We start from the raw sequence: 57,671 nt of genomic DNA, 5'->3' as shown, positions 1-57,671 counted from the left end.
TTAACAAAGCGGTGAATATCAGAACAAAAATCATGGTGGTGTTATCCATGGGGCTACGGCCCTGTTCTGGCGCGCTGATGATGCTGTTGTTTGCAAAAGTGATTGGCGTTTACTGGTGGGGTGTTTTATCGGCAATCGTCATGGCTGCGGGAACGGCACTCACGGTTTCTGCCATGGCTTTACTGGTGCACATTTCTCGTTCGCTGGCGCTGAAGTTAAGTCGTGGGTCGTCACAAGGCTGGCAAAAAATGGGATTAGCCTGCCTGTCGCTGACCGGAGGCTTATTGCTGGTAGTGATGGGGATCGTGCTGTGGCTTACGGCGCAACCGGCCTTGTCGGGTGGCATCAGGCCGCTGTTTATGCGTTGAAAAAGGGCTGAAGTTATCCTTCAGCCCTTATCAACTATTGCGAACTTAGCGCTTCAGCGCTTCGCTCAGTTCGTCACGCATGGTGGCCAGCATAGATTTCACTACGCGTGGATTACCCGCAACGATATTGCCAGAGTGCAGATAACCGTGAGCGCCAACAAAGTCGGTCACCAGGCCACCCGCTTCACGAACCAGCAGTTCGCCCGCAGCAAAGTCCCATGGTTTCAGGCCGATTTCAAAGTAGCCATCCACGCGACCCGCAGCAACATACGCCAGATCCAGCGCCGCTGAACCGTTACGACGGAAATCAGCACACTGAGTAAACAGCTTACCAATGATGTTGATGTAAGGCGTGGCATGCTGCTTCAGTTTGAACGGGAAGCCGGTTGCCAGAATGGTGCCATCCAGATCGCGAGCAGTGCTGCCGCGCAGACGATAACCGTTCAGCTGCGTACCCTGACCACGAACCGCGCTAAACAGCTCATTGCGCATTGGATCGTAAACCACGGCAACTTCGGTACGGCCTTTGATGCGTACCGCGATGGACACGGAGAAGTGAGGCAGACGCTTAATGAAGTTAGTGGTGCCATCCAGTGGATCGATAACCCATTGTACATCCTGGTCTGTACCTGCTAATTCACCACTTTCTTCGGAAATGATGGTGTGTTGCGGATAAGACTTGCGAATCACCTCAATAATCAGGCGCTCAGCGTCGCGATCAACATTGGTAACGAAGTCGTTGGTGCCTTTCTGGGTGGCTTCAACGGCGTCTGGAGTTTCGTAATTCTTGGCAATTAAATTACCGGCCTTGCGCGCAGCGCGCACGGCGATGTTGAGCATCGGATGCATCGGTCTCTCTCACTGGATGTTAAAGAACGGGAAAACGGCGCGGATTATAGCAGGGGGTTCGGTAAAAGTCCTGAAAATATGTTAGCATCCTCAAATTATCTCACAGACCTGAATTCCTATGCTCTCGAATATCCGAATTGTGCTGGTGGAAACCTCTCACACTGGCAACATGGGTTCTGTCGCTCGCGCGATGAAAACCATGGGTTTAACAAACCTTTACCTGGTCAACCCACTCGTCAAGCCTGACTCCCAGGCGATTGCGCTGGCTGCCGGTGCCAGCGATGTTATTGGCGAAGCCCACATCGTGGATACCCTTGACGAAGCGTTGACAGGGTGTAGCCTGGTCGTGGGTACCAGCGCCCGTTCCCGTTCGCTTCCCTGGCCGATGCTCGATCCACGCGAATGCGGCATCAAGAGCGTACAGGAAGGCGAGCAGGCCCCGGTGGCACTGGTCTTTGGCCGCGAGCGCGTTGGCCTGACCAATGAAGAACTGCAAAAGTGTCATTATCATGTCGCTATTGCGGCTAACCCGGAATACAGCTCGCTCAACCTGGCGATGGCGGTGCAGATCATCGCTTACGAAGTGCGTATGGCATTTTTACAATCGCAGGAACAGAAAGCAGAACAGCCAGACTTTGAAGCGTCACCGTATCCGCTGGTCGACGACCTCGAGCGTTTTTATCAGCATATGGAACAGATGATGGTAAAAAGCGGCTTTATCCGTGAAGGCAGCCCGGGGCAGGTGATGAGCAAGATGCGTCGCCTCTATACCCGTGCGCGCCCGGAGCGTGACGAGCTGAACATTCTGCGCGGCATGCTTTCTTCGCTGGAAAAACCGAAAGGCGATAAATAGCGCAAAAAAACAGCATAGCGGCAGCAATAGTTGAGTGAAATACCAGGTTAAATACTTGAGTGAAACACTTGGTTAAATAGTTGAGTGTTTTACTTGGTTAAATAGTTGACCAAATCACTCGGGAATGTCAGACTCACGACCATCATTTGTTCACGCCAACCAGGCTACAACCGAGGTCGTTTACGCCATGAGACTGACATCCAAAGGCCGTTATGCCGTTACCGCTATGCTCGACGTTGCTCTTCATTCTCACGAAGGTCCAGTGCCGTTAGCTGATATTTCTGAACGCCAGGGCATCTCCCTGTCTTATCTGGAACAGCTGTTTTCTCGCCTGCGCAAAAATGGTCTGGTGGCCAGCGTTCGCGGTCCGGGCGGTGGTTATCTGCTGGGTAAAGAGTCGAACGCGATTGCTGTCGGTGCGGTAATTACTGCCGTGGATGAGTCCGTTGACGCGACCAAGTGCCAGGGTAAAGAAGGTTGTCAGGGCGGCGAGCGTTGTCTGACTCACGTGCTGTGGCGCGATCTGAGCGAACGCATTAGCGATTTCCTCAACAACATTACGCTGGCTGAATTGGTTAACAACCAGGAAATCCTGGACGTTGCAGACCGTCAAAATTCTACTGAAAAAGCGCGCGTGCCTAACACCCGCGTGCATGAAACCATTAACGTCAATCTGCGTGCCTGATTAAAGCGGCAGCGAAACTTGTCGTCCCATACCCTGTGGGGCGACAGAAACTGACGAGCCAGTCAGAACGCATTGAATGACATACATTTTATTGTGATGTACGGAGTTCAAGAGCAATGAAAGTACCGATTTACCTGGATTACGCCGCTACTACTCCCGCCGACCCCCGCGTCGCTGAAAAAATGATGCAGTTCCTGACGATGGACGGTACGTTTGGTAATCCAGCTTCCCGCTCTCACCGCTTCGGCTGGCAGGCAGAAGAAGCTGTTGATGTCGCCCGCAACCAAATCGCAGAACTGATTGGCGCCGATCCGCGTGAAATTGTTTTCACTTCTGGCGCAACTGAATCAGACAATCTGGCGATTAAAGGTGCCGCACATTTCCATCAGGAAAAAGGGCGCCACATCATCACCAGCCAGACAGAACACAAAGCGGTACTGGATACCTGTATTCAGCTTGAGCGCGAAGGTTTTACGGTGACTTATCTTGCGCCTCAACCCAACGGCATTATTAATCTGAACGAGCTGGAAGCCGCGATGCGTGATGACACCATCCTGGTTTCCATCATGCACGTTAATAATGAAACCGGCGTGGTGCAGGACATTGCCGCTATCGGCGAGCTGTGCCGCTCACGAGATATCCTCTTTCATGTTGATGCGACTCAAAGCCTGGGGAAACTTCCGGTAGACGTCAGCCAGCTGAACGTCGATCTGATGTCGTTTTCAGCCCATAAACTCTATGGACCAAAAGGCATCGGTGGCCTGTATGCGCGCCGGAAGCCCCGCATTCGTATTGAGGCACAAATTCACGGCGGCGGTCATGAGCGCGGTATGCGTTCCGGAACGCTACCGGTGCATCAAATTGTCGGCATGGGGGAAGCCTACCGGATTGCCAGAGAAGAAATGGCGGAAGAATCGGCCCGTCTCGCCGGACTTCGCCAGAGGCTGTGGCAGGGGATCAGCGGCATTGAGGAAGTTTATCTGAATGGCGATCTGGAAAAAGGCGCACCCAACATTCTGAACGTCAGCTTTAACTATGTTGATGGTGAATCACTGATAATGGCGCTGAAAGATTTAGCGCTTTCTTCCGGTTCAGCCTGTACTTCAGCCAGCCTTGAACCGTCCTACGTGCTGCGCGCGCTGGGTCTGGATGACGAACTTGCCCACAGTTCATTGCGTTTTTCACTGGGCCGCTTCACCACCCGCGAAGAAATTGATTACGCTGTTGAACTGGTTGGCAAATCAATCCAGCGCCTGCGTGAGCTGTCACCCCAGTGGAAAGCTTTTAAAGCCAGCGGCCTGGGCAGCAAGGCATCCTCTCTGCGTTCCTGATTTTCGACACTTCTGTGCTATTGCATTGATTTAACGGGCTGCTGTTTTAGCCCGTTTTTTATGATTTCTGTTAGTCTGGTTAAATGAATCTCGAGAAAGGTTTATTGTAGTGTCCGACTTTGAACACGGACCACGATTTATTTTCTAACAAGGAACCATGCGATGACCACAACGCCAATGAACATTTTGCTGTCAACGGCAGCGGCGGATGCACGCTGGGGCGAGAAAGCGACCCTGACCAGCAACGACAGCGGCATGACTATTCATTTAACCGGTAACGATGCGTTAACGACTATCCAGCGAGCGGCACGCAAGATTGATGCGCAGGGAATTCGTCACGTTAGCCTGCGTGGCGACTGGGATCTGGAACAAAGCTGGGCATTCTGGCAGGGCTATCGCGGCCCGAAAGGCGAACGAAAAGTAGATTGGGCCACGCTTAACGAGCAGGACCGGGCCGAATTCGATCGCCGCAGCAAAATTATCGATTGGGTACGCGATACCATTAATTTACCCGCCGAAGATCTCAGTCCGTCCCAGCTGGCACAGCGTGCGGTGGATTTACTGAGTGAGATAGGCAACGAAAAAGTCAGCTATCGCATTACCAAAGGCGACGATCTGCGTTTACAGGGATATGCGGGCCTGCACACCGTTGGGCGCGGTTCAACCCGTAATCCGGCGCTGCTGGTGCTTGACTACAATCCAACCGGCGATGACAGCGCGCCCGTTTTTGCCTGCCTGGTGGGCAAAGGCATTACCTTTGATACCGGCGGTTACAGCCTTAAGCCAAGCGGCTCAATGGACTCCATGAAATCAGACATGGGTGGTGCAGCTACGCTTACCGGCTCGCTGGCGCTGGCTATCAGTCGTGGCCTTAATAAACGCGTCAAGCTTTATCTGTGCTGCGCGGATAACATGGTGAGCGGCAATGCTTTCCGTCTTGGCGATATCATTCGCTACCGCAATGGCAAATCCGTGGAAGTCATGAACACCGATGCGGAAGGGCGACTGGTACTTGCTGATGGCCTGATTGACGCCAGCGAGCAGAACCCACAGTTGCTGATTGATGCGGCAACGCTTACCGGCGCAGCCAAAACTGCACTGGGCAATGATTACCATGCCTTGTTCAGCTTTGACGATGAGCTGGCCCACTCTTTACTGGGAAGCGCCACGGCAGAAAACGAACCGTTCTGGCGTCTGCCGCTGGCGGAATTCCATCGCAGCTATCTGCCGTCGAACTTTGCCGATCTGAACAATATCGCGGCACCTTCACACACTGCGGGTGCCAGCACCGCGGCCGCTTTCCTGTCGCATTTTGTTAAAAACTACCAGAAAGGCTGGCTGCATATTGACTGTTCGGCCACCTACCGCAAAGGTGCTGTCGATCAGTGGTCTGCGGGTGCGACCGGTCTGGGCGTGCGCACCGTAGCCAACCTGCTGTTGAAATAGTACCCAACCCGGCCGGATGCATCTGGCCGGGTTGTTCGAACCTTTTACTGGAAGCAACCAATGAATGACACTAACCAGCGCCTTGAAGAGGTGCTGAAGCTGGCGGCAACGGAGCCGGCACACCGTCCTGAGTTCTTTTCATTACTGATGGCCGCCAGCGTTTGGGTTCCAGGCGAGCAGGAACAAACGGACGCTGAGCCGGCGCAGGTCGATCTGGAGCACTGGGAGAAAGAGGATGGCAGCAGCATTATTCCTTTCTTCACCTCTTTAGCTGCAATGGAGCAGGCCGTTACTTCTGCCCAGCCTTTTCTGGTAATGCCGGTGCACACGCTGTTTAGCCTGACGCAGGGCGAAACCTTATTCCTGAACCCAAAGCTTCCTGCCGGGAAAGAATTCAGCCCGCGCGAAATTACCAGCCTGTTAGGTGAGGGCGGTAATGCGCTTAGCCAGCAAAGCGTACTGGAAGGGGGAACATCCCTGCTGCTTTCTGAAATTGCCGAGCCGCCGGAACAGGTAATTGCTTCATTAACGCAGCTTTTCGCTAAACATAAGCAGGTTCGCCGTGCCTGGGTTGCTCATATCAAAGAAGCGCCGGAAGATCGGCCAAATCTGCTCATTGGCATTGAGGCCGACAGCGATATCGAAAATATCATTCAGGCAGCAGGAAGCGTCGCGACAGATACCCTGCTGGATGACGAGCCGGTAGACATTTGCGAAGTGATTGAGGGTGAAAAGGGTATCAGCCACTTCTTTATGGCGCACATCACGCCGTTTTATGAACGCCGGTGGGGCAGCTTTCTGCGCGATTTCAAAAGCAGTAATTAAGCCGTTTATTGCTAACCGCTCCGATCGTTACTGGTCAGAGCGGTTCACTTTTTTAAGGTAATTGTTAATGCTTACTGCGCTTCGCCAACAGCGAGCGGTAAATCATCACGGCTTCCCCATTCGCCCCACGAACCGTCATACAGCGTAACGTCAGTTACCCCCAGCGTATTCAACGCCAGAATGACGACAACTGCGGTGACGCCGGATCCACAGCTGGCCACAATCGGCCGATCGAGCTTCAGACCCTGCTGCTGGAAGATCGCTTTTAACGCTTCCGGTGATTTTAACTGACCGTTTTCGACCAGATCATTCCACGGTACGTTTCGGCTGCCGGGAATATGCCCACGCAGCAGACCAGGACGAGGCTCGTCGACTTCTCCCCTGAAACGATTTCCTGCTCGTGCATCGACAAGCTGTGCGCTGCCTTCATGGCTGATTAGCATCACATCGGTCACGCGTTTCACGACGGCGGGATCAAAGCTGGCCTCAAATTCCGCTTCCGGTAGAGAAACCGCGCCTTTCGTCAGCGGCAAACCGGCGTCGGTCCAGGCCTTCAGCCCGCCCGCCAGTATAGAGACTTCTTCCACGCCGAACTGGCGCAGCATCCACCAGGCACGGGGCGCAGAGAACAGATTACCTTCGTCATAAACAATCAAATGCTTGTCGCTGCCGATCCCCAGTTCCCGCATAGCGACAGCAAAAGCCTCGGCGCGCGGCAGCATATGTGGATAAGGGCTGGTGTGATCGGAAAGGGCTTCAATATCGAAAAAAGGCGCGTTCGGCAGATGCCCGGACTGATATTCGGCGACGATATCGCGCACGTTTTCCTGACCTGGCGGCAGCATACGCGCGTCCAGTACCTGAATATCATCATCAGAAAAATGTTCCGCCAGCCAGTCGGCGGTCACAAAGAAAGAGGTAGTCATAGCGGCCTCGCTGTGGATGTCATTGTGCTGAGTGTCAACCATCCTGGCGGGCATCACAAGAGGTTGTGCATTTTTGCGCCCGGATTAATCAAAAACCTGACGATACCTCGAAAAATCGGTAAAAAAGCGCAAATAGCAGCAACAACGTTCAAAATGGAGTAATTTTGTTCAAATATCGGAAAGGCCGTTATAAACGTAAGGAAATGAAAGACACTTTTTTAATGATTTGTTGAATCTCCGATAGGCAAGCCCGGCTATGCCCCCTATAATCGGCGCCATTTTCCCGGCCGGGGAGGCTTTTCACCGGCTACACTCGACATCAAACAGGGGTCCACATGACTATTGAACGTACTTTTTCTATCGTAAAACCAAACGCGGTGGCAAAAAACGTAATTGGTGCCATTTTTAACCGTTTTGAAAGCGCTGGCTTCAAAATCGTTGGCACCAAAATGCTGCACCTGACCAAAGAACAGGCTGAAGGTTTCTACGCTGAACACCAGGGCCGTCCTTTCTTCGACGGTCTGGTTGAATTCATGACTTCTGGCCCGGTAGTGGTTTCCGTGCTGGAAGGTGAGAACGCTGTACAGCGTCACCGTGATCTGATGGGTGCAACTAACCCAGATAACGCTCTGGCGGGTACTCTGCGTGCAGATTACGCTGACAGCTTCACCGAAAACGCTACTCACGGTTCAGATTCTGCTGAGTCTGCTGCTCGTGAAATCGCGTTTTTCTTCGGTGAAAACGAAGTGTGCCCACGCACTCGCTAAGATTATTTGCAGTGTGGAAGATCAGGGCGTTTACAATTTATTTGTTTGACGCACTTTAACCTGCTGTTCCACACTTGTACAATAATGCGCCCCTGATGAGTTCGCTCAACGGGGGCGTTTCATTTATACCCGCTATCTTTCAATTTGCAGATGCGTTGGCTGCCTTCACTCACCCCAATCACTTACCACAGTAAGCTCATGGGGAGTCACTCAGCTGCCGCCTTCTTGCAGTTCGAAATCTATCTGGTATGTATTATTCACTCCCCAGCGCCATAACGTGTAATAACGAGGCCAGAGAAAATTATGTCTGAACACATTGTGACTCCGTCGTCTGCATCACCTGCTATCGCCACGCCAAAAAAAGAAAAAATCAACCTGCTCGATTTGAACCGTCAGCAAATGCGTGAATTTTTTGCCAGCCTGGGTGAAAAACCGTTCCGCGCCGATCAGGTAATGAAGTGGATTTATCACTACTGCTGTGATGATTTCGACGAGATGACCGACATCAATAAAGTTTTCCGCGGCAAGCTGAAAGAGCTGGCCGAAATTCGCGCGCCGGAAGTTGCTGAAGAGCAACGCTCGGCAGATGGCACCATTAAATGGGCGATTACCGTTGGCGGCCAGCAGGTCGAAACGGTTTATATCCCGGAAAAAGATCGCGCCACCCTGTGCGTTTCATCCCAGGTAGGCTGTGCACTTGAATGTAAATTCTGCTCTACGGCGCAGCAGGGCTTTAACCGCAATCTGCGCGTATCAGAAATTATTGGCCAGGTCTGGCGTGCCGCTAAAATCATTGGCGCATCAAAAATTACCGGCCAGCGTCCGATTACCAACGTGGTAATGATGGGCATGGGCGAACCCCTGCTGAACCTGAACAACGTTGTGCCAGCAATGGAAATCATGCTGGACGATTTTGGCTTTGGTTTGTCAAAACGTCGCGTAACGCTGTCGACCTCCGGCGTGGTTCCTGCGCTGGACAAGCTGGGCGATATGATTGACGTCGCGCTGGCCATTTCTCTGCACGCGCCAAACGATGCCATTCGCGACGAAATCGTGCCGATCAATAAAAAGTACAATATCGAAACTTTCCTGAATTCCGTTGCACGCTATATCTCAAAATCTAACGCCAATCAGGGCCGGGTCACCATTGAATACGTCATGCTGGATCACGTGAATGACAGCACCGATAACGCCCATGAGCTGGCGGCGTTGCTGAAAGATACGCCATGCAAAATCAACCTAATCCCATGGAACCCCTTCCCGGGAGCACCTTATGGTCGCAGTTCGAACAGTCGCATCGATCGCTTCTCTAAAGTGTTGATGGATTACGGATTTACCACTATTGTGCGTAAGACTCGTGGTGATGATATTGACGCGGCTTGCGGGCAGCTGGCGGGTGAGGTTATTGACCGTACCCGTCGTACGATGCGTAAGAAAATGGCTGGTGAAGCCATTTCTGTGAAAGCGCTCTGAAACCTGAGTTTTAACCAGCTTATCGTCTGTCAGCCGTGATGTGTCTGGAGTACCATCGCCACCTGTTTATCAGGAGGCGATATGGGTAAAGGATTCCCGATCTGGCTGGCTGTGTTATTGTTTTCGGGCTGTACGGCACCGGTACAACGCAGCGAGCTGGTGGAGACACGGCTACAATTAGGGCTCGATTATCTGGCACTGGGCGAACTGCCGTTTGCGCGACGTAATTTGCAGCAGGCGTTGACGCTGGCCCCTCAGGATTATCGCTGCCAGCTAGCGATGGCACGGTACTTCCAGCAGGCTGGCGATGTGTCTGCCGCGGACGCACGTTACCAGGCGGCACGCCGTCTGGCCGGAGAAAACCGTGACGTAATCAATAATTACGGTGCGTTTCTCTGTCGTTTAGGGCAGTATGATGCGGCTCAGCAGCAGTTCAGTAAAGCGGCTGACGGTGCCGAAAACAGCGGGCGTGCTGATGCAGTTGAAAATGCTGGCTACTGTTATCTCCATGCGGGAGAGCAGCAAAAGGCAAAGGAAGCGCTCATTAAGGCTACCCGGCACGATCCGCAGAGAGGCGCTGCTTTGCTGGCAGAAGCCGAAAGGCGATTTGGAAAGAAGGAGCGCACCGCAACGCGGCTCCTGTTAGATGTTTATCAACACAACTTTACTGCCTCGGCAGAAAGCCTGTGGTTAGAGATTCGCTTCGCCGCGCAGGCAGAGCAGCCCGCAAGCGTAAAGCTTGCCGGAGAGCAGCTGGCGCGAAATTTTCCACAATCGATACAGTACCTGCATTTTTTAGCTAATGAATACTGAAGCCACTCAAGATAAATCAGCAGTAAATTCAACAGGCGAGCGCCTGCGTGGGGCCCGTGAACAAATGGGTCTGACTCAGCAGAACGTTGCAGAGCGCCTTTGCCTGAAACTTTCCACCGTACGGGACATTGAAGAAGATAAAGCGCCGGCAGATTTGGCGTCGACCTTCCTGCGTGGCTACATTCGTTCCTATGCTCGTCTGGTCCATGTACCCGAAGAGGAGCTGCTGCCGATGATGGCGAAGCAGGCTCCAGTGCGTGCCGCCAAAGTGGAACCGATGCAGAGTTTTTCACTGGGCAAAAGGCGGAAAAAACGCGACGGCTGGTTGATGATTTTCACCTGGCTGGTGCTGTTTGTTGTGGTCGGTCTGACCGGTGCCTGGTGGTGGCAAAATCATAAAGCCGCGCAGGACGATTTGGTTTCGATGGCCGATCAGAATGTGTCAACGTCGGACGGTAACAGCCAGTCAATCCCGCTGAACGATAGCGGTGCCGACAGCACGCCGCCGACCGAGACGACGCCAGCGCCCGCCCTGGCTGAAACCTCATCCGCATCTGCTGTTGCACCGGCAGCGGAGCAACCGGCATCGACCACTAATGCTGCTGCCGCCCAGCAGCAGCCTGCGGCCGTTTCGCCTTCCCAGGCGCCGGTTGACAATACCAGCAATGGACAAATGCCTACCGGCACTGCAGGCGTTAGCGCGCCTGCAGCCGATCCTTCTGCTCTGGTTATGAACTTCAATAAAGACTGCTGGCTGGAAGTCACCGATGCGACAGGAAAAAAACTGTTCAGCGGAATGCAGCGCAGTGGTGGTAAACTCAGTCTCGCCGGCACCGCACCTTATCGCCTGAAAATTGGCGCGCCAGGCGCAGTCCAGATCCAGTACCAGGGACAGCCGGTCGATCTGAGTCGTTTCATCCGTACCAACCAGGTTGCCCGCCTCACAGTCGGTGCGCATTAACGCATCTTCTGGTCGCGAGTAATTTCGGAGAAAGAATATGCATAACGAAGCACCCATTATCCGTCGCAAATCAAAGCGAATTTACGTCGGCAAGGTGCCAGTGGGCGACGGCGCACCTATAGCCGTACAGTCCATGACCAACACGCGAACCACTGACGTGGAAGCCACGGTCAGACAAATTAAGGCGCTTGAGCGCGTCGGCGTGGACATTGTTCGCGTTTCTGTTCCTACCATGGATGCTGCTGAAGCTTTCCGCCTGATCAAACAGCAGGTGGATGTCCCGCTGGTTGCCGATATCCACTTTGACTATCGCATTGCGCTGAAGGTTGCCGAATACGGCGTCGACTGCCTGCGTATCAATCCCGGCAACATCGGTAACGAAGAACGCATCCGTCAGGTTGTCGACTGCGCACGCTATAACAATATCCCTATTCGCATCGGCGTGAATGCAGGCTCGCTGGAAAAAGATTTGCAGGAGAAGTACGGCGAACCTACGCCGCAGGCTCTGCTGGAATCTGCCATGCGCCATGTCGATCACCTCGATCGCCTTAACTTCGATCAGTTCAAAGTCAGCGTAAAAGCATCAGACGTCTTCCTGGCGGTTGAGTCTTATCGTTTGCTGGCTAAGCAGATCGATCAGCCTTTGCATCTCGGCATTACGGAAGCGGGCGGCGCGCGCGCCGGTTCAGTGAAATCCGCTATTGGACTGGGACTGCTGCTGGCAGAAGGCATCGGCGATACGCTGCGTATTTCGCTGGCGGCCGATCCGGTGGAAGAGGTGAAGGTTGGGTTTGATATCCTCAAATCCCTGCGCATTCGCTCTCGTGGCATCAACTTTATTGCCTGTCCAACCTGCTCTCGTCAGGAATTTGACGTGATCGGCACGGTCAATGCCCTTGAAGAGCGTCTGGAGGACATCATTACGCCAATGGATATTTCCATTATCGGTTGCGTGGTGAATGGCCCGGGCGAAGCGCTGGTGTCGACCATGGGCGTGACCGGCAGCAACAAGAAAAGCGGCTTTTATGAGGATGGCGTACGCCTCAAGGAGCGTTTGGATAATGACAACATGATCGATCAGCTGGAAGCCCGTATTCGTGCCAAAGCCTCGATGATGGATGAGTCCCGCCGCATTGACGTACAGCAAGTCGAAAAATAAATCGTATTTGCGGAGCTGAATTAAGCGCAGCAGACAGGCCTGCTGGCCGGTGAGCGTGTCTTGGTTCAGTTCCCAGTATTAAGAAGAGAAGAAAAGTGGCGAAGAATATTCAGGCAATTCGCGGGATGAACGATTACCTGCCCGCGGACACCGTCGTATGGCAACGCATTGAGCAGATCCTCAAGCAGGTGCTGGCCAGCTATGGTTATAGCGAAATCCGCCTGCCGATTGTAGAGCAGACCCCGTTATTCAAGCGCGCTATCGGTGAAGTCACCGACGTGGTTGAAAAAGAGATGTATACCTTTGACGATCGCAACGGCGAAAGCCTGACGCTGCGTCCGGAAGGGACGGCAGGCTGCGTGCGTGCCGGCATCGAACACGGTCTGCTGTACAATCAGGAACAGCGTCTGTGGTATATCGGTCCGATGTTCCGCTACGAACGTCCGCAGAAAGGGCGCTATCGCCAGTTCCATCAGATTGGCGCGGAAGTTTTCGGCTTGCAGGGGCCGGACATCGATGCTGAGCTGATTATGATGACGGCCCGCTGGTGGAAAGCGTTGGGCATTGCCGATCACGTTCGTCTTGAGCTGAACTCTATTGGTTCACTGGAAGCGCGGGCTGACTATCGTGATGCGCTGGTCGCTTTCCTGGAAGCACATAAAGACGTGCTGGATGAAGATTGCAAACGCCGTATGTACAGCAACCCGCTGCGTGTGCTGGACAGCAAAAATCCAGACGTGCAGGCGCTGCTGAACTCGGCGCCGGTGCTGGGTGATTATCTGGATACCGAATCACGTGAACACTTTGATGGTCTGTGCGAACTGCTTGATGCAGCTGGCATTGCCTATACCGTGAATCAGCGTCTGGTGCGCGGCCTCGATTACTACAACCGTACCGTTTTTGAATGGGTGACCAGCAGCCTGGGCGCTCAGGGTACCGTCTGTGCCGGTGGACGCTACGATGGCCTGGTTGAACAGCTTGGCGGCCGGGGCACACCTGCCGTCGGTTTTGCTATGGGCCTGGAGCGTTTGGTGCTGCTGGTTCAGGCAGTTAATCCGGAATTTGAACCGACGCGCATTGTCGATGTCTATGTTATCGCTTCAGGGCAAGGCGTGCAGTCCGCCGCGATGCAGCTGGCTGAACGGCTTCGTGATGCTGACCCGTCTTTAAAGTTGATGACCAATTTTGGCGGCGGTAATTTCAAGAAGCAGTTCGGCCGTGCAGATAAGTGGGGCGCACGCGTGGCGCTGGTACTGGGCGAAGCGGAAGTTGCTAACGGTCAGGTAGTGATTAAAGATTTGCGTAACGGCGAGCAGCAGACGCTGGATCAGCATGATGCAGCGAGCACGCTGGCAGCAATGCTGCAGCAGGCCGACGTTTAAAGGAGAAGGTGCGCGTGGAAGTTTATAGCAACGAAAACGAACAGGTCGATGCGTTAAAAGGCTTTTTTGCTCAGAACGGTAAAGCGCTGGTAGTCGGCGTCATTCTGGGCATTGGTGCGCTGGCGGGCTGGCGTTACTGGAGCACTCATCAGGATGGCAGCAGCCGCGAAGCATCGGCTCGTTATCAGCAGGTCTCTACCGCGCTGGACGCCAGCAAGCCTGAGACGCTGAACGCGGCCGCGAAGTTTGCCAGTGAAAACAGCAACACCTACGGTGCGCTGGCGTCGCTGGATCTCGCTAAGCGCTATGTTGACAGTAATCAACTGGATAAAGCCGCTGCACAGCTGCAATCGGGCCTGAAAGCGACGAAAGATGCGAATTTGCAGGCGGTATTGAATCTGCGCCTGGCGCGTATTCAGCTACAGCAGAAGCAGCCGGACGACGTGCTGAAAACTCTCGATGCCATTAAAGGCGACGGCTGGACCGCAATCATTGCTGATGTGCGTGGTGAAGCCCTGCTTAGCAAAGGCGACAGCAAAGGCGCGCGCGATGCCTGGAGCAAAGGCATTGCCTCTGACGCGTCTCCGGCGCTGAAAGAGATGCTGCAGATGAAAATGAATAATTTGCCGGGCTAACGGCCTGAGTAAAAAAATTGCCTCAACAGGCTCAAGAGGGATTTCATGGAATTGCGTAAGATACTTCTGCCGGGACTGATTTCAGTCACCTTACTCAGCGGATGTTCATGGTTCAGCGGTGAAGAAGACGTGGTAAAAATGTCGCCGCTGCCTAAGGTCGAAAATCAGTTCACTCCGGAAAAAGTCTGGAGCACATCCGTTGGCGATGGCGTGGGTGATTATTACTCTAACCTGCATCCGGCCTGGGCAGACAGTACCGTTTATGCGGCCGATCGTTTCGGCATTGTGAAAGCGGTCAATGCGGGCGACGGTAAAGAACAGTGGAAGGTCGATCTCTCTGAAAAGACGGGTTTCTTCTCAAAGAATCTTCCTGCATTGCTTTCAGGCGGTGTCTCTGTTGACGGCGGCCATGCTTATGTAGGAAGCGAGCGCGGTCAGGTTTATGCGCTTAACACCAGCGACGGTTCGATTGCCTGGCAGACAAAAGTCGCCGGTGAAGTGCTTTCCCGCCCGGTAGCCAGCGATGTCCTGGTGCTGATCCATACCAGCAACGGCATGTTGCAGGGGCTGGATCAAAGCAGCGGCGTCGTGAAGTGGACAGTCAATCTGGACGTGCCTGCGCTGTCACTTCGTGGTGAATCTGCGCCGGTAACTGCTTTTGGTGCGGCAATCGTCGGTGGTGACAACGGACGCGTTAGCGCGGTGATGATGAACCAGGGCCAGATTATCTGGCAGCAGCGTATCTCCCAGCCTGGCGGCGCGACCGAAATCGATCGTCTGTCAGATGTAGATACCACCCCGGTTGTTGTTGACGGCGTGGTTTATGCGCTGGCCTATAACGGTACGCTTTCTGCGATGGACCTGCGCTCAGGGCAGATCATGTGGAAACGTGAGATTGGTTCCGTACACAATATTATTGTTGATGCGGGCCATATTTACCTTGTCGATCAGGATGACCGCGTTGTGGCATTGAACACTGACGGTGGCGTGACGGTTTGGCGTCAGAGCGATCTGTTGCACCGCAACCTGACCTCACCGGTGCTGTACAATGGCTATCTGGTGGTTGGCGACAGCGAAGGCTATCTGCACTGGATCAATACGACCGACGGCCGCTTTGTAGCTCAGCAGAAAGTGGACAGCTCGGGTTTCCAGACTGAACCGGTTGTTGCCAGCGATAAGCTGCTGATTCAGTCGAAAGACGGTGAAGTTTACGCTTTTACCCGCTAATATTACGGCATTAGCGATGCTCTGTAACGGCTCCTGATTCGTCAGGGGCCGTTTCGTTTTTCTCTGGGCGTGGTATTCTTTACGCCTTCAGCCTGCGTGTGCGTCAGCAACCTCTGTTTGCCGTCGTTAAGCGATCAAGGCTCTATTTTTTTGTAATGAGGCTTCAATATGGTACCTGTGGTCGCGCTGGTCGGGCGTCCCAATGTGGGAAAATCCACCCTGTTTAACCGTCTTACGCACACGCGAGATGCGCTGGTGGCGGATTTTCCTGGGCTAACCCGTGACCGTAAATATGGTCGCGCCGAGGTCGAAGGGCGGGAATACATTTGTATTGATACCGGTGGTATCGATGGCAATGAAGAGGGTGTAGAAACCCGTATGGCCGAACAGTCCCTGCTAGCAATCGAAGAAGCTGATGTGGTGCTGTTTATGGTTGATGCTCGTGCCGGCCTGATGCCTGCCGACCAGGCCATTGCCCAACATCTGCGTTCGCGTCAGAAACCGACTTTCCTGGTCGCCAACAAAACCGACGGCATGGATCCTGATTCCGCCGTAGTCGACTTCTTTGCACTGGGCCTGGGTGATATTCATCCTATCGCCGCTTCTCATGGACGCGGTGTTAACAGCCTCCTTGAGATGGTGCTGCTGCCGTGGATGGAAAAAGTTGAGCCGCCGCGCGAGCTGACGGAAGAAGAAGAAAACGCCGCATACTGGGCGGATCTGGAAGAAAAAGAGGGTGAAGAAGGGCTGGAAGAGCCGGAAGATGACTTCAACCCGCTGGATCTGCCGATCAAACTGGCTATCGTTGGGCGTCCTAACGTAGGTAAGTCAACGCTTACTAACCGTATTCTCGGCGAAGACCGCGTTGTGGTTTACGACATGCCGGGTACCACGCGTGACAGTATCTACATCCCCATGGAACGCGATGGCCGTGAGTATATTCTGATCGATACGGCTGGCGTGCGTAAGCGTGGCAAGATTACTGAAACTGTCGAGAAGTTCTCGGTAATCAAAACCCTGAAGGCGATTGAAGACTCTAACGTCGTCCTGCTGGTTATCGATGCGCGCGAAGGGATTTCCGATCAGGATCTGTCACTGCTGGGCTTTATCCTGAACAGCGGCCGCTCTCTGGTGATTGTGGTCAATAAGTGGGACGGCATGACGCAGGAAGCACGTGATGAAGTGAAAGAAGCACTGGATCTGCGTCTTGGCTTTATCGACTTTGCTCGCGTGCACTTTATTTCTGCTCTGCACGGCAGCGGCGTAGGCAACCTGTTTGAATCCGTCACCGAAGCGTATGATTGTGCGACCCGTCGCGTGAACACCTCCATGCTGACCCGCATCATGAACATGGCAGCTGACGATCATCAGCCACCGCTGGTGCGTGGTCGCCGCGTGAAGCTGAAATATGCGCACGCGGGGGGCTATAACCCACCGATTGTAGTGATCCACGGCAACCAGGTGAAAGATTTAGCGGACTCCTATAAACGCTACCTGATGAACTACTTCCGTCGTTCACTGGAAGTGATGGGCACGCCAATCCGTATTCAGTTTAAGGAAGGCGACAACCCGTTTGCCGGTAAGCGTAACCTGCTGACGCCTAATCAGCAGCGCAAGCGTAAGCGTCTGATGAGCCATCTGAAGAAAAATAAACGTTAATCCACAAGGGGGCCAATCGGCCCCCTTTGTTTTATACTCAATGCAGATAAAACAGGAGAGTGATATGAGTGAGACCTGCCCGGTTTGCCAGCAAAATCTGACTGCGGAAGAAGGACATTTCCACTGCACCCATTGTCAGCGCAATTTTGCCGCCAAGGCTATCTGCCCGGATTGCGAGCAGTCTCTTCAGGTTTTGAAGGCCTGCGGCGCGGTTGATTACTTTTGTCCGAACGGTCACGGGCTGATTTCTAAAAAGCGCGTGGTTTTTAAGGCGCTAATAGAAACACTTTAGAAAGATAATCAGGCTAATAAGTGGCCTGATTAATGCCAGGTTAAATCCCTACAGTTAAGCGTATTATTTTCAGTAATATTTAATTTTTTAACACGACTGTTTCCGGGTTTGCTTTTTATCATCCAGATAACTGCCTAATTTTCTGTAAGTTAATTAATTTCGGTATTTCCCTCGCATTTTTCCCCTTCAGCAAAAATGAATTATTCTTCTGGTGAACTATTTTTAGCCGGTTACACTCTCTGGAAGCCTATTGTCAAAAATTGCGGCTTTTGTGAACTTTGTTAAGTTTATGTTTATTAACTTACGAACCGCGTGGTACAATTTTGCCGTCCTTTGAAAGCCTTCTGTCGCGGAAACCCACGGCAGGCGTGCCTTTGGCAGGTACAGGACGGGATTTGACCCGTAACGAATTGTTAATGAAAGTAGGGTTCAAAGCATAATGTCTATTTCGTTCGTCACCTTCAGCGCGAGCGCTACCGGGGCGAAAAGAGAATAAAGATTGTGCTCAGGCGCTGTTTTTTTCAGGAGTATTTTGACCATGTCTCAAACGAATGCCCGGTCGTCAAAATGGCTGGGCTTATGGAGTATTGTGCTGGGGCTGTTATTACTGGCTACCGGCCTGTTCTTTGTGATTGGTGGCGGAAAACTGGTTTCGCTGGGTGGCAGCTGGTATTTCGTTATTGCCGGTATTTTTACCGTCATTTCCGCTATTCAGTTTTTCCGTCGTAAATCTTCCGCGGTAATAATCTTTGCGCTGGTGTTTATCGGTTCGGCTATCTGGGCCGTGCAGGAAGCGGGCATCGATTTCTGGCCGCTGGTCTCCCGTCTGATGACGCTGGCCGGTTTCCTGTTGCTGGCGGTTATCACTTTCCCTGCGCTGCGTAAGCACGAAGGCAAAACCTCAGCAGCTAAGCCTGCTTATACCGTTGCCGTTGTGCTGGTTGTAGGCCTGGTGGCGACGTTTATCCAGATGTTCCAGCCGCATGCGCCCGTTGCTAACGGGACAGAACTGCCGCTGACGCCGGTTAACAAAGCTACCGAGCAGAAAAACTGGGACAATTACGGCAACACGCCTGGCGGAAGCCGCTTTGTGTCGCTGGATCAGATCACTCGCGATAACGTGAAGGATCTGAAAGTTGCCTGGACTTTCCATACCGGCGATATCCCGGAAAGCCCAACCGGCAACGGTGCGGAAGATCAGCAAACGCCTCTGCAAATTGGCGATGTCCTGTACCTTTGTACGCCACACAACAACATCATCGCGGTTAACGCCGACACCGGTAAAAAAATCTGGGAGCACGTCGTTAACGCCCAGGCAGAAGTGTGGAACCGCTGTCGCGGTCTGGCGTACTTTGATGCGACCAAACCACTGCCCCAGCCTTCTGTGCCAGGCTCAACGCCTGTTCCACAGCCTGCGCTGGCCGCTGGCGATACCTGCCAGCGTCGTCTGCTGATGAACACCATCGACGCGCGCCTGATGGCTGTCAACGCCGACAACGGTGAGCTGTGCCAGAACTTTGGCGACCACGGCGTGGTTGACCTGAAAGCAGGCCTGGGTGAAGCACAGGATCCAAAATATCAGCTGACCTCAGCACCTACGCTGGCTGGAACGACCGTTGTGGTAGGGGGTCGCGTCGCGGATAACGTGCAGACCGATATGCCTGGCGGCGTAATTCGTGGTTTCGACGTGATTACTGGCGAAATGCGCTGGGCGTTCGACACCGGTAATGACGATCCGAATGCCAAATTGCAGGCGGGTCAGAACTATGCTCGCAGTACGGCAAACTCATGGGCACCCATGTCTTATGACCCAACCATGAACACCGTGTTCATGCCAATGGGTAGTTCGTCTGTTGACCTGTATGGCGCAACCCGTACCGCACTGAACCACAAATATGGTGCTTCTGTACTGGCGGTTGACGCCACTACCGGTAAAGAGAAGTGGGTTTATCAGACCGTGCACAACGATCTGTGGGACTTTGACCTGCCGATGCAGCCAAGCCTGATCGACTTCCCGCAGAAAGACGGCACCACCAAGCCTGCGGTTGTGATTGGCACCAAAGCCGGGCAGATCTACGTATTGGATCGCCTGACCGGCAAGCCGCTGACCGAAGTGAAAGAAGTCCCGGTTAAGAAAGGCAATATCCCGAACGAGCAGTACACGCCAACCCAGCCTAAGTCAGTGGGTATGCCGCAGATTGGTGCGGAGACGCTGAAAGAGTCTGATATGTGGGGCGCGACGCCGTTCGATCAGCTTGCCTGCCGTATCGGCTTTAAATCTATGCGTTACGATGGCCTGTATACCGTTCCGGGCACCGACAAGGCACTCAGCTTCCCTGGCTCTCTGGGCGGGATGAACTGGGGCAGCATGTCGACCGATCCGAACAATCACTACATCTTTGTCAACGACATGCGTCTTGGCCTGTGGGTGCAGATGATCCCGGCTAACACGGGTGCTATCGCGCGTGGCAGCAACGGTGGTGAAGCCATCAACACCGGTATGGGCGCCGTTCCGCTGAAAGGCACCCCGTATGCTGTAAACAAAAACCGCTTTATGTCGCCGCTGGGTATTCCTTGCCAGAAGCCGCCGTTTGGTACGCTTTCCGCCATCGATCTGAAAACGCAGAAGCTGGTGTGGCAGGTTCCGGTTGGTACCGTACAGGATACCGGACCGTTCGGTATTAAGATGCATGCACAGATGCCGGTAGGAATGCCGACGCTGGGTGGTACGCTGGCGACTCAGGGTGGACTGGTGTTCATCGCGGGAACGCAGGATTACTATCTGCGCGCGTTCGATACCTCAACCGGTAAAGAAGTGTGGAAAGCACGTCTGCCAGTGGGTAGCCAGGGCGGCCCAATCAGCTACAAGTCACCGAAAACAGGTAAGCAGTACATCCTGATTTCTGCCGGTGGCGCACGTCAGTCTCCAGACCGTGGCGACTACGTCATTGCTTACGCCCTGGATAAATAATTCAGGCTGAATAAAACAAAGCCCCTTCAGTGATGAAGGGGCTTTTTTTACGTCGTTTGACCAGGGTTATTGACCTTCCTTCCAGAGCTGAACCAGCTCGGGAGGCGCCTGATCTTCCGGGATCACGATGACAATACTGCCGATCTGATTGGGAGTAGCGTAGCTGATTTCAACACGGTAATAGCGCTGATCGCCTCTTCCGACACAACTTTGCTCTCCCGCAGGTTCACCCAAAGGCAATGCACGTCGCAGCACGCTACAAACGTGTTCCCGCTCGGGAGGATCCAGCTGTGCCAGCGCGAAACGTCTTGCGCCAGCCAGTTTAGGGATATAAGCAAAGCCGCCTTCGCGTGCCACGTCAATTACCGCGTCATCGCTCAGTTTCGGAAGGTTTTTCATCATAATACGCCGACCTCTTTCCACGCGTTCTCAATAGCCTGTCCCACTGAGCTATTAAACCGCGTCTGGCCGTGCCTGACTGTGAACTGCGCAAAGGTTTTGAAATCAGCATCCTGCGGCAGCTCTTTATCACAGACCGTATCGTACCAGGCATAACCCGCCAACTCCCAGGCATAGCCACCCAGCGCTTTTGCTGCCAGGTAAAAAGCCCGGTTAGGAATGCCTGAGTTGAGATGGACGCCGCCGTTGTCTTCACGCGTCTGCACGTAGCCTTTCATATCGGCTGGCTGAGGATCTTTACCCAGCAACGGATCGTCATAGGCCGTACCCGGCTCGGACATTGAGCGAAGCCCCTTGCCGTTAATCCCTTTTGCCAGCAGGCCTTCACCAATAATCCAGTCGGCCTGGTCCGCCGTTTGCTTGCGGCTGAACTGTTTGACCAGTGAACCAAACACGTCCGACAGCGACTCATTCAGCGCGCCTGCCTGCTCAAAATAGATTAGCCCGGCTTCGGTTTCCGTCACGCCGTGCGACAGTTCATGGCCGACCACATCCAGCGCAATAGTGAAACGATTAAAAATTTCGCCGTCGCCGTCACCAAAAACCATCTGCTGACCGTTCCAGAAGGCGTTTTGATAACCATCGCCATAGTGAACGGTGCCTTTTAGCGTCAGTCCCTGATTGTCCAGCGAGTTGCGCTGGTAGGCCTGCCAGAAAAAATCATAGGTGACGCCCAGATAATCATAGGCCTCGGTGGTTGCCACATCATTGGTTTGAGACTGGCCTTCGCTACGAACCAGCGTGCCAGGAAGGTTTTGGGTCTGCTCTGCGCTGTAAATCTCTCGCTGAACCTTACCTGCCGTTGCGGCTTGCGCACTTTGAGGTTTAGTCCAGGTTTCCGCCATCAGCGTCTGCACATGCGCCAGGGTATGACGCGCGCAGCTCTGTTGTTGCCCTGAGCCGTTGTCGATGATTTTACGCAGAATATAGGGAGGAATAACGCCATAATTCATACCATGCTCCTTGGTCAAAGTAATTGTCCAAAAAAGTATAGTACCCGTATTGCGTACGCACGGAGTAAACAAAAATTGACCAGTTTTTCGGACTAATCCATTAGCGAGATTTACGTTTCCTTAACGGTTCAATGGCCGTGACTTCGCTTTCGACCCAGCCATCGTCAAGGCGGGTTTTTAGCTTATCGCCGGTGTGCAGCTGGCGGGTTTTCTTCACCACTTTGCCGTCAGGCGCTGTCGTAACGCTGAATCCGCGAGCCAGCGTGGCCAGCGGACTGACGCCTTCAAGCTGCGCGACCTGTTTACCGAACTGCTGTTTGCCTTCGTTAAGCTGTTGCTGCATCGCCTGCTGTAGCCTGAACTGCCCGTTTTGCAGCTGTTGCTGCGCGCGATGAATACGCCCGGCGGGCTGATAAGCGACCAGACGCTGTTCAACGCGCTCCTGACGTCGTGTTGCCTGACGCAGACGGATTTGCATGGCATCGTCGAGACGGCGCTGGAGCTTCATCAGGGCCGTCTGCTGACGGGCCAGCCGCAGCTGTGGGTGCTGCTGCTGCAACCGATGATGCAGACGGGTGAACGTTCGGTTTTGCTGGGCGAGATAATAATCCATCGCCATTTCCAGCCGCGTTTGCTGTGACTGAAGCTGACGCAGCAGTTCAATCTGATTGCGGCTGACCAGTTCCGCCGCAGCGGAAGGGGTCGGCGCACGCAGATCGGCAACAAAATCGGCAATCGTCACGTCCGTTTCATGGCCAACGGCGCTGACAATCGGGATGCGGCTGGCAAAAATAGCGCGGGCGACGCGCTCGTCGTTAAAGCTCCAGAGATCTTCCAGCGAGCCGCCGCCACGGCCAACAATCAGCACGTCACACTCGGCGCGGCTGTTCGCCAGCTCGATTGCCCGAACAATGCTGGCTGGCGCTTCAGCGCCCTGTACCGGTGTAGGATAGATGATGACGGGCAACGAAGGGTCGCGACGATGGAGTACACGTAAAACATCGTGCAGCGCCGCGCCCGTTGAGGAGGTGATCACGCCGACCTGTCGCGCGGGATCGGGCAGCGGCTGCTTATGAATTTGTTCAAATAACCCTTCACTCATCAGTTTCTGCTTCAGCTGTTCGAACTGCTGTTGCAAAAGGCCGTCGCCAGCAGGGTGCATGCTCTCTGCAATCAGCTGGTAATCGCCACGCGGCTCGTAAAGCGTGATGGTGGCCCTGACCAGTACCTGTTGGCCATTTTGCGGCCGAAACGTGGCCCGCCGGTTGCTGTTGCGAAACATGGCGCAGCGAACCTGCGCGCCATCATCTTTCAGCGTGAAGTACCAGTGACCGGAGGAGGGCTGAGAAAAGTTGGAGATCTCAGCGCTCAGCCAGACCTGGCCCATTTCCATCTCCAGCAGCTTACGCACTGTCGTATTGAGACGGCTGACGGTAAAAATATTGGCGGTTGGCGGTAGCGACATGTGATGAGGATCAAACTTTAAATCAGAGGGTTAATTGACCGATACTACATTGCTCACCAGAGGGATCAAGAACTTTTCGTAAATAATGCTGGAGGCAATCGATTACGGCCTGTATAATGCCGCGGCAATATTTTACAAGTTCTCATTCACCCTGAGGTTGAGATATTGCCATGCTAAGAATCGCTAAAGAAGCCCTGACATTTGACGACGTTCTGCTCGTTCCCGCTCATTCGACTGTATTACCTAACACGGCCGACCTCAGCACCCAGCTCACCAAAACCATCCGTCTGAATATCCCTATGCTCTCCGCAGCCATGGATACCGTCACCGAAGCGGGCCTCGCGATTGCGCTGGCACAGGAAGGTGGTCTGGGCTTTATTCATAAAAACATGTCCATCGAGCGCCAGGCGGAAGAAGTTCGCAAGGTGAAGAAACACGAAAGCGGCGTTGTCACCGATCCGCAGACCGTGCTGCCAACGACCGCACTGAGCGAAGTCCGCAAGCTGACCGAGCGTAACGGCTTTGCCGGTTATCCGGTGGTGAACGGCGAAAACGAGCTGGTGGGCATCATCACCGGTCGTGACGTGCGCTTTGTTACCGATATGAGCCTGCCGGTCTCTGCGGTCATGACGCCGAAAGAGCGTCTGGTGACGGTTCGCGAAGGCGAAGCGCGTGAAGTCGTGCTGCAAAAGATGCACGAAAAACGCATCGAGAAAGCGCTGGTAGTGGATGACAGCTTCCATCTGCTGGGCATGATCACCGTAAAAGATTTCCAGAAAGCCGAACGTAAACCGAACGCCTGTAAAGATCAGGAAGGCCGCCTGCGCGTTGGTGCAGCGGTAGGCGCAGGTGCAGGCAACGAAGAGCGCGTTGATGCGCTGGTTGCGGCAGGCGTTGACGTGCTGCTGATTGACTCCTCTCATGGTCATTCTGAAGGCGTTCTGCAACGCATTCGTGCTACCCGTGCTAAATATCCTGACCTGCAAATCGTGGGCGGTAACGTTGCGACCGGCGCTGGCGCACTGGCGCTGGTGGAAGCGGGCGTGAGCGCGGTAAAAGTGGGTATTGGCCCAGGCTCAATCTGTACCACTCGCATTGTCACCGGCGTGGGCGTTCCGCAGATCACCGCGGTTTCCGACGCGGTTGCCGCGCTGGAAGGCACCGGGATTCCTGTTATCGCCGATGGCGGTATCCGCTTCTCTGGCGACATCGCTAAAGCTATCGCGGCTGGCGCAAGCGCGGTCATGGTTGGCTCTATGCTGGCAGGAACGGATGAATCTCCGGGCGAAATCGAACTGTACCAGGGGCGTTCATTCAAGTCCTATCGCGGTATGGGTTCACTGGGCGCGATGTCTAAAGGCTCTTCAGACCGCTACTTCCAGACCGATAACGCCGCCGACAAACTGGTGCCGGAAGGTATCGAAGGCCGTGTGGCTTATAAAGGCTTCCTGAAAGCTATCGTGCATCAGCAAATGGGCGGCCTGCGTTCCTGTATGGGTCTGACCGGCTGTGCGACTATCGACGACCTGCGCACCAAAGCGGAATTTGTTCGCATCAGCGGCGCCGGTATCACCGAAAGCCACGTGCACGACGTGACCATCACCAAAGAGTCACCGAACTACCGCATGGGTTCCTGATAGCCCTGCTGCATACGCCCGGTCAGACCGGGCGTTTTAATTCATCCCTCTATTTGTAATATCGCCCTGGAATAGCTCAATGACGACGGAAAACATTCATAAACATCGCATACTGATCCTTGATTTCGGCTCGCAGTATACGCAGCTGGTTGCACGCCGCGTGCGTGAACTGGGCGTCTACTGTGAACTGTGGGCGTGGGACGTTACCGAAGAACAGATCCGCCAGTTCAACCCGAACGGCATCATTCTTTCCGGCGGCCCGGAAAGCACCACCGAACACGACAGCCCGCGCGCGCCAGATTATGTGTTTACCGCAGGCGTGCCGGTTCTGGGCGTCTGCTACGGCATGCAGACGATGGCGATGCAGCTGGGCGGCAAGGTTGAAGGTTCTAACGAACGTGAATTTGGCTATGCGCAGGTTGAAGTACAGACTAACAGCGCGCTGATCCGTGACATCGAAGATGCGATCGGCGCAGCGGGTAAACCGCTGCTGGACGTCTGGATGAGCCATGGCGACAAAGTGACCGCGATCCCTGCTGACTTCGTTACCGTTGCCAGCACCGACAGCTGCCCGTTTGCCATTATGGCCAACGAAGAGAAGCGTTTCTACGGCGTGCAGTTCCACCCGGAAGTGACGCATACCCGTCAGGGCCTGCGCATGCTGGAACGTTTCGTGCTGGATATCTGCCAGTGTGAAGCCCTGTGGACCCCGGCTAAAATCATTGAGGATGCCGTTGAACGTCTGCGCGTGCAGGTGGGTAACGATAAAGTGATCCTTGGCCTCTCTGGCGGCGTGGACTCTTCCGTGACCGCGATGCTGCTGCACCGTGCGATTGGCGACCGTCTGACCTGCGTATTCGTGGATAACGGCCTGCTGCGTCTCAACGAAGCGGAGCAGGTGATGGAGATGTTTGGCGATCATTTCGGCCTGAACATCATCCACGTGGAGGGCGAAAAACGCTTCCTCGACGCGCTCGCAGGAACCGATGAGCCGGAAGCCAAGCGTAAGATTATTGGCCGCGTCTTTGTTGAAGTCTTCGATGAAGAAGCGCTGAAGCTGGAAGACGTGAAATGGCTGGCGCAGGGCACTATCTATCCTGACGTAATTGAATCTGCTGCTTCTGCTACCGGCAAAGCGCACGTCATCAAATCTCACCACAACGTGGGCGGCCTGCCGAAAGAGATGAAGATGGGGCTGGTTGAGCCTCTGCGCGAGCTGTTTAAAGATGAAGTGCGCAAAATCGGTCTGGAGCTGGGCCTGCCGCACGCGATGCTGTTCCGCCATCCATTCCCGGGTCCGGGTCTGGGCGTTCGCGTGCTGGGCGAAGTGAAGAAAGAGTACTGCGACCTGCTGCGTCGTGCCGATGCCATCTTCATTGAAGAACTGCATAAAGCCGACCTGTATAACAAAGTCAGCCAGGCCTTTACCGTATTCCTGCCGGTTCGTTCCGTGGGCGTAATGGGCGACGGCCGTAAATATGACTGGGTTGTTTCGCTGCGCGCGGTAGAAACCATCGACTTTATGACCGCACACTGGGCGCATCTGCCGTATGAGTTCCTCGGCCGCGTTTCTAACCGCATCATCAATGAAATCGACGGTATTTCCCGCGTGGTTTACGATATCTCTGGTAAGCCACCGGCCACGATTGAGTGGGAATGATTTAGCGTCTGGCTCAGGCTGGCGCGAACAGATAAAAATTAGCCCGCATAATTGCGGGCTTTTTTACATATATAACTCAGTGCAGTAAAAACATCGTCGCCAAACCGAGGAAGATAAAGAAGCCGCCGGTATCGGTGAGGGCGGTAATCAACACGCTGGAGCCGACGGCCGGATCGCGGTTGAGTTTGGTCATAATCAGCGGAATGAGTACGCCCATCAGCGCCGCCAGCAGAAGATTTAGTACCATCGCCAGCATCATCACGCCGCCCAGTGCCGGATTGCCGTACATCGCCCAGGTCACGCCGCCCATAATACCGCCCCAGCACAGCCCGTTAATCAGCGCTACGCCCAGCTCACGTGCGATGAGGAAGGAGAAGTTGCCCGGCTCCACCTGATGCAGCGCCAGCGCACGAACAATCATGGTGATGGTTTGGTTGCCGGTGTTGCCGCCAATCCCGGCGACGATAGGCATCAGCGTCGCCAGCGCAACCAGCTGTGAAATGGTATCTTCAAACAGGCCGATGACCCGTGAGGCAACAAAAGCCGTACACAGGTTAACAGCCAGCCATGTCCAGCGCGTGCGAACCGCTTTGGTAACCGGGGCGAACACATCCTCATCCGGGTTCACGCCGCCCATTTTACGGATGCTGCTGTCGTTCTGCTCGTTCACCAGGTCGATGACGTCTTCAACGGTCACGCGACCCATCAGCTTGCCTTTGGCATCAATAACTGCCGCAGAAATCAGGTTATAACGTTCAAACGCGCCGGCGGCATCTTCCGCTTTATCATCAATCCGGAAGGTGGTGGGGCGATCGTTCATTACTTCCAGCACCAGTTTCTTCGGCTTGTTCAGCAAAATATCCGTTAGCGTCAGCTCGCCTAACAGCACGTTGTTTTCATCAGTAATAAACAGTTTATCGGTACCGTCCGGGATCGATTTTTTCCGCCGCAGGTAGCGCTGTACGGTCGCCAGCGTGACGTCTGCTGGCATGGTGACCAGCTTAAAATCGGTAATACGACCTACGCGATCCCGATCAAAATCCATCACTTCCAGCACGCGAGAACGCTGCTCAGGTTCCAGCGAAGTCAGCAGGCGGCCGGTTAAATCACGGGAGAGATATTTGGCAAGGTAGACCTGTTCATCAATATCCAGCGGTTCGATAGCGCGCAGCAAATCGCGATCGCTCATCTCTTCAATCAGGCTTTCCCAAACGCTTTCAGACGCCTCAACCAGCACCATCCCCCGGCGTTCGGTACTGACCAGCCGCCATAGCGCCAGTCGCTCGTCCTGTGGCAGCGCTTCCAGCAGGTCAGCAATATCTGCCGCGTGCAGCAAAGGAAGATACTGGGCGATTTCCTGAACCTGCTCCTCATGGGCGCGGGCTTCGGCATCGGTTTCTTTTAGCGGCCGCTCAAGGAGCGTATCGACCAGGTCGCCGTCGTTAAGTAATAAGTTAAGGATACGGCTACGAATCTCAGCAAGTTGCCGAGCATGTGAATGAGCTACAGACATATTAATTCCCTTGTGTCTGGCAAAATGCAGGTGTTGGACTAAGTATTGCTTAAAACGGGCAAAAAGAAGGGAAAAGCTGCATTTTTTCAGGCAACTCCCTATAGATAGACCGTACGGGTGAGCGTTATTTATTCACTGTGTTGGGTACACTCGCGTCCTGATGTTTTTGCTTATGATGTTCGATGGCGCCGGGAACCGCATAAATCAGCCTGCCGACTAAAAGAATAAAGCTTATGAGGAGAACGACGCGGGTCATCCTGCTGGTTTTCTGACGTTTAAATGACATGGCGTTATTCACGCATTTATCCTGGAGTAGCCCAAAGGCGGAAGAACAATTTACGCACAGCCCAATCGACAGGTCAATATCAACTCACCTCATCATTGACTGGGTTACGCGCCCGTTTTAAAGATAAAGGCTATTTTTAGCTAAACAACCGGCTATTGCTGCTAAAACCTTGAAATGGGTTGATGTGGATCAAATTTAACCGGACATTTATCCCTACTATGACGTGGCGCGCCAGCGCTATTGCTTTCCGATAACTGCTGGCAAGGCGTATCCGACCGCGCCTGTTTTTTTCGGCGCGCCCCTTTGTTCAGGCAGAGCCTGCCATCGACCAGCGAACACCATGTGCACCACAGCCCGGCTTAACCATTTCCGCAAAAGTCCCTGGGGCTTAGCCCTTATTCTGCCGCTGTTATTGATTCCCCTGACCACACATCTCTCGGTACGCTTGTGGGTGCTGGAAGGGTATGTCTATCTGATTTATCTGCCGCTGGCGGTAATGATCGCGCTAATGCTGGTCTACGACTGGGGCGCTTTGCCCGGTATTACGCTGGGGCTTTCATACTATTACTTCAACCGCTATGCCCCAGAACCCGCCAGTATCATTATCGGCATTTATCTGATTGTATTAGCGGCAGGGTGGAGCGGATATCGATTACAGGCCAGGCGAAGATGGTGTGTAGATTATGGCGAGCTGCGGCTGATGCCTGTACGACTATTGTGGCTGGTTTTTTTTATTCCCACGCTGTTTGGGCTGATGATGCAGATAGTCGCGGCAAGCGGCCTGATGCCACTAAAAGGCAGCGTTTTTTCCCGCGATCTTCTGTCGCTGCATACGCTGCTTAATCTTCAGTCAGTGATGCTCTCCAGCGTCACCATGGTGCAAATTTGCTATTTATTTATTCGTGGTCTGCGTAAGCCTGCCTTCTTTCGGATGATATTTCTGCGTATTCAGCGTCAGGCCGCCGCAGGCGTCAGCCGAATCGAATATCTTGCCTGGCTTTGTCTGCTGGTTTTCCTGTTGGCTATGCTGATGCAGCTGGACGCCACCCAGCGCAATTTGCTGAGTACGGATTATGGCTTGCCGCTGCTTCTGCCGCTGATGTTATGGGCCGCCGTCCGCTTTGGCTATCTGTTTACCGCCCTCAGCTGGGCATTGCTGCTGATGGTGCTCTATCAGCTCAGGGATCGTTTTCTGCATCCGTATACTGACCCGTATCATCTGGCGGTCATGTCGGCCAATCTGCTGATATTCAGCATGACCATACTGTTGATGGCCGCCGTTAGCACCCAACAGCGACGAGCGCTCAACCGGACGAAAAAAGCGGCATTAAACGATCCTGTGATGGGGCTGCCTAATCTGCGGGCGTTGAGTCTTGCGCTGGCCAACAGTTCCCGTTCCACGCTGTGCTTTATGACCATTCCCGAACTGGATCGTTTAAGCCGCACCTATGGATTGCGCTTGCGTATTCAGTACAAGCGCAGCCTGGCTAACCATTTGCGACCCTTGTTGCGCGCTGGAGAAGATATCTACCAGCTTCCAGGTTTTGATCTGGTCGTGCGGCTGGAGGACGACAATCATTTGACGCGGATAGAAAGCATCGCGGTGCGGCTACAGGACTATCGTTTGAGCTGGGACGGCCTGCCGGTTCATCTGAAAGTGGGCCTGAGCTATTGCCATATTCGGCCGCCGGTCAGCCACTTATATGAATTGCTGGGTGAGATGAGCGGCATGGCTGAAGCATCACTGACCAGCGGCGTTGCGGAGAATTTACAGCAGAATATAAGCCTGCCGGTCCAGTTTCGCATCAGCAAGAAAATCGCCTTACTGAATGATATCCAGCTGGCGCTAACATCGAACAGCTTTACGCTGATGGCGGAAAGAGCGTGTGGTGCCAGAGGTGATGATTATTATCATCTCCAGCTCTACCTGAATGACAGCTATGGCGAAAAGGTCGAATTTGAACGACTTTACCCGATAGTGAACGAATTTGGTTTGAACTGGCAGCTCGACCAGTGGGTTATCCGGCATACGTTGGGTTTTATTGATGCGCACCGGGGAACGCTGCCCGGTATCCGGTTTGCCATCAATCTGTTTGCCGCAAGCCTTTGCCGCCCGGGGCTGGTCACAGAGATTGAAACGCTGCTGCACGAATTTCAGGTTGAGCCCTGGCAGCTGATATTTGCCATAGAAGAATTACCGGTTCTGACGGATTACAGCTGGGGAAACCGTGCTATTGCTCAGTTACGTGCGCTGGGCTGCCGGATCGTGATCGATGATTTTGGGCAGGGTTACAACAGCTATGTGCGCCTGAAGGAAACCCAGGTGGATATGCTTAAAATCGACGGCAGCTTTGTGCGTAACATGCTGAACAGCAGCCAGGATTACCAAATCATCGAAGCAACATGCGTGATTGCCCGATCGAAAAAGATGCAGGTTATTGTTTGCTGCGTGGAGTCAGCAGAAGCGGATATTTTACTGCGTAAGCTGGGCGTGGATTACCTTCAGGGCAGCCTGTATGGCGAGCCTTGTCAGTTAGAATCGCTGGCACCAGCGTCGAATAACTGACGCTGGTGCTCAGGTTAATTTAATCCTTAACCTGCTCTTTTTTAGCAAGCAGCGTGGCGAAACGCAGCGCAATACGGTTGCCGCTTTCATCCGTGCGGTGCAGCTGTCCGACATGCTCGTTGTATTTGATGATATGCCATTTGCGATAATATTCACTCAGCTCGCCTGACTTGAAGGCGAACGGAAAACCGACGTTGCAGGGATAATCTTCCGTATCCATTGCCGCCACGATCAGGTTATAGCCGCCTCTTACCGTGCTTGCCTGCATATCGGCGATCAGCTGCGGAATGGTTTCCGGCTGTAAAAACATCATCACCACGGTGGAGAGCACCAGATCGTAAGCCCCGTTGAAACGCAGATCGTTGAGATCCTTTTCTGCGGTATGGATCTGCGAGAGATGCTCCTCTGCAACGATCTGATCCAGACGAGCCAGGCTGGCGGCATTGCGATCCCAGGCCGTCACCTCAAATCCTTTCAGATTGAGAAAAAGCGTATTGCGGCCGCTGCCACAGCCGATATCAAGCGCCCGACCGGGGGCGATTAACTCGGCTGCGGCCACCACTTCTGAATGCGGAGCCGTGAGCTGATATTTCTCGCTGTAGTAATGAGCGGCTTTCATTCGTCAGACTCTTCAATCATCAGCTGCCAGCCGGTTACATCCTTCCAGTAGCTTTGTTCACGCTCCAAATCGAGCTGCACAAGATTGTTTTGGCTGAAGTAATCGCGAGGAAAAGTCAGCGTCCAGTGACCATCATCGGTGGTCAGTTTCAGGGTTTCCGGGGTAGAGGTGGCCTGGCGCTGATTGTTTAACAGGGTGCCAAGACGCAGCAAAAATACCAGCGGCAAAAACTGCTTCTTCTTGAACAGCGTCAGCCTTGGCATCTCTTCCGTTTTCACCGCTTTACGGTGGAAACGAACCAGCGTGGCCAGCAGCGTTTGCTGATCCTGATTGAAGCCGGGCAAATTGGTGTTTTGCAGAATATAGGACGAGTGACGATGCAGACCGCTGTGGTTAATCGTCAGGCCCACCTCATACAGCATCGCCGCCCATTTTAACAACGCAGAGAGCTGAGGATTCGCCTGTTTCGGATTCTGCTCCCGCCATTGCTGATAAAGCCGATCGGTAGTTTCCAGCACGCGCCTGGCCTGATCGCTGTCGATAGCATAGTGATTAGCCAGGCTTTGCGCGGTGCGGCTGCGAATGTCCTGGTGACGGAAGCGGCCTTCCATCTCATAGAGAACGCCTTCACGCAGCGCACCATCGGAAAGCCGCAGCTCACGAATAGCCAGCGCATCAAAAACGCCGCACAGAATCGCGAGGCCAGGGATAAACACCGCTTTGCGTTCGTCAGAAAGGCCGGGCAGGCTGAGGCTGTCGAAAGATTTATGCTTAACCACCTCGTCGTAGAGCATTTCCAGCCGCTCTGGCGTGATCAGCTTGTCTTTCTCACCCATCGCCTGGAGCACTTCGCAGGTCGCCTTAATCGTGCCGGACGCGCCCAGCGCATACTGCCAGCCCAGCAAACGATATTGCCATGAGAGCGTTTCCAGTTTTTGCGTGGCGGCCAGACGAGCGCGACGGAAATTCTCCTTGCTGATGACGCCGCCCGGGAAATAGAGATTGGCAAAGCTGACGCAGCCCATGCGGCGGCTTTCTACCAGCTTGGGTTCAAAATCTTCGCCAATGACCAGTTCGGTGGATCCCCCACCGATATCAATCACCAGCTTACGGCCTTTTTCCGGCTGCGTATGTTCAACGCCCATAAAGATCAGGCGCGCTTCTTCATGCCCGGAGATCACTTCGATCGGGTAGGGGATAACATCGGCCGCGCGTTGCAGAAATTCTTCCGCGTTAACCGCCTGACGCAGGGTATGGGTGCCGACAATCGTCACATTCGCCGGGCTGAAGCCCTGTAAGCGTTCAGCAAACAGCGCCAGGCAGCTCAGGCCGCGCTGGATCGCTTCTTCACTAAGCCGGTTCTGGTGATCCAGCCCATCGGCCAGATGGACCCGCTGTTTCAGTCTGCCGAGCACCTGCATGGCGCCATCGACCACGCGGGCAATCACCATGTGAAAACTGTTCGAGCCTAAATCGATAGCAGCGAATTCCTGTGGTTTAGGCGTATTTTTCTGGGATATTGGCATAGTGAATTAGTCAGGTTGTTCCAGAGTTTTAATGTAATCGTAAATAGCCAGCTGCGCGCGCACCTTACGGCGGTTGCCGCGCGGAACATAACGATTGCTCAGTTCTTTATCTACGAAGCGCGCTTTAAGCGTATCACTGAAGAGGATGCCAATAATATCCAGCACCCGCTGTTTCAGAATAGGGTCAAGGATGGCGCAGGCAACTTCAATGCGATAATCGATATTGCGGGTCATCCAGTCTGCGGAAGAAAGGTAGACTTTTTTGTCACCGGCATTATCAAAAATATAGACGCGATCGTGCTCAAGATAGCGGTCGACGATGCTGATGACGCGAATATTTTCGCTAATCCCTTCAAGATTGGGGATCAGCGAACACATACCACGGATAAGCAGATTGACCTTCACGCCCACGCTGGAGGCGGTGTAAAGACGATCCACCAGGCCTTTGTCGACCAGGTTATTGACCTTCAGCGTAATGCCTGCCTGAATGCCTTTCTGCGCATTGGCGATTTCCGTATCGATCAGCTGATAAAGCATCTGCCGGGAGTTCTGCGGTGACACCATCAGGTGTTCAAACGTAACCGGACGATAGGGGTTCTCAATAAAGTTAAACACCCGGCGCACTTCATTGGTAATGCGGGCATCGGCGGTCAGCAGCGAGTAGTCGGTATAAATTCTTGCCGTCTTTTCGTTAAAGTTCCCGGTGCCGATATGCGCATAGCGCACGATTTCGCCGTTTTCGCGACGGGAAATCAAAAACAGCTTGGCGTGAATTTTCAGTCCCGGCGCGGAGAAGATCACGTGAACGCCCGCTTCGGTCAGGCGTTTTGCCCAGTGGATATTGGCTTCTTCATCAAAGCGCGCCTGTAGCTCGACCACAACGGTGACTTTTTTACCGTTGTGGGCGGCGTGGATCATCGCATCGATAATGCGGGAGTTTTTCGCGACGCGATAAATATTAATTTTAATCGCCAGCACTGCCGGATCGAAAGAGGCCTGACGCAGCAGTTCCAGCACGTGCTCAAACGTGTGATACGGGTAGTAGAGCAGCACGTCGCGGTTGCGGATAGCATCGAAGCCATTACGGAAGCGATCAAACCAGATATGACGCAGCTGCGGCAGCGGTTTGTTGACCAGATTGGCTTTACCGACGTTAGGGAAGCCGATGAAATCCTTAAAATTATGATAGCGGCCGCCCGGCACAATCGAATCATAATTGCTGATATTGAGTTTTTTACTCAGCATCTCAACCATGGCATCCGGCATATCACGCTGATAAACAAAGCGCACCGGTTCAGCCGTCAGACGCTGCTTCAGGCTGGAAGACATCAGCTCCAGCAGGCTGGACTCCATCTCAGTGACCAGATCGTATTCCGCATCGCGCGTCATCTTCATCGAGTAGGCATTCAGCGCATCGTAATCAAAGAAGCCGCGGAAAATATCGCCCAGGCAATAGCGAAGAATGTTGTCCAGCAGGATCATTGGCTTACGGCGACGCGGCGTTTCCGGCGGCAGGTTAACGAAGCGCGGCACCTTATCGGAAGGAATTTCCAGCAGCGCGTAGTTAATGTCCTCGCCACGGATGATCTCAACGGCCAGATAGGTGTAATCATCCTTCAGGAATTCGATCAGGTCTGTATCGTGGTTAATCAGAATGGGCGTGATGTGCTGGCGCAGCTCGTGCTTGAAATAGTGGCGCAGCCAGTTTTGCTGGTTTGGCGAGAGCTGGCGTTCGTTGATCAGGAAAATTTGATTACGCGCCATCTCCAGCAGCAAATCATTATAGAGACCATCAAACTCCTGATCTGCCTTCAGAACCCGCGCCTGGATTTTTTTTAGCAGGTGACGAGGCGTACTGGGCGAGCCTTGCTCTTCGCCAATCAGAATACGGCGTTTCAGGTCAGCAAAACGCACCTTATAAAACTCTTCCAGATTATTGGAGTAAATCCCCAAAAAGCGCATACGCTCAATAAGAGGATTGGTTTTATCTGCCGCTTCCTGTAAAACGCGTTCGTTAAATGATAACCAGCTTAATTCTTTTTCAATGTAGAGCTTTTCCTGACCCATTTTTACTCCGTTGCACAGATTCCCGTCAAAAACCAGGCATTGTCTTATGCCATTATTGCGGGAGTATGACGGCGATGTCTATCGAGAATGCTGATTGTCTTATTAACGACATACGGGCAACATACGCTGCTGAAATGTCCCCTAAAGTGAAAAATGGCATGACTCCAACCCCCATTCCTGCACAATTTAATGACGGTCGCCGACGCATCATTGACCGGTTAACCCGCTATCTGGTGATGGCGTGCGGGCTGGCGATTCTGCTGGTGATGCTGTTGCTGTTTGTCTGGCTGGTTTGGGTTGTCGTCCCGCTGTTTTCTTCTCCCACGATAACCAGCAGTAAAGAGATTGCCCTGACACAATCCACTGCTGCCGTGGCAATGGGAACGGATGCGCAGCAGAAATGGGGATGGCGCATTGATGAACACGGACAGGCAGAGTTTATTCCGCTGGACAGTCAGCCTGCTTATACCCCGCTGGCGCTGTCTCAGGGTACGGTCACGGCCGCAACCTCAGCCGATAACGGCAGCGTGCTGTTAAAAACCCCGGCCGGCCTGCTGGTGGTGGAGCCTGACTTCAGCGCGTTGAATGTGGATAAAGCGCCACGCTGGACGTTTCCGCTGGGTGACCGGCCGCTGAGCGTGGGCGATCCGTCAGCAACACTGATGGCGCTGGCGCACCCTGATGAGCAACACTGGCTGATTGCTCAGGCCAGCCCGCAGCAGATTACGCTGTCACGGTTGCAGCCGGCGCAAAATGCGGTGAATAACACCGTCGCCATAGCGGATATTCGTCAGCTGCTGCTGGCACCCGATGGTCAGCTGTTGTACGGCCTCTCGGGCAATATTCTGCGCGTCTGGCGCATCACTTCTGAGGGGCTTGAGCTTCGCGATAGCCAAACCTTTGCGCAGCCGCCGGAGCGGATAGCGCTGCTCAGCGGCGGGAGTACGCTGCTGGTGGTCGATGCGAGAGGGATCTCACAGTGGTTTGATATCGCCAGCGAAACCGGCCCGCATTTACGCTTTATACATTATTTTGCTGGCGCAAAGGCTGAGAAGCTGCTGCTGACAGAGGCCCATCGCCGCGTATTCGCCACGCTTGCTCCCTCAGGAGCGTTAGCGCTGTTTTCCAGTAAGCGAAACGGCGTGCTTTTCTCGCATCAGCTGGGAGCGGGCATTACGAACGCGATTTTCTCCCCGCGCGGCGATGGCTTAGTGATTGAGCGCGCAGGCCGCTGGCAACATTTTCTGATAGCCGATCCGTGGCCGGATATCAGCTGGCGGAACCTGTGGCAAAAAGTCTGGTACGAACACTATCCTGCGCCAGACTATGTCTGGCAGTCCACGTCGGCAAATGATGACTATCAGGGCAAATTCAGCCTGGTCCCGATGGTCGTGGGCACGCTAAAGGCGGCCGGGCTGGCGATGCTGTTTGCCACGCCGCTGGCGCTGGCGGCAGCAATCTATACCGCCTGGTTTATGGCGCCTGCCCTGCGACGCTGGGTGAAACCGGCAATAGAGATGATGGGGGCGTTGCCCAGCGTAGTCATTGGGCTGATCGCCGGTATATGGCTGGCCCCCATCCTGGCTGAGCGGCTGCTGGGCCTGTTGTTGTTGCCAGGGGTTCTGACGATAACGCTGCTGCTGTGTGGCTGGCTCTCGCAGCGCCTGGCGCCGCAGTGGCGTCGGCGCTTATGTGCCGAAGGGCGTGAAATCTGGATTTTGTTGCCGCTGCTGCTGCTGGCATCGCTGTTCTGCGTGTGGGCCATTCCTTTACTGGAACAGAGCCTGACGGGTCAGAGCCTTGCCAGCCGCCTCAGCGGCGGCTATCAGCAACGCAATTTATTGATAGCGGGCGTGGCGATGGGCTTCGCGCTGGTGCCGTTGATTTTTACCCTGGCGGAAGATGCCATTTTCAGCGTCCCGCCTGCGTTAGGGCAGGGATCGCTGGCGCTGGGCGCTACGCCATGGCAGACGCTCACCCGCGTGGTGTTGCCCGGCGCATCGGCAGGTATTTTTGCCGCGCTGATGATCGGTTTTGGCCGGGCAATAGGGGAAACGATGATCGTGCTGATGGCCACGGGCAACACGCCGGTTACGGAGGGCGGCCTGCTGCATGGCGTACGTAGCCTCGCGGCAAATGTGGCGATTGAAATGCCGGAAGCGGCGGCGGGAAGTGGGCATTATCGCGTGCTGTTCCTCAGTGCACTGGTGCTGCTGGTCTTTACGCTGGTGATCAATACGCTTGCCGAACTGGTTCGTCAGCGGCTGCGACAGCGCTTTGGTCAGCAGGAGATGCAGGGATGAGTGCGGTAAAGAACAATCACCGTTGGCGATGGCTGACGGCGGGCGCGGTCGCCGTCAGCCTGCTGGCTTTTATCCTGCTGATTTTATTATTGGGCATGACCGGTTTACGCTATTTCTGGCCACAGCCGGTCACGCTCTTTACGCTTCAAAAACCAGCAGGGCAAACGCTGATGCTGGGTGAGCAGGTGAGCGCCGGGCGGGTTTCACGTCAGCAGCTGCTGGACAGTGGCGTCTCCCTGCCATCATCGCTGCCGGAAGAGGTGACGCGCTACCTGATTAAAACCGGGAATCGCGACTTTGCCGACACCGATTTCCACAGTCTGTTGAGCAGTGAAATTATTGATGAAAACTATCCCAGCGGCGTCATTGCGCTCCAGCGAAGAAGCGGCGGTATGGCGTATGGCTGGTTTGATGGCCTGCTGGAAAACGGCCAGCCGCTGATAGCAAAAAATATGATGCAGGTGCTGCAACAGAGGATTAAACAAACTCGCGAGCGCCAAAAACAGGCCGATGCTATCCGGCGCGTCAGCATGGCAAAACTGAACAGCGAAATGGAGCAGCTGGCAGAGCAGCAGCGGCATTTGAAACAGCAGCATCGCTATACTGCCCAGGCCGAGTCGATTCATCAGGCGGACAGTGCTGAAATTCAGCGACAGTTTGCCGCTAAGGCAAATCAGCTGATTGCGCTGAATAATGAAAGCGCAAGCACGGTGCTGATCCTGCGCGATGTTCACGGGCTACAGCATCAGGTACCGCTGAGTAATATCATGGCGGCCTGGTATCCTAATGCCATGAGCTACGGTGAAAAATGGCAGCATTTCCTGCTGCAGCTCTGGCATTTCGTTAGCGGATCTTCAGGCAGTAGTTTGGGAGATGAAGGGGTATTTCCGGCTATTTTCGGCACGGTATTGATGGTGCTACTGATGTCGGTCGTGGTCATGCCGCTGGGGGTGATTGCAGCAATCTGGCTGCATGAGTATGCCGGAAACAGCCTGATGACCCGGCTGGTACGCATTGCGGTAGTCAATCTGGCTGGGGTACCGTCCATCGTTTATGGCGTATTTGGGCTGGGCTTTTTTGTCTGGCTGGTTGGCGGCAGTCTCGATCAGCTGTTTTTCGCCAGCGCTTTACCCAATCCTACCTTCGGGACTCCAGGCCTGCTATGGGCGTCCCTGACGCTGGCGCTTCTGACCTTACCGGTAGTGATTGTGGCTACCGAAGAGGGGCTTTCGCGCATTCCGCAATCGCTGCGCCAGGGATCGCTGGCGCTGGGCGCAACGCAGGCGGAAACGTTGTGGCACGTTACGCTGCCTCTGGCGATACCGGCCATGTTAACCGGACTGATCCTCGCCGTGGCCCGAGCCGCGGGCGAAACCGCGCCGCTGATGCTGGTGGGCGTGGTAAAAATGGTGCCGGAGCTGCCGGTGGATTCGATTTTTCCGTATCTGCACCTGGATCGCAAATTTATGCATCTCGGGTTTCAAATCTATGACCTGGCTTTCCAGAGTCCAAATGCGCAGGCCGATCGCCCGCTGGTTTTTGCCACAGCGCTGCTGCTGGTGATCATTATCCTGGCGTTGAATCTGTTAGCGATGGCACTGCGTCATCGTCTGCGCGAGCGCTATCGCGCGCTGATGAATTAATGAGCGAGGGCAGTAATGCATAATGAGTTGGACACCGTGCTGGAGGTGGAGGATCTTTCACTGTGGTATGGCGAGAAGCAGGCGCTTAGTGCCATCAGGCTAAACGTGCCCAAAAACCGGATCACCGCGCTGATTGGGCCTTCCGGCTGCGGTAAGTCGACCCTGCTGCGCTGCTTTAACCGGATGAATGATTTAATCGACGGCTGCCGGACTGAGGGTGATATTCGCATTAATCAGCAATCGATTTTGGGCGACAGCCGGGATCTGGCCGCGCTGCGCAGAAAGGTGGGGATGGTCTTCCAGCGTCCAAATCCGTTCCCGAAAACCATCTACGAAAATGTGGTTTACGGGCTGCGTCTGCAAGGCGTGCGTGATCGTCGGGTACTCGATGAAGCGGTTGAGCGAGCTTTACGCGCAGCGGCGCTGTGGAGCGAAGTTAAAAACAATCTCTGGCAGAATGCGCTAACGCTTTCCAGCGGACAGCAGCAGCGGCTGGTGATTGCCAGAGCGATAGCCATCGAACCTGAAATTTTACTGCTGGATGAGCCGACATCCGCCCTGGATCCCATCAGTACGCTGGTCATTGAAGAGTTGATGAGCACGCTTAAACAGCATTTTACGCTGGTTTTGGTTACACACAATATGCAGCAGGCGGCACGCGTATCGGATTTTACCGCGTTTATGCATCAGGGCAGCGTGGTGGAGTTTGGCGAGACGGATAAGATATTTACCACGCCACGGCAGCGGCGTACGGAAGATTATATTACCGGGCGCTATGGCTGAATCGAACGTTTTGGCTGAAGGGAAAAAGTGGCCTGTTGCACCGTGCAGGCGTCAGGAACACGGGCCGTGCATAAAGGCACAAAAAGCGCCTTCCTGACAGCGCCGCCCGGGCCGTCTATGGCCCGGGCGGCGTTATTACCGTACCGTATTCCTGATGCTCTGAACAAATTCATGGCCTGCAAAAAAACATGCTCCTCACGCGAGCACTATCTCAACCGCCTCAACCGTTTTTTAGCCGGTTCAGTCGTAAGCATGGCCTTCCGGCGGTAATTCTTTACCGTCCAGCCAGGCAGCACCGTCGCGCATCACTACTCTTCCTTCCAGATACCAGCTAACAACCAGCGGATAGATAGCATGTTCCTGATGCTGCACGCGCTCCGTCACATCCTCTTCGGTATCACCGGCAAAGATTGGAACTTTCGCCTGAAGGATCACCGGGCCGCCGTCCAGCTGCTCAGTAACAAAATGCACGGAAGTGCCATGCTCGTCATCGCCGTTTTCAATGGCCTGACGATGAGTATGTAAACCGGGGTATTTGGGCAGCAGGGAAGGGTGGATATTGAGCATCCGACCCGCGTAGCGAGCAACAAATGCCGGGCTGAGAATACGCATATAGCCCGCCAGCACCACCAGATCGGGCGCATAAGCATCGATTTCCAGCATCAGCTGACGGTCGAATGCTTCGCGATCGGCAAAATCAGCCGCGCTGAGCGCGTGAGCAGCGACACCCGCTTCACGCGCACGCGTCAGCCCGTAAGCCTCGGCCTTATTGCTGAATACGGCAGCGACGCTGCCGTGGATCCGCTGCTGCTGGCAGGCTTCCAGAATGGCCTGGAGATTGCTCCCCTGACCAGAAATAAGCACTACCAGCCTTTTCATGCGTTGATAACCACCCGCTCTTCGGAATCTGACGCTTTGATCACGCCAATCTTCCAGGCTTTCTCACCGGCTGCGGTCATCAGCTCAACCGCTTTATCCGCTTCGCTTGCGCTCAGCGCAATCAGCATGCCGACGCCGCAGTTAAAGGTGCGGTACATTTCAAAACGGCTAACGTTGCCCGCTTCCTGCATCCAGCCAAACACCGCTGGCCATTCCCAGCTTTTTTCATCCAGAACTGCCTGGGTGTTATCTGGCAGCACGCGAGGGATGTTTTCCCAGAAGCCGCCGCCGGTCAGGTGCGCGATGGCATGCACATCAACCTGTTCAATCAGGCTCAGGATGTTCTTCACATAGATGCGGGTGGGTGCCAGCAGGTGATCGGCCAGCGATTTGCCCTCAAGCTGGGTCGCTTCAGGATCGGTTTTGCTGACTTCCAGAATTTTACGTACCAGCGAGTAGCCGTTGGAGTGTGGCCCGCTGGAGCCCAGCGCGATCAGCACGTCGCCATCCTGTACTTTGCTGCCGTCAATAATTTCTGATTTTTCCACCACGCCGACGCAGAAGCCTGCCACGTCGTAATCTTCACCGTGGTACATGCCTGGCATTTCAGCGGTTTCGCCGCCCACCAGCGCACAGCCGGACTGGGAACAGCCTTCGGCGATGCCGGTGATCACGCTGGCAGCGGTGTCCACGTCCAGCTTGCCCGTCGCATAATAGTCAAGGAAGAACAGCGGCTCGGCGCCCTGTACCACCAAATCATTCACGCACATCGCGACCAGATCGATACCGATAGTATCGTGGCGTTTCAGGTCCATCGCCAGACGCAGCTTGGTGCCGACGCCGTCAGTGCCGGAAACCAGAACGGGCTCACGGTATTTTTGCGGCAGCGCACAAAGCGCACCGAAACCGCCCAGTCCACCCATCACTTCCGGGCGACGCGTCTTTTTCACCACGCCTTTAATACGATCGACTAAAGCATTACCAGCATCGATATCTACGCCGGCGTCTTTATAGCTGAGAGAGGTTTTGTCGGTCACTGCGAAATCCCCACGCGGTTTGCGGTTGGTGGTTGGAAAATAAAGCGCGGCAATTCTAACAGCGCAGGCAAACGTTTGCGAGCCTCATCTTCCGTGACATTGCGGATAGCTAAATTTTAGCCAATTCTTACAGGAGCGTGTGTGATGTTTTAAAACCTGGATTAAATGGTAGGTTGCAGCGCCGGAATGGCGCTATAATCCCGCGATTTTTTTTTAGCAATATTTTCCGGGAGAACAACAATGAAGATCGTGGAAGTTAAACACCCATTGGTCAAACATAAACTGGGTCTGATGCGTGAGCAGGATGTCAGTACTAAACGCTTTCGTGAGCTGGCTTCAGAAGTAGGTAGCCTGCTGACTTACGAGGCGACCTCGGATTTAGAAACGGAAAAAGTGACCATTGAGGGCTGGAATGGCCCGGTGGAAATCGATCAGATCAAAGGTAAGAAAATTACCGTCGTACCCATCCTGCGTGCCGGTCTGGGTATGATGGAAGGCGTGCTGGAGCACGTGCCAAGCGCTCGTATCAGCGTCGTCGGCGTTTACCGTGATGAAGAAACGCTGGAGCCCGTGCCGTATTTCCAGAAGCTGGTTTCAAACATTGAAGAACGCATGGCGCTGGTCGTTGACCCGATGCTGGCGACCGGGGGGTCGATGATCGCCACTATCGATCTGCTGAAAAAAGCGGGCTGTAGCAGCATCAAAGTGCTGGTGCTGGTTGCCGCGCCGGAAGGGATTGCCGCCCTGGAAAAAGCGCACCCGGACGTTGAGCTGTACACCGCATCAGTCGATCAGGGGCTGAACGAAAAAGGATATATCATTCCTGGCCTCGGCGACGCAGGCGATAAGATCTTCGGTACGAAATAAGCGTTAAGCCGACCAGAGAGTCGGTTTTTTATTGTCTGAAAAAGGGTATTACTATGACGCGTCGCGCGATAGGCGTAAGCGAGCGGCCACCGCTGCTGCAAACTATTCCACTCAGCTTCCAGCATCTGTTCGCCATGTTTGGCGCGACGGTGCTGGTTCCTATCCTTTTCCATATTAACCCGGCGACGGTGCTGCTGTTTAACGGCCTCGGCACGCTGCTGTATTTATTTATCTGTAAAGGAAAAATCCCCGCTTATCTGGGATCGAGCTTTGCTTTTATCTCACCGGTACTGCTGCTGTTGCCGCTGGGTTATGAAGTGGCGCTGGGTGGCTTTATTTTGTGCGGCGTGCTGTTCTGCCTGGTGGCGCTGATTGTTAAAAAAGCCGGTACTGGCTGGCTGGACGTGATGTTTCCACCTGCGGCAATGGGTGCCATTGTGGCCGTCATTGGTCTGGAGCTGGCTGGCGTGGCGGCGAATATGGCCGGGCTGCTGCCGGCAAACGGCGCGTCCGTCGACGGTAAAACGATCCTGATTTCCATGGTGACGCTGGCGGTAACGGTATTTGGCTCGGTGCTGTTTCGCGGCTTCCTGGCCATTATTCCCATTTTGGTCGGGGTGTTGGTGGGGTATGCGCTCTCTTACTTCATGGGGATCGTCAACTGGTCGACGGTTGAAGCCGCGCCCTGGTTTGCCTTACCGACCTTTTATACGCCGCGCTTCGAATGGGCGGCCATGCTGACAATTTTACCTGCCGCGCTGGTGGTGATTGCCGAGCATGTTGGCCATCTGGTGGTGACGGCAAATATTGTTAAAAAAGACCTGCTAAAAGATCCGGGTCTGCACCGTTCGATGTTTGCTAACGGCATTTCTACCGTATTTTCAGGCTTTTTCGGCTCCACGCCAAATACTACCTATGGCGAAAACATCGGCGTAATGGCAATCACCCGTGTTTACAGTACCTGGGTGATTGGTGGCGCGGCCATTCTGGCCGTTTTGCTGTCGTGCGTCGGCAAGCTGGCTGCGGCAATTCAGGCGGTGCCGGTGCCGGTGATGGGCGGCGTATCGCTGCTGCTTTATGGCGTGATTGGCGCTTCAGGGATCCGCGTGCTGATCGAATCGAAAGTCGATTACAACAAGGCGCAAAACCTGATCCTGACCTCGGTGATCCTGATAATTGGCGTCAGCGGCGCCACGGTTCATATCGGCGCGGCCGAACTGAAAGGCATGGCGCTGGCGACTATCGTGGGTATCGCGCTGAGCCTGATTTTTAAAGTCATTAGCCTGATCCGCCCGGAAGAGGTGATCCTCGAGCCTGAAGATCGCGATTAAGTTTCGGGCAGCTGCGGCTGCCCGTTTCATAATCCTTGCAGAGTTGTGATAAACTTCAGCCGGATTTTGCCCGATCGATACTGAGGTGCTTCTGAATACGCCGGCACAGCTCTCTTTGCCACTCTACTTGCCCGACGATGAAACCTTCGCCAGCTTCTGGCCAGGGGAAAATCCGTCGCTGATTGCTGCGCTGCAAAGTGCGCTGCAACAGGAGCACGGCAGCTATTTCTATTTCTGGTCACGGGAAGGCGGCGGCCGCAGCCATCTGCTGCATGCTGCCTGCGCACAGCTGTCCGCTCGCGGTGAAGCAGTAGGTTACGTGCCGCTGGATAAGCGCACCTGGTTTGTGCCAGAGGTGCTGGATGGAATGGAACAGCTGGCGCTGATCTGCATTGATAATATTGAATGCATTGCAGGCGATGAGCCCTGGGAAATGGCGATCTTCGATCTCTATAACCGCATTCTGGAAACCGGTAAAACGCGTCTGCTGATCACGGGCGATCGTCCACCCCGTCAGCTGAATTTAAAGCTACCGGATCTCGCTTCCCGCCTCGACTGGGGACAAATCTATCGGCTGCAACCGTTATCCGACGAAGACAAACTTCAGGCAATGCAGTTGCGCGCAAAATTGCGAGGTTTTGAACTTCCTGAGGACGTGGGACGTTTTCTGCTAAAAAGGCTGGATCGTGAAATGCGTACGCTGTTCGTCACGCTCGACAAGCTGGATCGCGCTTCCATCAGCGCCCAGCGCAAGCTCACTATTCCGTTTGTGAAGGAAGCGCTGGGCCTGTAAATAGCGGCATAAAGCCACTGGCATCACGTAAAACATTTACTCTTTTCTGCATGTTTTAGTATGCCTTAGCGGTGGTCAGGATCTCCAGCACCTGCGCCGGCGGTCGCCCCAGACGCGCTCTGCCATAGGCAATGACAATAGGTCGCTCAATTAGCTTCGGATTATCGGCCATGATTTGCAGTAGCTGCTCCTCGCTTAAGGTTTCATCATCCAGATTCAGCTGCTTATAAACATCTTCCTGCTGACGCATCAGCTCCCGGGCGGTGGTGAATTCCAGCTTCGCCAGGAGCGTTTTCAGCGTGCTGACAGGCGGGGGATCCTCCAGATAGAGTACGATTTCAGGGGTAATTCCCTGTGCTTGCAGGAGCTGTAACGTTTCGCGGCTCTTGGAGCAGCGTGGGTTATGATAGATCAGGATATCGGACATCATTCACCTCTCTATTTTTTCTGATATTGATGGAAACGCTGCTGTAACTGACGCAGCTGGTCAATCCGCGCATCATACCGCGCCTGTTTAAGGCTACCCAACGGCACCGACGCGCTGGCGCTGCTCAGGCTGCGGATCGCCTGATCCAACTGGCCATTCAACGCCAGACTTTCGGCACGTGCCGCCTGTTCTTCATCGCTTAGCCCCTGATCGGCAGAGGCTTTAGCCAGCAGATCCCAGCCGTTAGGGTCATCTTTGTGCGCCCAGGTATAACGGTAAAGCACTTTACTGGCATTCGCCGGCTGTTTGGCTTCAACAAAGGCGTTCGCCAGGTTCAGCTGCACAACCGGGCTACCGCTTGCCTGAGCGCCCTGCAACAGCGCTACGGCGCGCTGAGGCTGGTTCAGGCCGATGTCGATATCCGTCATAATATCCAGATACCAGACATTGCCGGGTTGTTTAGCCAGCAGCGGCGCAATAATGCGTCGGGCATTCTCAAAGCTTTTCGCCTGTAAAAACTGCACGGCTTTGCCGTACTGAGCGGCGGCCTGTTCACGCGTATTGCCCTTACTAAGTGTATCAAGCAGATCGTCAGTAAGCTGATTTTGTCCTGTGGCGTACATCCCAAGTATGCGCACTTTTGCCATGTAAAAGTCTTGCGAAGACTGCACCACGACCGCTTTCATCTGGTTAGCACGGTTGCGGGCATCGGAAAGGCGGCTGTCGGGAAGGGGATGGGTGAGCAAAATTTCCGGCGGTTTGGAGGAAAAGCGCGACTGATCCGCCAGTTTTTGCAGAAAGTTCGGCATGGCCTGGGGATCAAATCCGGCACGCTGAAGCACCTGAATACCAATACGGTCCGCTTCCTGCTCGTTTTGCTGAGTAAAGCTGATAATGCCCTGTTGCGTACCGGCCAGCGTACCGCTCAGGGCAGCCATTCCCGCCTGCGGGTTAGCCATCGCCAGTAAAATGGAGCCTAAAGCCCCAACCCAGGTGAGTGGTGCATTGCGCTGTTGCTCTTCCATCGCGCGTGCCAGATGGCGCTGCGTAACGTGGGAGATTTCATGAGCCATAACCGAAGCCAGCTGGCTTTCATTATCGGTATAGCGAAAGAGCGCGGAGTGCAGCACCACATTGCCGCCAAAAAAAGCGAAGGCGTTAATTTCATCATTGCTGACGAGATAAAAATGAAAAGGCGTTTTCACCGACCAGGCATGCGTAACCAGCCGCTGGCCGAGCTGATTCACATAGTCATTCAGCAGGGGATCGTTGATCAGGGGCGCACTGGCGCGTAGCTGGCGCACATAGAAATCACCCATCGCCAGTTCCTGATTAATAGAGAGCGTATTACCGGCGGTCGTACCGATATCCGGTAACATATCGCTGACGTCCGCTGCGACGGAAAATGAGGTTGCCGCCAGTGCAGCGATCATTGATGCCAGCGCGCAGTGCTTCAATCGGTTAATCATACTGAATCCCATTCTGATGAAGTCCTCGTTGATCCTTCGCGGTGATCCGCATCCCGGATGTTTACCGCAGGCTATCTTAACCACAGGAAATGAGGAAGGAAACGACTCGCGTCAGCTATTCATCAGGCCAGAAAGAAACCGGGCGTAACTCACTTAAAAAAACTGAAAGACACTGCGCTTACAGGGTGAGCAATCCTGCGCTATTTAATTAAAATTTGTCAGGTTTACTCAAATAAATTGAAGTTTGTATGTAAATGGTTAGGTATAGTCCGAAAAACAAGTTAATTGATCGTGTTGTAACAAAACCATTACGCAAGGATCGAGCGTCTTTTTGTTACATTTATACAGAATCTACCGTACCAACAAATAAAAGAATAATGGCAGTTTGACGGGGCTGGAAAATATCAGGATTGAGGTGGTGCCTGTTAATTCAGGGAGTTTTGTTTCTTTTAAAAGTTAAAGCCATGATTAATACTGGCTCTTTATTGCCACGCTAATCCCACTTATTTATTTTGCAAATGAGAATGAAAACTTATTTGGACGAACAAAAAAATGGCACTACCAGCCATTACGATTATTTGTTCGATGAAATTATATTTTTAACTGTGGTATATCTCTTTTCGTTTTCTTAACCGTTACGTTTATTTTCCTTTTTGACGTCAGGCCACTGACGCAAGTATGAAGGTAGAGAGGATTCTATGCGCCCTGTTTTATCTTACGTTTTAATTGCTGTTGTAGCCGGCCTGGTGGGAGCCAGTTTTTCAAAAGCCCCCGATCTGGCCGATAAATTTAGCCAGCATTTTGGCAGTCAGCCCAGCGACCCTGAAGGATTCTGGACAACGCCCGCTATTGATGGGTATGGCAAAATTCATTACGAATCCGATGCCGCTTATAAGCCTGCAAGCGGAGACAGTAATAAAGTCGTTTTCCAGATTACCAAAGCGGAAAATGGCCCCACCGTGCCTAACCTCGGTCTTGAACGGGTTGCCCGCGTGGTTAATTTATATATTGCTGCCGGTGTCCCGCAGGATAAGTTGAAATTCGTGGTTTCCGTTACGGGTGATGGCACGCCAGCCATGCTCACGAATGCGCAATACAAAAAGTTTTATGGTGTTGATAACCCGAACCTGAAGCTGATTAATGAACTGCGGGCGAAAGGTGTGGACGTCTCGGTTTGCGATCAGTCGGTCGCTTTTCATCATTTTAATCATGACTGGATCGATACTTCTGTTACACATGCTTTATCCAGCCCGACAACCGTCGCAACGCTGGAAAATCAAGGCTACGCTTTTCTCGCCATGTAATAATCCTTACGTTTTCTTAACATAGCGGGCGCTGGCCCGCTTAATTTCCTGCTGAAGAATGAAATGTTTGCCTTAAGTTTTTGGCCATATGGACGATAACGTAGATCACAGCCTGCCGGTTCTCTTCTTCTGCACATGGCCGAAGAGGGAAGGGGGGATGATGTACTATCAGCGCATGCTTCACCAGGGCATGAGACGCCATAAGACCTAAAAAAATAAGACGCGACATCTATGACATGTTTCTTCGAGGTAAGCCCATGCTGAGGCAAAAAAGACTCAGGGCGGACTTGCTAACGCTTATTACTTTATTAGTGATAGCCAGCATTGTAATTACATTAGCCAGTTCGCTCTATGCCAGTTCGCAGGTACAGCGGGAAGTGCTGATTAATAACACGTTGGAGTCTAACCGCGTCTATGCCACCAAGCTGGCTTCCACGACGGAAATGTTTTTCCAGCAGGCCGAGTCGCAGCTTGCCTGGAGTGCGAAAGAAATCAGTTCGGGTATGGATGACGATGCTCTGACCTTGCGTGAAGTGAATCGCCTGCGTGAACAGACCCGCAGCTTCAACTCGGTAGTGATTGTCGATGCCAACGGTTGGTTGAAAGCTATTTCGCCTGAATCACTGATGCTTAAAGGGATGCATCTGACCTCCAGCGCCACGCGTCAGGCACTGGCGGAACGTCGGCCGCTGGTCAGTAAAGCCACGCTTTCCGCCGCCAATAATCTGATGGTGTTTGTTTCTTACCATATCTGGTCTGCAAACGGCAACTACCTTGGTTTTATTGGCGGCACGATTTACCTGAAGAAAAAAAGCATTCTTAACGAATTGCTGGGCGAGCAGTTTTATCGCGACGGCTCGTCGCTGTACGTCGTTGACGGCGACAACCGGGTGCTTTATCACCAGAACAGCAGGCTCATCGGGCAGACGATTAAGCCGTTAATCAGCGACGATCGTAAAAAAGATAATGGTTATCAGCAGGTGTTAAAACAGCATGGCGAACCGATGCTGGCAGGCTACGCCATGGTTGCCACGCCGGGCTGGATGATTGTTGCGATGAAGCCGACGCAGACTACGCTGGTGCCTTTGACCAGCCTGGTGCTGAAAGTTCTGCTGCGCTCCATTCCCTGGGTACTGTTGACGATATTTTTAGCCTGGTTCCTTGCCCGATTGATTGCCAAACCGCTGGGGCAGCTGGCCAGTAAAGCGACGCAGATGGATATGCTGGGCGTTTCGCTGGAGATTGGCAATATCCGTTCGTGGTACTACGAAGCCAGTCAAATTAAAGCCGCAATGCTGACCGGCATCGGCCTGTTGCAGGATAAAATCGGTCGGCTGAAGTTTGAAGTGCAAACAGATCCGCTAACGTCTTTGCTTAACCGACGCGGCCTCAGCGCGGTACTGGAATATTTTATTGCTACCAATCAACCGTTTGCGGTGCTGGCGCTCGATATCGACCATTTTAAACGGGTGAATGATACCTGGGGCCATGACGTGGGCGACAGCGTGATTAAGAACGTGGCGCAGCAGTTGGGCAAAAGCTCACGGCAGACGGATGTGGTTTGTCGTAACGGTGGTGAAGAGTTTTTGATGATCCTCCCTGGCGCAGACCGCGATATGGCGGGTGCGATTGCTGAACGCGTGCGCAAAAGAATCGAACAGCAGGAGCAAGAGCTGGTGGGCCACGTCACCATTTCCATTGGCGTTGCGCTGTGGGCTGCTGATAACGCCTCTGTCGAACGCGTGTTCAAGCAGGCTGATGATGCGCTCTACGCGGCTAAAAATGCGGGCCGTAATCGGGTGATAATTAGCCCGCAGCGGGATGAAATTCAGGCTGAAAAGCTTCGTCAGCAAGGTTGATTTCCAGCCTGAGCCAGACCGCAGCCGGTTCACGCGACAGCGCCAGCCTGTTTCATGTAGACTCTCCCGCTCCTTCAGAAAGCCAGGAAGTTTGACATGCTGGATCTTTTATTACAGTGGTATCGTCGTCGGTTCAGCGATCCCCAGGCTATTGCACTACTGGCGATCCTTCTCGCCGCCTTCGGTATTCTTTTCTTCTTTAATGGCCTGCTGGCGCCGTTGCTGGTCGCGCTGGTGGTCGCTTATCTGCTGGAGTGGCCAACGGTGCGTCTTGAGCGTCTGGGCTGTTCCCGCACCTGGGCTACTACCATCGTACTGATTATTTTTGCCACCATCGTGCTGATGCTGATTTTGGTCGTCGCACCGATTGCCTGGCAGCAAAGCATTAATCTCGCGCATGAACTTCCCGCCATGCTGACCAGCCTGTATCACTTTGCCACGCGTTTGCCGGAGCGCTTTCCTGCGTTAATGGACGTGGGCATTGTTGATATTGTGGTAGAAAATCTGCGTGCGCGTCTGAGCGGCATGGGCGATCAGCTGGTCAAATACTCGCTGGCATCGCTGGTTGGCCTAATGACGCTGGCAATCTATCTGGTACTGGTGCCGCTGATGGTCTTTTTCCTGCTAAAAGACAAAGCGCAAATGCTTGCTGCTATCAGTCAGGTATTGCCGCGCAATCGCGGCCTGGCCGGTCAGGTGTGGGAAGAGATGAATCAGCAGGTTTCCAACTATATCCGTGGCAAAGTGCTGGAGATGATCGTGGTCGGCATTGCCAGCTGGATAGGTTTCCTCGCTATCGGCATGAATTACGCTTTATTACTGGCGGTGCTGGTTGGTGTATCGGTACTGATACCTTACGTCGGCGCGCTGGCGGTGACGATACCTGTGGTGGGTGTTGGTCTGGCGCAGTGGGGGCTGGGCAGCGAATTCTGGACGATGATTATCGTTTATCTGATTATTCAGGGACTGGATGGCAACATTTTAGTGCCGGTACTGTTTTCCGAAGCGGTCAATTTGCATCCGCTGGTGATTATCCTCTCGGTGGTGATTTTTGGTGGCCTGTGGGGCTTTTGGGGCGTGTTCTTCGCTATTCCGCTGGCAACGCTGGTCAAAGCCGTCGTGCATGCCTGGCCGGACGAGCTGGCAAAACCTCTCTGACCTGACAGAAAAGTATTGCTCAGGATTGCAGCAGTTGTATGTGCCGATTAAATGAACAGTTGCGGAGGGGCTTTATTATGAGAGATGAGACCGATTCTAAAATGAAAAAACTCAAGATAAAAACAGATTAAATTCGTTGCCTGGAAAAGATTTGGTTGCGAGTTTTGGTGAGATTGTCGCGGGTGAAAAGCATGTCGGTTTGGCAGATTACCGTCCATTGGGCAAGATGCGGGTATCGTCTGGACAACGATTTTCACGGCGTCAGTTAAACCCTCGTTCGGGTAACGGCGCCATTTCGCCTGCAAAAACGCTCAGGTTTGGAAATAATAATGTCATTGTTCAGATCCTTGACAGTGAAAGCGGTCAACAGTTTGTTTTAGCAGTTTCGGATCATCGAAGGGGAATTAGCCACGCATTTGCTCGTCATAAAGCCAAAAAAGAGGCTTAATCTGGCTCAGAGGCCTGTTTGACTCAAAACCCCACTAAAGCGGGGTTTTGAGTCAGGATTTGATCAGGCCGACTGCAGATAATCCATCACGATATCGTGATGGTTACTGGTTTTAAAATCGTCGAACACCTTCTCAATCTTGCCGTTGGCATCGATTAAAAAGCTGATGCGGTGAATCCCGTCGTAGGTTTTACCCATAAAAGTCTTCTCGCCCCAGATGCCAAACTGCTCGGAAACCTGATGGTCTTCGTCAGAAAGCAGCGTGAAGTTCAGCAGCTCTTTCTCAACAAATCGCGACAGTTTTTCGGGCTTATCCGTGCTGATCCCTAACACTTCAACGCCGGCTTTTTTCAATTCGTCCATGCTGTCGCGCAAGCCGCAAGCCTGAACGGTGCAGCCGGGCGTCATCGCCTTCGGGTAAAAATAGACCAGAACGCGCTGTCCCTGGAAGTCGGTTAAATTTATCTGCTCGCCGTCCTGATCGGGCAAGCTAAATTTCGGTGCTAAATCACCGGCCTTCAGTGGATTCATCACTATTCTCCGTTTTTTCATCATGCTGTGGATACTGAACGACGCTAATAGTGCCTTGAGCGCTCAACTCTGTACAGAGGCTGTTAAATGCCTGCTCGATAATCGCGGCATCCTGGCTGGCCGGACTGTGGGCGGTGATCTGAATATAGAGCAAAGGCGGCTGATTTTCTGCCGCAGGCTGCGTGCGGGAAACCAGCTCGGCGATATTCATCTGCTGAGAGTCGAATAAATCGGTAAAGCGTTCAATGATATGCGGCGAGTCGGCAACTTCAACCTGCACCCATACCGTTGCGGGCATTGGCGGCCGTTCGCGAAAAGTCGTGCGCTTCATCACGATCAGCAATTCCAGCTCCGCGCCTTTCAGCGGCAGCGTGGATTCAATAAGGGTAATGGCGTTCCAGCTGCCGGAAAGCAGCATGATAAAAGTGAATTCATCACCGAGCATGGCAAGACGGCTATCTTCAATGTTGCAATCGCAGCTGCTGACGTGGCGGGTGATGGCATTGACGATCCCCGGGCGATCGACCCCCACGGCGGTGATAACCAAATGTTGTTGAGGTAACTGCGGCAAAATGATGCTTCCTGTGCGTCTCAGTGATTAGCAATTGTGATAACCCTAAGGTAAACATAAAAAATACCCTCTGCCAAGGGGCCACGCGGGCTTGCCGCTTGCTTTTCAATAGCTGTCAAACGTACCATGAAGAACTTGTTTGTGGAGGGGATGGCAAATGTTCACGGGAAGTATTGTTGCGCTCGTTACGCCGATGGATGACAAAGGGTATGTCTGCCGTACGAGTTTAAAAAAACTGATTGATTATCATGTTGCCAGCGGAACAGCGGCAATTGTCTCCGTGGGAACAACCGGCGAATCCGCCACGCTCAGCCATGATGAGCATGGTGATGTGGTGATGATGACGCTGGATTTAGCCGATGGCCGTATTCCTGTTATCGCCGGAACCGGCGCCAACGCGACGGCAGAAGGGATCGCACTGACCCAACGTTTTGAAAAAAGTGGCGTGGTTGGCTGTCTGACCGTTACCCCATACTACAACCGTCCTACTCAGGAAGGGCTGTATCAGCACTTCAAAGCCATTGCAGAAAGCACCGATCTGCCGCAAATGCTCTACAACGTACCCTCGCGTACCGGTTGTGACATGCTGCCGGAAACCGTGGGTCGTCTGGCGAAAATCAAAAATATTATCGGAATCAAAGAAGCAACCGGGAACTTATCGCGGGTAAGTCAGATCCAAGAGCTGGTTGATGAAGACTTTGTGCTGGTCAGTGGCGATGATGCCTCTGCCCTCGACTTCATGCAGCTGGGCGGAAAGGGCGTAATCTCCGTGACTGCGAACATCGCCGCGCGCGAAATGGCCGAGCTGTGCGCCTTTGCACAGCAGGGTGACTTCGTTGCCGCGCGCCGCCTGAATCAGCGCCTGATGCATCTGCATCAGAAGCTATTTATTGAGCCTAATCCTGTCCCGGTAAAATGGGCGGCTAAAAAATTAGGATTAATTGCAACCGATACGCTGCGTCTACCCATGACGCCGATGACTGATGCCGGTCGTCCGGTTGTTGAGCAGGCACTGAAAAACGCAGGCCTGCTGTAAATTTAGGGAGAATTAATGGCTTACTCAGTACAAAAGTCTGCGATCGCGAAAGTGGTTGGTGTTTCACTGGTGATGCTGCTGGCAGCTTGCTCCAGCGACCAGCGTTACAAGCGGCAGGTTAGCGGAGACGAATCTTATCTGAAGGCGGCTGATATCAGCGAGCTGCATGCGCCTTCAGGGATGATTTTGCCGCTGCAAAATGGTGATTTCGACATTCCTTCCGTGAGCAGCAAAGGTGCCGTCGGCAAACAGCTGGATATCCGCCCACCGGCCCAGCCGCTGGCGTTGATGAACGGCACACGCACGCAGTTTGCCGGTAATTCCGGCGTGTTGCTGGTGGACAATGCCCGTAACGGTGCGCTGTGGCCGCAGGTTGTCGATATTGTGCAGGCGCGTAATTACACCATTGCCAGCCGTACCGACGCCAGCCAGACGCTGACCACTGACTGGGTGCAGTGGAACCGTGCTGATGAAGACCATCAGTATCGCGGACGTTATCAGATCGCCGTTCAGCAGCAGGGCTATCAGCAGGCGCTGACCGTTAAGCTGCTGGAACTGCAACAGGAAGATAAAGTTGTTAATTCTCCTGTGCAGCTTCAGCGTTATACCGCCCAGATGCTCAACGAGCTGAGCATGGGTCTGGATAAGATCGAAAACATTCGTGAAGATTCCGCGGCGAAAAACAGCGCTGCGCAGATCAATGTGCAGAGCGGGGCGGATGATACTGGCCTGCCAAATCTGATTGTGCGTGCGCCGTTCAACACCGTTTGGGAACGTCTGCCAGCAGCGCTTCAGCGCATCGGCATGAAAGCCTCAGACCAGAACCGTTCGCAGGGCAGTCTGAGCGTGGCTTACAGCGCGCCTTCAGAAGAAACCTGGGACAGCCTGGGTGCGAAAGATCCGGGTCTGCCAAACGGCAACTATAAGTTGCAGGTCGGCGATCTGGATAACCGCAGCAGCCTGCAGTTCCTCGATCCAAAAGGTCACTCGCTGACCCAGTCGCAGAATGACGCCTTAGTGGCGGTTTTCCAGGCGGCCTTCAGCAAGTAATCGACCCGGCCGGATTTATCCGGCCTTTTTTATTTTCTGCTGCGTAAACGATTGCTTCGGTTTTTTCGCCGCAGATCATACAATAGCCACCGCACAATAGGTTCATTCCCCAGCAGTCAGCCACGGGGATCCACGTTTGGAGTTAGACAAGATGAAAAAGCAAGCTGAGTTGTATCGCGGCAAAGCGAAAACCGTTTACAGCACCGAAAACCCGGATCTGTTGGTACTCGAATTCCGTAACGATACGTCAGCACTGGACGGTGAGCGTATCGAACAGTTTGATCGTAAAGGGATGATTAATAATAAATTTAATTATTTCATCATGAGCAAGCTACAGGAAGCAGGCATCCCAACCCAAATGGAAGCGCTGCTGTCCGATAACGAAGCGCTGGTGAAAAAGCTGGATATGGTACCTGTTGAATGCGTGGTGCGTAACCGTGCGGCTGGCTCACTGGTGAAGCGTCTCGGCGTGGAAGAGGGCACAATCCTGAATCCGCCGCTGTTCGACCTGTTTCTCAAAGACGATGCCCGCCACGATCCGATGATCAATGAATCCTACTGTGAAACCTTCGGCTGGGTGAACAAAGAGAACCTGGCGCGGATGCGTGAATTAACTTACAAAGCGAATGATGTGCTGAGCAAGCTGTTCTCCGATGCTGGCCTGATCCTTGTCGACTTCAAACTGGAATTTGGCCTGTTTAACGGCGAAGTGACCCTGGGCGATGAGTTTTCACCAGATGGCGCGCGTCTGTGGGATAAAGAAACCCTGAACAAGATGGACAAAGACCGCTACCGTCAGAGTCTTGGCGGCCTGATTGAAGCCTACGAAGAAGTGGCTAACCGTCTTGGCGTGAAGCTGGACTGATTTTTTCGGCTGCGGCTGACTGGCCGCAGCTTAATTTTACGCTTTCTCCTGTTTTATCACGCCTTCGGCCGCCGCGCGCTGGCCAACGTTGCTGTTCCCTCACTGTCAGTAATTTCCTGCCGTTATTCACGATGCTGGTGTTAGTGCTTTCGCACGACTAAAATCAGAACAACTTTAAGATCACCAGGAGTAATTTATGCGTTGGCAAGGGCGCCGTGAGAGCGATAACGTGGAAGATCGCCGTAATGAATCCGGTACGGTAGGCGCGGGACGAATGCGTATTCCCCGTGGAAAGGGCGGCATTGTCATTCTGATTCTGGTAATGATTGCCGGTTATTATGGCTACGATTTAACTCCGCTACTGACCGGAGAGACCTCATCTTATTCTCAGCCGGCTTCACAACAGCAGGGAATCAATCCTCAACAGGACGAGTCCGCAAAATTCACTTCAGTGATCCTCGCCACAACGGAAGATACCTGGCAAAAAATCTTTCAGAAGATGGGGAAGAACTATACGCCGCCAAAACTGGTGATGTATCGTGGCGCTACGCGAACGGGTTGCGGCACCGGCCAGTCGGTAATGGGGCCTTTCTATTGCCCGACGGACAGCACCGTTTATATCGATCTCTCTTTTTATGACGAAATGAAAAACAAGCTGGGTGCGGATGGCGATTTCGCACAGGGTTACGTTATTGCCCATGAAGTAGGCCATCACGTACAACGGCTGCTGGGTATCGAATCCAAAGTACGGCAGTTGCAGCAGGGCGCATCTCAGACGCAGGTTAATCAACTTTCCGTGAAGCTTGAGCTACAGGCTGACTGCTTCGCGGGCGTTTGGGGACACTATATGCAGCAGCAGGAAGTTCTGGAGCCGGGGGATTTGCAGGAGGCACTCAATGCGGCTGAAGCGATTGGCGACGATCGCCTGCAACAGAAAAGTCAGGGGCGCGTAGTGCCGGACAGCTTCACTCATGGCACCTCGCAACAGCGCTACAGCTGGTTTAAAAAAGGCTACGACAGCGGTAATCCTGGCCAGTGTGATACCTTCAGTGGCTGATCTGGGCAACATTATTGAGCAAACGGAAAGGCTAAAACGCCAGGGCTTACGGCGACTGATGGTCGTTAGCGGCGAGGCGCAGTGGTGCCAGCTTCAGGCACAGCAGTGGATCTCCCTGCTGCCTGGAGACTGGCTGTGGATTGGCGATGCGCCGCAAACGCCGCTGAACTGCAAACCTTCTGCTGCAAAAACGCTGCTGGGACAGGAGTTTCTGCATGCGGTCTTCGACGCCCGCGACGGTTTCCATGCCGAAGCGCTGGCGGTGCTGGCCGGTACCCTCAAAGCGGGTAGCTGGCTGGTCATCCTTGCTCCGGAATGGGAAAGCTGGCCCACACAGCCCGATCTTGATTCCCTGCGCTGGAGCGAAACCTCCGCGCCGATTGCCACGCCCAACTTTATCCATCGCTTGCAGAAACGCTTGCTGGCAGATGAGCAGGTCGCGCTTCTGCGACAGCATCATGCGCCTGTGTTGCCCTCGCCACCAGCCACCCCTGAATGGCAGCCGGATGATACCTCTCAGCAGCAGCAAGTATTACAACAGCTTCTGAGAAGCGATCCGGGCATTTCAGTGCTGATTGCCCCACGTGGCAGAGGAAAATCAGCGCTGGCTGGTACCCTCGCCGCACGCTGGCGGGGCCGCTGTTTGATCTCCGCACCGGCTAAAGTTGCCACGGACGTGCTGGCGAAATTTGCCGGTGATGCGTTTGAATTTATCGCCCCGGACAGGCTACTGGCGCTTACCGCAGCAGAGCGGCCAGAAAATATCGACTGGCTGGTAATTGACGAGGCGGCGGCCATTCCCACCCCTATGCTTCATCAACTGGTTCATCTTTATCCACGCGTCCTGCTGACCACGACCTTGCAGGGTTATGAAGGGACGGGGAGAG

General features: G+C 53.7%; 51 protein-coding genes (2 of these 51 cut by a window edge). 35 read left to right on the top strand and 16 right to left on the bottom strand.

Annotation, left to right across the window (positions count from 1 at the left end; genetic code table 11):
• A protein-coding gene (locus EHV07_RS17115; protein WP_147199210.1) for a nickel/cobalt transporter crosses the window boundary here: on the top strand, positions 1-368 show its 3' portion. The gene continues 631 nt to the left of window position 1, outside the view; the window shows 368 of its 999 coding nt (coding positions 632-999); the start codon falls outside the window, past its left edge; the stop codon is at positions 366-368.
• 45 nt (positions 369-413) lie between these two features.
• Here EHV07_RS17115 and suhB read toward each other — a convergent pair whose 3' ends face one another.
• A complete protein-coding gene (suhB, locus tag EHV07_RS17110; protein ID WP_147199208.1) occupies positions 414-1,217 on the bottom strand; it encodes an inositol-1-monophosphatase in 804 nt (267 codons plus the stop codon).
• 118 nt (positions 1,218-1,335) lie between these two features.
• Between suhB and trmJ the strand changes: the two genes are divergently transcribed.
• From trmJ to sseB, 5 genes are all read left to right on the top strand, one after another.
• A complete protein-coding gene (gene trmJ, locus EHV07_RS17105) occupies positions 1,336-2,070 on the top strand; it encodes a tRNA (cytosine(32)/uridine(32)-2'-O)-methyltransferase TrmJ (RefSeq protein ID WP_147199206.1) in 735 nt (244 codons plus the stop codon).
• 187 nt (positions 2,071-2,257) lie between these two features.
• Complete coding sequence (gene iscR, locus EHV07_RS17100; protein WP_147199204.1) at positions 2,258-2,755, top strand: Fe-S cluster assembly transcriptional regulator IscR; 498 nt, start codon at positions 2,258-2,260, stop codon at positions 2,753-2,755.
• A gap of 116 nt (positions 2,756-2,871) precedes the next feature.
• Positions 2,872-4,086 carry an IscS subfamily cysteine desulfurase gene (locus EHV07_RS17095; protein ID WP_147199202.1) on the top strand — a complete coding sequence of 405 codons (1,215 nt, stop codon included), beginning with the start codon at positions 2,872-2,874 and terminating at the stop codon, positions 4,084-4,086.
• Positions 4,087-4,248: 162 nt separating this feature from the next.
• Positions 4,249-5,532, top strand: coding sequence for an aminopeptidase PepB (gene pepB, locus EHV07_RS17090; protein WP_147199200.1), 1,284 nt, complete (start codon positions 4,249-4,251; stop codon positions 5,530-5,532).
• 60 nt (positions 5,533-5,592) lie between these two features.
• Complete coding sequence (gene sseB, locus EHV07_RS17085) at positions 5,593-6,357, top strand: enhanced serine sensitivity protein SseB (RefSeq protein ID WP_147199199.1); 765 nt, start codon at positions 5,593-5,595, stop codon at positions 6,355-6,357.
• Between the two features lie 71 nt (positions 6,358-6,428).
• Here sseB and sseA read toward each other — a convergent pair whose 3' ends face one another.
• On the bottom strand, positions 6,429-7,283 hold the full coding sequence (sseA, locus tag EHV07_RS17080; RefSeq protein WP_147199197.1) for a 3-mercaptopyruvate sulfurtransferase: 855 nt from the start codon (positions 7,281-7,283) through the stop codon (positions 6,429-6,431).
• Positions 7,284-7,618: 335 nt separating this feature from the next.
• On the opposite strand from sseA, the gene ndk reads away from it, so the two are divergent.
• The 11 genes from ndk to EHV07_RS17025 all read left to right on the top strand — a co-directional run bounded on the left by ndk (position 7,619) and on the right by EHV07_RS17025 (position 20,622).
• Positions 7,619-8,050, top strand: a complete 432-nt coding sequence (gene ndk / locus EHV07_RS17075) for a nucleoside-diphosphate kinase (RefSeq protein WP_147199195.1) — start codon at positions 7,619-7,621, stop codon at positions 8,048-8,050.
• 303 nt (positions 8,051-8,353) lie between these two features.
• Positions 8,354-9,523, top strand: a complete 1,170-nt coding sequence (locus tag EHV07_RS17070) for a bifunctional tRNA (adenosine(37)-C2)-methyltransferase TrmG/ribosomal RNA large subunit methyltransferase RlmN (protein ID WP_147199193.1) — start codon at positions 8,354-8,356, stop codon at positions 9,521-9,523.
• Between the two features lie 81 nt (positions 9,524-9,604).
• Positions 9,605-10,336, top strand: coding sequence for a type IV pilus biogenesis/stability protein PilW (gene pilW, locus EHV07_RS17065; protein ID WP_147199191.1), 732 nt, complete (start codon positions 9,605-9,607; stop codon positions 10,334-10,336).
• Positions 10,326-11,297, top strand: coding sequence for a cytoskeleton protein RodZ (gene rodZ / locus EHV07_RS17060; protein ID WP_147199190.1), 972 nt, complete (start codon positions 10,326-10,328; stop codon positions 11,295-11,297). Before pilW ends, rodZ begins: the two co-directional genes overlap by 11 nt.
• A gap of 37 nt (positions 11,298-11,334) precedes the next feature.
• Positions 11,335-12,456, top strand: a complete 1,122-nt coding sequence (gene ispG, locus EHV07_RS17055) for a flavodoxin-dependent (E)-4-hydroxy-3-methylbut-2-enyl-diphosphate synthase (RefSeq protein ID WP_147199188.1) — start codon at positions 11,335-11,337, stop codon at positions 12,454-12,456.
• 95 nt (positions 12,457-12,551) lie between these two features.
• Positions 12,552-13,838 (top strand): histidine--tRNA ligase, encoded by a 1,287-nt coding sequence (gene hisS, locus EHV07_RS17050; RefSeq protein WP_147199186.1) that lies wholly within the window; start codon positions 12,552-12,554, stop codon positions 13,836-13,838.
• A gap of 14 nt (positions 13,839-13,852) precedes the next feature.
• Entirely contained in the window at positions 13,853-14,473 is a 621-nt protein-coding gene (locus tag EHV07_RS17045) for a YfgM family protein (protein ID WP_147199184.1), read from the top strand.
• A gap of 45 nt (positions 14,474-14,518) precedes the next feature.
• Positions 14,519-15,700 (top strand): outer membrane protein assembly factor BamB, encoded by a 1,182-nt coding sequence (gene bamB, locus EHV07_RS17040; protein ID WP_147199182.1) that lies wholly within the window; start codon positions 14,519-14,521, stop codon positions 15,698-15,700.
• 168 nt (positions 15,701-15,868) lie between these two features.
• The gene (gene der / locus EHV07_RS17035; protein WP_147199180.1) at positions 15,869-17,359 is read left to right on the top strand and encodes a ribosome biogenesis GTPase Der; all 1,491 of its coding nucleotides are present in this window, start codon (positions 15,869-15,871) and stop codon (positions 17,357-17,359) included.
• Between the two features lie 64 nt (positions 17,360-17,423).
• The gene (locus EHV07_RS17030; RefSeq protein ID WP_147199178.1) at positions 17,424-17,651 is read left to right on the top strand and encodes a zinc ribbon domain-containing protein; all 228 of its coding nucleotides are present in this window, start codon (positions 17,424-17,426) and stop codon (positions 17,649-17,651) included.
• A gap of 538 nt (positions 17,652-18,189) precedes the next feature.
• Entirely contained in the window at positions 18,190-20,622 is a 2,433-nt protein-coding gene (locus EHV07_RS17025) for a membrane-bound PQQ-dependent dehydrogenase, glucose/quinate/shikimate family (protein ID WP_147199176.1), read from the top strand.
• Between the two features lie 66 nt (positions 20,623-20,688).
• Here EHV07_RS17025 and EHV07_RS17020 read toward each other — a convergent pair whose 3' ends face one another.
• From EHV07_RS17020 to xseA, 3 genes are all read right to left on the bottom strand, one after another.
• Positions 20,689-21,021 (bottom strand): protealysin inhibitor emfourin, encoded by a 333-nt coding sequence (locus tag EHV07_RS17020; RefSeq protein ID WP_147200658.1) that lies wholly within the window; start codon positions 21,019-21,021, stop codon positions 20,689-20,691.
• Positions 21,021-22,034 carry a M4 family metallopeptidase gene (locus EHV07_RS17015; RefSeq protein WP_147199175.1) on the bottom strand — a complete coding sequence of 338 codons (1,014 nt, stop codon included), beginning with the start codon at positions 22,032-22,034 and terminating at the stop codon, positions 21,021-21,023. Before EHV07_RS17015 ends, EHV07_RS17020 begins: the two co-directional genes overlap by 1 nt.
• A gap of 100 nt (positions 22,035-22,134) precedes the next feature.
• Entirely contained in the window at positions 22,135-23,499 is a 1,365-nt protein-coding gene (gene xseA, locus EHV07_RS17010; RefSeq protein ID WP_147199173.1) for an exodeoxyribonuclease VII large subunit, read from the bottom strand.
• 170 nt (positions 23,500-23,669) lie between these two features.
• Between xseA and guaB the strand changes: the two genes are divergently transcribed.
• Both guaB and guaA read left to right on the top strand, forming a co-directional pair.
• Positions 23,670-25,136 (top strand): IMP dehydrogenase, encoded by a 1,467-nt coding sequence (gene guaB, locus EHV07_RS17005; RefSeq protein ID WP_147199171.1) that lies wholly within the window; start codon positions 23,670-23,672, stop codon positions 25,134-25,136.
• A gap of 79 nt (positions 25,137-25,215) precedes the next feature.
• On the top strand, positions 25,216-26,796 hold the full coding sequence (guaA, locus tag EHV07_RS17000; protein WP_147199170.1) for a glutamine-hydrolyzing GMP synthase: 1,581 nt from the start codon (positions 25,216-25,218) through the stop codon (positions 26,794-26,796).
• A 76-nt stretch (positions 26,797-26,872) separates the two neighbouring features.
• Here guaA and mgtE read toward each other — a convergent pair whose 3' ends face one another.
• Both mgtE and EHV07_RS16990 read right to left on the bottom strand, forming a co-directional pair.
• Positions 26,873-28,309 carry a magnesium transporter gene (mgtE, locus tag EHV07_RS16995; protein WP_147199168.1) on the bottom strand — a complete coding sequence of 479 codons (1,437 nt, stop codon included), beginning with the start codon at positions 28,307-28,309 and terminating at the stop codon, positions 26,873-26,875.
• A gap of 124 nt (positions 28,310-28,433) precedes the next feature.
• Complete coding sequence (locus EHV07_RS16990; protein ID WP_147199167.1) at positions 28,434-28,607, bottom strand: YfgG family protein; 174 nt, start codon at positions 28,605-28,607, stop codon at positions 28,434-28,436.
• A gap of 328 nt (positions 28,608-28,935) precedes the next feature.
• Here EHV07_RS16990 and EHV07_RS16985 point away from each other — a divergent pair, with 328 nt between their 5' ends.
• Entirely contained in the window at positions 28,936-31,161 is a 2,226-nt protein-coding gene (locus EHV07_RS16985) for an EAL domain-containing protein (protein ID WP_147199166.1), read from the top strand.
• 19 nt (positions 31,162-31,180) lie between these two features.
• On the opposite strand, the gene tehB is transcribed toward EHV07_RS16985, so the two are convergent.
• Genes tehB through ppk1 form a run of 3 tightly spaced genes read right to left on the bottom strand, consistent with a single transcriptional unit; the run spans position 31,181 to position 35,373 of the window.
• Positions 31,181-31,780 (bottom strand): tellurite resistance methyltransferase TehB, encoded by a 600-nt coding sequence (tehB, locus tag EHV07_RS16980; RefSeq protein WP_147199165.1) that lies wholly within the window; start codon positions 31,778-31,780, stop codon positions 31,181-31,183.
• Positions 31,777-33,306, bottom strand: coding sequence for an exopolyphosphatase (gene ppx, locus EHV07_RS16975; protein ID WP_147199164.1), 1,530 nt, complete (start codon positions 33,304-33,306; stop codon positions 31,777-31,779). The genes tehB and ppx overlap by 4 nt, the downstream gene beginning before the upstream one ends.
• A 6-nt stretch (positions 33,307-33,312) precedes the next feature.
• Positions 33,313-35,373 carry a polyphosphate kinase 1 gene (ppk1, locus tag EHV07_RS16970; protein ID WP_147199163.1) on the bottom strand — a complete coding sequence of 687 codons (2,061 nt, stop codon included), beginning with the start codon at positions 35,371-35,373 and terminating at the stop codon, positions 33,313-33,315.
• A 158-nt stretch (positions 35,374-35,531) separates the two neighbouring features.
• On the opposite strand from ppk1, the gene EHV07_RS16965 reads away from it, so the two are divergent.
• From EHV07_RS16965 to pstB, 3 genes are read left to right on the top strand one after another with little or no spacing between them, the layout of a single operon-like run.
• Positions 35,532-37,676, top strand: a complete 2,145-nt coding sequence (locus EHV07_RS16965; RefSeq protein ID WP_147199162.1) for an ABC transporter permease subunit — start codon at positions 35,532-35,534, stop codon at positions 37,674-37,676.
• Positions 37,673-39,319, top strand: coding sequence for a phosphate ABC transporter permease PstA (gene pstA / locus EHV07_RS16960; RefSeq protein WP_147199161.1), 1,647 nt, complete (start codon positions 37,673-37,675; stop codon positions 39,317-39,319). The genes EHV07_RS16965 and pstA overlap by 4 nt, the downstream gene beginning before the upstream one ends.
• Positions 39,320-39,334: 15 nt before the next feature.
• A complete protein-coding gene (gene pstB, locus EHV07_RS16955) occupies positions 39,335-40,102 on the top strand; it encodes a phosphate ABC transporter ATP-binding protein PstB (protein ID WP_147199160.1) in 768 nt (255 codons plus the stop codon).
• Positions 40,103-40,342: 240 nt separating this feature from the next.
• Here the strand turns inward: pstB and purN are convergent, their stop codons facing one another.
• Both purN and purM read right to left on the bottom strand, forming a co-directional pair.
• Complete coding sequence (purN, locus tag EHV07_RS16950; RefSeq protein WP_147199159.1) at positions 40,343-40,981, bottom strand: phosphoribosylglycinamide formyltransferase; 639 nt, start codon at positions 40,979-40,981, stop codon at positions 40,343-40,345.
• Positions 40,978-42,018 carry a phosphoribosylformylglycinamidine cyclo-ligase gene (gene purM / locus EHV07_RS16945; RefSeq protein WP_147199158.1) on the bottom strand — a complete coding sequence of 347 codons (1,041 nt, stop codon included), beginning with the start codon at positions 42,016-42,018 and terminating at the stop codon, positions 40,978-40,980. Before purM ends, purN begins: the two co-directional genes overlap by 4 nt.
• Positions 42,019-42,258: 240 nt before the next feature.
• On the opposite strand from purM, the gene upp reads away from it, so the two are divergent.
• The 3 genes from upp to hda all read left to right on the top strand — a co-directional run bounded on the left by upp (position 42,259) and on the right by hda (position 45,009).
• On the top strand, positions 42,259-42,885 hold the full coding sequence (gene upp, locus EHV07_RS16940) for a uracil phosphoribosyltransferase (RefSeq protein ID WP_125289554.1): 627 nt from the start codon (positions 42,259-42,261) through the stop codon (positions 42,883-42,885).
• A 53-nt stretch (positions 42,886-42,938) separates the two neighbouring features.
• Entirely contained in the window at positions 42,939-44,216 is a 1,278-nt protein-coding gene (uraA, locus tag EHV07_RS16935) for a uracil permease (RefSeq protein WP_147199157.1), read from the top strand.
• A gap of 91 nt (positions 44,217-44,307) precedes the next feature.
• On the top strand, positions 44,308-45,009 hold the full coding sequence (gene hda / locus EHV07_RS16930; RefSeq protein WP_217363434.1) for a DnaA inactivator Hda: 702 nt from the start codon (positions 44,308-44,310) through the stop codon (positions 45,007-45,009).
• A 55-nt stretch (positions 45,010-45,064) separates the two neighbouring features.
• On the opposite strand, the gene arsC is transcribed toward hda, so the two are convergent.
• Positions 45,065-45,436 carry an arsenate reductase (glutaredoxin) gene (gene arsC / locus EHV07_RS16925; RefSeq protein ID WP_147200657.1) on the bottom strand — a complete coding sequence of 124 codons (372 nt, stop codon included), beginning with the start codon at positions 45,434-45,436 and terminating at the stop codon, positions 45,065-45,067.
• Positions 45,437-45,447: 11 nt separating this feature from the next.
• Positions 45,448-46,905, bottom strand: coding sequence for a M48 family metallopeptidase (locus EHV07_RS16920; RefSeq protein ID WP_147199155.1), 1,458 nt, complete (start codon positions 46,903-46,905; stop codon positions 45,448-45,450).
• Between the two features lie 698 nt (positions 46,906-47,603).
• Here EHV07_RS16920 and EHV07_RS16915 point away from each other — a divergent pair.
• The 4 genes from EHV07_RS16915 to EHV07_RS16900 all read left to right on the top strand — a co-directional run bounded on the left by EHV07_RS16915 (position 47,604) and on the right by EHV07_RS16900 (position 51,674).
• Complete coding sequence (locus tag EHV07_RS16915; protein ID WP_147199154.1) at positions 47,604-48,209, top strand: DsrE family protein; 606 nt, start codon at positions 47,604-47,606, stop codon at positions 48,207-48,209.
• 257 nt (positions 48,210-48,466) lie between these two features.
• Positions 48,467-50,068, top strand: a complete 1,602-nt coding sequence (locus EHV07_RS16910) for a sensor domain-containing diguanylate cyclase (protein ID WP_147199153.1) — start codon at positions 48,467-48,469, stop codon at positions 50,066-50,068.
• A gap of 96 nt (positions 50,069-50,164) precedes the next feature.
• Positions 50,165-51,226 (top strand): AI-2E family transporter, encoded by a 1,062-nt coding sequence (locus tag EHV07_RS16905; protein WP_147199152.1) that lies wholly within the window; start codon positions 50,165-50,167, stop codon positions 51,224-51,226.
• Between the two features lie 136 nt (positions 51,227-51,362).
• Positions 51,363-51,674, top strand: coding sequence for a hypothetical protein (locus EHV07_RS16900; RefSeq protein WP_147199151.1), 312 nt, complete (start codon positions 51,363-51,365; stop codon positions 51,672-51,674).
• A gap of 63 nt (positions 51,675-51,737) precedes the next feature.
• Here EHV07_RS16900 and bcp read toward each other — a convergent pair whose 3' ends face one another.
• Entirely contained in the window at positions 51,738-52,205 is a 468-nt protein-coding gene (gene bcp / locus EHV07_RS16895) for a thioredoxin-dependent thiol peroxidase (protein WP_147199150.1), read from the bottom strand.
• Entirely contained in the window at positions 52,183-52,776 is a 594-nt protein-coding gene (locus EHV07_RS16890) for a glycine cleavage system transcriptional repressor (RefSeq protein ID WP_147199149.1), read from the bottom strand. The genes bcp and EHV07_RS16890 overlap by 23 nt, the downstream gene beginning before the upstream one ends.
• A gap of 157 nt (positions 52,777-52,933) precedes the next feature.
• Here EHV07_RS16890 and dapA point away from each other — a divergent pair, with 157 nt between their 5' ends.
• From dapA to EHV07_RS16865, 5 genes are all read left to right on the top strand, one after another.
• Entirely contained in the window at positions 52,934-53,812 is an 879-nt protein-coding gene (gene dapA / locus EHV07_RS16885) for a 4-hydroxy-tetrahydrodipicolinate synthase (RefSeq protein ID WP_147199148.1), read from the top strand.
• A gap of 15 nt (positions 53,813-53,827) precedes the next feature.
• Positions 53,828-54,862 (top strand): outer membrane protein assembly factor BamC, encoded by a 1,035-nt coding sequence (gene bamC / locus EHV07_RS16880; protein WP_147199147.1) that lies wholly within the window; start codon positions 53,828-53,830, stop codon positions 54,860-54,862.
• A 151-nt stretch (positions 54,863-55,013) separates the two neighbouring features.
• Positions 55,014-55,727: a phosphoribosylaminoimidazolesuccinocarboxamide synthase gene (gene purC, locus EHV07_RS16875; protein WP_147199146.1), complete on the top strand. Its 714-nt coding sequence runs from the start codon at positions 55,014-55,016 to the stop codon at positions 55,725-55,727.
• 196 nt (positions 55,728-55,923) lie between these two features.
• A complete protein-coding gene (locus EHV07_RS16870) occupies positions 55,924-56,784 on the top strand; it encodes a neutral zinc metallopeptidase (RefSeq protein ID WP_147199145.1) in 861 nt (286 codons plus the stop codon).
• Between the two features lies 1 nt (position 56,785).
• On the top strand, positions 56,786-57,671 hold the beginning of the coding sequence (locus tag EHV07_RS16865) for a tRNA(Met) cytidine acetyltransferase TmcA (protein ID WP_147200656.1). The gene runs 1,148 nt beyond the window's last position; 886 of the gene's 2,034 nt are visible here — the first part of the coding sequence; it begins with the start codon at positions 56,786-56,788; its stop codon lies beyond the right edge, outside the window.

This window comes from Pantoea sp. CCBC3-3-1 (assembly GCF_007981265.1).
In the GTDB taxonomy this organism is placed as follows: domain Bacteria; phylum Pseudomonadota; class Gammaproteobacteria; order Enterobacterales; family Enterobacteriaceae; genus Erwinia.
Note: the sequence above shows the minus strand (reverse complement) of the source record. Positions and strands in the feature narration are given on the sequence as shown.

Bases quoted from the DNA above. Each gene is read 5' to 3' on its own strand.
- suhB (WP_147199208.1), bottom strand. From the start codon at position 1,217: ATGCATCCGATGCTCAACATCGCCGTGCGCGCTGCGCGCAAGGCCGGT.
- trmJ (WP_147199206.1), top strand. From the start codon at position 1,336: ATGCTCTCGAATATCCGAATTGTGCTGGTGGAAACCTCTCACACTGGC.
- iscR (WP_147199204.1), top strand. From the start codon at position 2,258: ATGAGACTGACATCCAAAGGCCGTTATGCCGTTACCGCTATGCTCGAC.
- EHV07_RS17095 (WP_147199202.1), top strand. From the start codon at position 2,872: ATGAAAGTACCGATTTACCTGGATTACGCCGCTACTACTCCCGCCGAC.
- pepB (WP_147199200.1), top strand. From the start codon at position 4,249: ATGACCACAACGCCAATGAACATTTTGCTGTCAACGGCAGCGGCGGAT.
- sseB (WP_147199199.1), top strand. From the start codon at position 5,593: ATGAATGACACTAACCAGCGCCTTGAAGAGGTGCTGAAGCTGGCGGCA.
- sseA (WP_147199197.1), bottom strand. From the start codon at position 7,283: ATGACTACCTCTTTCTTTGTGACCGCCGACTGGCTGGCGGAACATTTT.
- ndk (WP_147199195.1), top strand. From the start codon at position 7,619: ATGACTATTGAACGTACTTTTTCTATCGTAAAACCAAACGCGGTGGCA.
- EHV07_RS17070 (WP_147199193.1), top strand. From the start codon at position 8,354: ATGTCTGAACACATTGTGACTCCGTCGTCTGCATCACCTGCTATCGCC.
- pilW (WP_147199191.1), top strand. From the start codon at position 9,605: ATGGGTAAAGGATTCCCGATCTGGCTGGCTGTGTTATTGTTTTCGGGC.
- rodZ (WP_147199190.1), top strand. From the start codon at position 10,326: ATGAATACTGAAGCCACTCAAGATAAATCAGCAGTAAATTCAACAGGC.
- ispG (WP_147199188.1), top strand. From the start codon at position 11,335: ATGCATAACGAAGCACCCATTATCCGTCGCAAATCAAAGCGAATTTAC.
- bamB (WP_147199182.1), top strand. From the start codon at position 14,519: ATGGAATTGCGTAAGATACTTCTGCCGGGACTGATTTCAGTCACCTTA.
- der (WP_147199180.1), top strand. From the start codon at position 15,869: ATGGTACCTGTGGTCGCGCTGGTCGGGCGTCCCAATGTGGGAAAATCC.
- EHV07_RS17030 (WP_147199178.1), top strand. From the start codon at position 17,424: ATGAGTGAGACCTGCCCGGTTTGCCAGCAAAATCTGACTGCGGAAGAA.
- EHV07_RS17025 (WP_147199176.1), top strand. From the start codon at position 18,190: ATGTCTCAAACGAATGCCCGGTCGTCAAAATGGCTGGGCTTATGGAGT.
- EHV07_RS17020 (WP_147200658.1), bottom strand. From the start codon at position 21,021: ATGAAAAACCTTCCGAAACTGAGCGATGACGCGGTAATTGACGTGGCA.
- EHV07_RS17015 (WP_147199175.1), bottom strand. From the start codon at position 22,034: ATGAATTATGGCGTTATTCCTCCCTATATTCTGCGTAAAATCATCGAC.
- xseA (WP_147199173.1), bottom strand. From the start codon at position 23,499: ATGTCGCTACCGCCAACCGCCAATATTTTTACCGTCAGCCGTCTCAAT.
- guaB (WP_147199171.1), top strand. From the start codon at position 23,670: ATGCTAAGAATCGCTAAAGAAGCCCTGACATTTGACGACGTTCTGCTC.
- guaA (WP_147199170.1), top strand. From the start codon at position 25,216: ATGACGACGGAAAACATTCATAAACATCGCATACTGATCCTTGATTTC.
- mgtE (WP_147199168.1), bottom strand. From the start codon at position 28,309: ATGTCTGTAGCTCATTCACATGCTCGGCAACTTGCTGAGATTCGTAGC.
- EHV07_RS16985 (WP_147199166.1), top strand. From the start codon at position 28,936: ATGTGCACCACAGCCCGGCTTAACCATTTCCGCAAAAGTCCCTGGGGC.
- tehB (WP_147199165.1), bottom strand. From the start codon at position 31,780: ATGAAAGCCGCTCATTACTACAGCGAGAAATATCAGCTCACGGCTCCG.
- ppx (WP_147199164.1), bottom strand. From the start codon at position 33,306: ATGCCAATATCCCAGAAAAATACGCCTAAACCACAGGAATTCGCTGCT.
- ppk1 (WP_147199163.1), bottom strand. From the start codon at position 35,373: ATGGGTCAGGAAAAGCTCTACATTGAAAAAGAATTAAGCTGGTTATCA.
- EHV07_RS16965 (WP_147199162.1), top strand. From the start codon at position 35,532: ATGACTCCAACCCCCATTCCTGCACAATTTAATGACGGTCGCCGACGC.
- pstA (WP_147199161.1), top strand. From the start codon at position 37,673: ATGAGTGCGGTAAAGAACAATCACCGTTGGCGATGGCTGACGGCGGGC.
- pstB (WP_147199160.1), top strand. From the start codon at position 39,335: ATGCATAATGAGTTGGACACCGTGCTGGAGGTGGAGGATCTTTCACTG.
- purN (WP_147199159.1), bottom strand. From the start codon at position 40,981: ATGAAAAGGCTGGTAGTGCTTATTTCTGGTCAGGGGAGCAATCTCCAG.
- upp (WP_125289554.1), top strand. From the start codon at position 42,259: ATGAAGATCGTGGAAGTTAAACACCCATTGGTCAAACATAAACTGGGT.
- uraA (WP_147199157.1), top strand. From the start codon at position 42,939: ATGACGCGTCGCGCGATAGGCGTAAGCGAGCGGCCACCGCTGCTGCAA.
- arsC (WP_147200657.1), bottom strand. From the start codon at position 45,436: ATGTCCGATATCCTGATCTATCATAACCCACGCTGCTCCAAGAGCCGC.
- EHV07_RS16920 (WP_147199155.1), bottom strand. From the start codon at position 46,905: ATGATTAACCGATTGAAGCACTGCGCGCTGGCATCAATGATCGCTGCA.
- EHV07_RS16915 (WP_147199154.1), top strand. From the start codon at position 47,604: ATGCGCCCTGTTTTATCTTACGTTTTAATTGCTGTTGTAGCCGGCCTG.
- EHV07_RS16910 (WP_147199153.1), top strand. From the start codon at position 48,467: ATGCTGAGGCAAAAAAGACTCAGGGCGGACTTGCTAACGCTTATTACT.
- EHV07_RS16905 (WP_147199152.1), top strand. From the start codon at position 50,165: ATGCTGGATCTTTTATTACAGTGGTATCGTCGTCGGTTCAGCGATCCC.
- bcp (WP_147199150.1), bottom strand. From the start codon at position 52,205: ATGAATCCACTGAAGGCCGGTGATTTAGCACCGAAATTTAGCTTGCCC.
- dapA (WP_147199148.1), top strand. From the start codon at position 52,934: ATGTTCACGGGAAGTATTGTTGCGCTCGTTACGCCGATGGATGACAAA.
- bamC (WP_147199147.1), top strand. From the start codon at position 53,828: ATGGCTTACTCAGTACAAAAGTCTGCGATCGCGAAAGTGGTTGGTGTT.
- purC (WP_147199146.1), top strand. From the start codon at position 55,014: ATGAAAAAGCAAGCTGAGTTGTATCGCGGCAAAGCGAAAACCGTTTAC.
- EHV07_RS16870 (WP_147199145.1), top strand. From the start codon at position 55,924: ATGCGTTGGCAAGGGCGCCGTGAGAGCGATAACGTGGAAGATCGCCGT.